This is a genomic window from Chryseobacterium sp. FR054 (assembly GCF_056844565.1).
In genome coordinates, this window is the sequence record NZ_JBXDSA010000003.1 from 288,358 (window position 1) to 346,028 (window position 57,671).

The 57,671-nt window shown below is 39.0% G+C and carries 55 protein-coding genes (2 of these 55 only partly in view); 32 read left to right on the plus strand and 23 right to left on the minus strand.

From position 1 onward, the window contains the following. From AC106S_RS14060 to msrA, 4 genes are all read left to right on the plus strand, one after another. On the plus strand, positions 1-181 hold the final stretch of the coding sequence (locus AC106S_RS14060) for a TonB-dependent receptor (protein WP_482439954.1). Its footprint begins 1,943 nt before the window's first position; only the last 181 of its 2,124 coding nucleotides appear in the window; its start codon lies off the left edge, out of view; it ends in the stop codon at positions 179-181. Between the two features lie 51 nt (positions 182-232). Beyond that, entirely contained in the window at positions 233-1,444 is a 1,212-nt protein-coding gene (locus AC106S_RS14065; protein ID WP_482439956.1) for a PepSY-associated TM helix domain-containing protein, read from the plus strand. A gap of 82 nt (positions 1,445-1,526) precedes the next feature. Continuing rightward, complete coding sequence (locus AC106S_RS14070; protein ID WP_482439958.1) at positions 1,527-2,495, plus strand: ROK family protein; 969 nt, start codon at positions 1,527-1,529, stop codon at positions 2,493-2,495. A gap of 1,636 nt (positions 2,496-4,131) precedes the next feature. After that, positions 4,132-4,686 (plus strand): peptide-methionine (S)-S-oxide reductase MsrA, encoded by a 555-nt coding sequence (gene msrA / locus AC106S_RS14075; RefSeq protein WP_482439959.1) that lies wholly within the window; start codon positions 4,132-4,134, stop codon positions 4,684-4,686. Between the two features lie 65 nt (positions 4,687-4,751). On the opposite strand, the gene AC106S_RS14080 is transcribed toward msrA, so the two are convergent. Then, complete coding sequence (locus AC106S_RS14080) at positions 4,752-5,594, minus strand: hypothetical protein (RefSeq protein WP_482439961.1); 843 nt, start codon at positions 5,592-5,594, stop codon at positions 4,752-4,754. A gap of 328 nt (positions 5,595-5,922) precedes the next feature. Between AC106S_RS14080 and AC106S_RS14085 the strand changes: the two genes are divergently transcribed. The 5 genes from AC106S_RS14085 to AC106S_RS14105 all read left to right on the plus strand — a co-directional run bounded on the left by AC106S_RS14085 (position 5,923) and on the right by AC106S_RS14105 (position 10,027). Then, positions 5,923-6,126, plus strand: coding sequence for a hypothetical protein (locus AC106S_RS14085; RefSeq protein WP_482439962.1), 204 nt, complete (start codon positions 5,923-5,925; stop codon positions 6,124-6,126). 64 nt (positions 6,127-6,190) lie between these two features. After that, complete coding sequence (locus AC106S_RS14090; RefSeq protein WP_482439963.1) at positions 6,191-7,837, plus strand: tetratricopeptide repeat-containing sensor histidine kinase; 1,647 nt, start codon at positions 6,191-6,193, stop codon at positions 7,835-7,837. 13 nt (positions 7,838-7,850) lie between these two features. Then, positions 7,851-8,516: a response regulator gene (locus AC106S_RS14095; protein WP_482439964.1), complete on the plus strand. Its 666-nt coding sequence runs from the start codon at positions 7,851-7,853 to the stop codon at positions 8,514-8,516. Between the two features lie 118 nt (positions 8,517-8,634). Then, complete coding sequence (locus tag AC106S_RS14100; RefSeq protein WP_482439965.1) at positions 8,635-9,702, plus strand: type I restriction endonuclease; 1,068 nt, start codon at positions 8,635-8,637, stop codon at positions 9,700-9,702. Positions 9,703-9,739: 37 nt separating this feature from the next. After that, positions 9,740-10,027 carry a hypothetical protein gene (locus AC106S_RS14105; RefSeq protein WP_482439966.1) on the plus strand — a complete coding sequence of 96 codons (288 nt, stop codon included), beginning with the start codon at positions 9,740-9,742 and terminating at the stop codon, positions 10,025-10,027. Between the two features lie 79 nt (positions 10,028-10,106). On the opposite strand, the gene AC106S_RS14110 is transcribed toward AC106S_RS14105, so the two are convergent. From AC106S_RS14110 to AC106S_RS14120, 3 genes are all read right to left on the minus strand, one after another. Continuing rightward, entirely contained in the window at positions 10,107-10,556 is a 450-nt protein-coding gene (locus AC106S_RS14110) for a GNAT family N-acetyltransferase (RefSeq protein WP_482439968.1), read from the minus strand. Then, positions 10,549-11,172 carry a ribosome biogenesis GTP-binding protein YihA/YsxC gene (gene yihA / locus AC106S_RS14115; RefSeq protein ID WP_482439969.1) on the minus strand — a complete coding sequence of 208 codons (624 nt, stop codon included), beginning with the start codon at positions 11,170-11,172 and terminating at the stop codon, positions 10,549-10,551. Before yihA ends, AC106S_RS14110 begins: the two co-directional genes overlap by 8 nt. Positions 11,173-11,242: 70 nt before the next feature. Further along, complete coding sequence (locus tag AC106S_RS14120; RefSeq protein WP_482439971.1) at positions 11,243-12,004, minus strand: alpha/beta fold hydrolase; 762 nt, start codon at positions 12,002-12,004, stop codon at positions 11,243-11,245. A 272-nt stretch (positions 12,005-12,276) separates the two neighbouring features. Between AC106S_RS14120 and mraZ the strand changes: the two genes are divergently transcribed. From mraZ to AC106S_RS14205, 17 genes are all read left to right on the plus strand, one after another. Further along, a complete protein-coding gene (mraZ, locus tag AC106S_RS14125) occupies positions 12,277-12,735 on the plus strand; it encodes a division/cell wall cluster transcriptional repressor MraZ (RefSeq protein WP_153396635.1) in 459 nt (152 codons plus the stop codon). A 41-nt stretch (positions 12,736-12,776) separates the two neighbouring features. Next, complete coding sequence (gene rsmH / locus AC106S_RS14130; protein WP_482439972.1) at positions 12,777-13,670, plus strand: 16S rRNA (cytosine(1402)-N(4))-methyltransferase RsmH; 894 nt, start codon at positions 12,777-12,779, stop codon at positions 13,668-13,670. Positions 13,671-13,769: 99 nt separating this feature from the next. Next, positions 13,770-14,135: an FtsL-like putative cell division protein gene (locus AC106S_RS14135; protein ID WP_482439974.1), complete on the plus strand. Its 366-nt coding sequence runs from the start codon at positions 13,770-13,772 to the stop codon at positions 14,133-14,135. Next, positions 14,119-16,110, plus strand: coding sequence for a penicillin-binding transpeptidase domain-containing protein (locus tag AC106S_RS14140; RefSeq protein WP_482439975.1), 1,992 nt, complete (start codon positions 14,119-14,121; stop codon positions 16,108-16,110). Before AC106S_RS14135 ends, AC106S_RS14140 begins: the two co-directional genes overlap by 17 nt. 64 nt (positions 16,111-16,174) lie before the next feature. After that, a complete protein-coding gene (locus tag AC106S_RS14145) occupies positions 16,175-17,635 on the plus strand; it encodes a UDP-N-acetylmuramoyl-L-alanyl-D-glutamate--2,6-diaminopimelate ligase (RefSeq protein WP_482439977.1) in 1,461 nt (486 codons plus the stop codon). Between the two features lie 33 nt (positions 17,636-17,668). Next, positions 17,669-18,910, plus strand: coding sequence for a phospho-N-acetylmuramoyl-pentapeptide-transferase (gene mraY, locus AC106S_RS14150; protein WP_482439978.1), 1,242 nt, complete (start codon positions 17,669-17,671; stop codon positions 18,908-18,910). 85 nt (positions 18,911-18,995) lie between these two features. Then, a complete protein-coding gene (murD, locus tag AC106S_RS14155) occupies positions 18,996-20,333 on the plus strand; it encodes a UDP-N-acetylmuramoyl-L-alanine--D-glutamate ligase (RefSeq protein ID WP_482439980.1) in 1,338 nt (445 codons plus the stop codon). 22 nt (positions 20,334-20,355) lie between these two features. Further along, a complete protein-coding gene (locus AC106S_RS14160) occupies positions 20,356-21,594 on the plus strand; it encodes an FtsW/RodA/SpoVE family cell cycle protein (RefSeq protein ID WP_482440610.1) in 1,239 nt (412 codons plus the stop codon). Between the two features lie 106 nt (positions 21,595-21,700). Further along, complete coding sequence (murG, locus tag AC106S_RS14165; RefSeq protein WP_482439982.1) at positions 21,701-22,798, plus strand: undecaprenyldiphospho-muramoylpentapeptide beta-N-acetylglucosaminyltransferase; 1,098 nt, start codon at positions 21,701-21,703, stop codon at positions 22,796-22,798. A gap of 60 nt (positions 22,799-22,858) precedes the next feature. After that, positions 22,859-24,217, plus strand: coding sequence for a UDP-N-acetylmuramate--L-alanine ligase (gene murC, locus AC106S_RS14170; protein WP_482439983.1), 1,359 nt, complete (start codon positions 22,859-22,861; stop codon positions 24,215-24,217). A 54-nt stretch (positions 24,218-24,271) separates the two neighbouring features. After that, entirely contained in the window at positions 24,272-25,231 is a 960-nt protein-coding gene (locus tag AC106S_RS14175; RefSeq protein WP_482439984.1) for a cell division protein FtsQ/DivIB, read from the plus strand. An 86-nt stretch (positions 25,232-25,317) separates the two neighbouring features. Further along, a complete protein-coding gene (ftsA, locus tag AC106S_RS14180) occupies positions 25,318-26,697 on the plus strand; it encodes a cell division protein FtsA (protein WP_482439985.1) in 1,380 nt (459 codons plus the stop codon). A gap of 115 nt (positions 26,698-26,812) precedes the next feature. Further along, positions 26,813-28,726, plus strand: a complete 1,914-nt coding sequence (gene ftsZ, locus AC106S_RS14185; protein ID WP_482439986.1) for a cell division protein FtsZ — start codon at positions 26,813-26,815, stop codon at positions 28,724-28,726. Positions 28,727-28,820: 94 nt separating this feature from the next. After that, positions 28,821-29,267: a GatB/YqeY domain-containing protein gene (locus AC106S_RS14190; RefSeq protein WP_482439987.1), complete on the plus strand. Its 447-nt coding sequence runs from the start codon at positions 28,821-28,823 to the stop codon at positions 29,265-29,267. A 387-nt stretch (positions 29,268-29,654) separates the two neighbouring features. Beyond that, positions 29,655-30,065 carry a BrxA/BrxB family bacilliredoxin gene (locus AC106S_RS14195; protein WP_482439988.1) on the plus strand — a complete coding sequence of 137 codons (411 nt, stop codon included), beginning with the start codon at positions 29,655-29,657 and terminating at the stop codon, positions 30,063-30,065. Between the two features lie 386 nt (positions 30,066-30,451). Further along, entirely contained in the window at positions 30,452-30,574 is a 123-nt protein-coding gene (locus AC106S_RS14200; RefSeq protein ID WP_482439990.1) for a hypothetical protein, read from the plus strand. A gap of 44 nt (positions 30,575-30,618) precedes the next feature. Further along, positions 30,619-30,777 carry a hypothetical protein gene (locus AC106S_RS14205; protein ID WP_482439992.1) on the plus strand — a complete coding sequence of 53 codons (159 nt, stop codon included), beginning with the start codon at positions 30,619-30,621 and terminating at the stop codon, positions 30,775-30,777. Between the two features lie 223 nt (positions 30,778-31,000). Here AC106S_RS14205 and AC106S_RS14210 read toward each other — a convergent pair whose 3' ends face one another. Further along, positions 31,001-31,369 (minus strand): helix-turn-helix domain-containing protein, encoded by a 369-nt coding sequence (locus tag AC106S_RS14210; protein ID WP_482439993.1) that lies wholly within the window; start codon positions 31,367-31,369, stop codon positions 31,001-31,003. Positions 31,370-31,522: 153 nt separating this feature from the next. Here AC106S_RS14210 and AC106S_RS14215 point away from each other — a divergent pair, with 153 nt between their 5' ends. The 5 genes from AC106S_RS14215 (at position 31,523) to AC106S_RS14235 (ending at position 36,024) form a co-directional block, all read left to right on the plus strand. Beyond that, positions 31,523-33,028 carry a hypothetical protein gene (locus tag AC106S_RS14215; RefSeq protein WP_482439995.1) on the plus strand — a complete coding sequence of 502 codons (1,506 nt, stop codon included), beginning with the start codon at positions 31,523-31,525 and terminating at the stop codon, positions 33,026-33,028. A 5-nt stretch (positions 33,029-33,033) separates the two neighbouring features. Continuing rightward, positions 33,034-33,498, plus strand: coding sequence for a hypothetical protein (locus tag AC106S_RS14220; RefSeq protein WP_482439997.1), 465 nt, complete (start codon positions 33,034-33,036; stop codon positions 33,496-33,498). An 84-nt stretch (positions 33,499-33,582) separates the two neighbouring features. Beyond that, positions 33,583-33,954: a hypothetical protein gene (locus tag AC106S_RS14225; RefSeq protein WP_482439998.1), complete on the plus strand. Its 372-nt coding sequence runs from the start codon at positions 33,583-33,585 to the stop codon at positions 33,952-33,954. A 79-nt stretch (positions 33,955-34,033) separates the two neighbouring features. Continuing rightward, complete coding sequence (locus AC106S_RS14230) at positions 34,034-34,399, plus strand: hypothetical protein (protein ID WP_482439999.1); 366 nt, start codon at positions 34,034-34,036, stop codon at positions 34,397-34,399. Between the two features lie 110 nt (positions 34,400-34,509). Beyond that, positions 34,510-36,024, plus strand: a complete 1,515-nt coding sequence (locus AC106S_RS14235; RefSeq protein ID WP_482440001.1) for a GH3 auxin-responsive promoter family protein — start codon at positions 34,510-34,512, stop codon at positions 36,022-36,024. 263 nt (positions 36,025-36,287) lie between these two features. Here AC106S_RS14235 and AC106S_RS14240 read toward each other — a convergent pair whose 3' ends face one another. Next, positions 36,288-36,506: a hypothetical protein gene (locus AC106S_RS14240; protein WP_482440003.1), complete on the minus strand. Its 219-nt coding sequence runs from the start codon at positions 36,504-36,506 to the stop codon at positions 36,288-36,290. A 3-nt stretch (positions 36,507-36,509) separates the two neighbouring features. After that, positions 36,510-36,710, minus strand: coding sequence for a hypothetical protein (locus tag AC106S_RS14245; protein WP_482440004.1), 201 nt, complete (start codon positions 36,708-36,710; stop codon positions 36,510-36,512). A 291-nt stretch (positions 36,711-37,001) separates the two neighbouring features. On the opposite strand from AC106S_RS14245, the gene AC106S_RS14250 reads away from it, so the two are divergent. After that, positions 37,002-38,831, plus strand: coding sequence for a helix-turn-helix domain-containing protein (locus AC106S_RS14250; protein ID WP_482440005.1), 1,830 nt, complete (start codon positions 37,002-37,004; stop codon positions 38,829-38,831). A 93-nt stretch (positions 38,832-38,924) separates the two neighbouring features. Here AC106S_RS14250 and AC106S_RS14255 read toward each other — a convergent pair whose 3' ends face one another. From AC106S_RS14255 to AC106S_RS14330, 16 genes are all read right to left on the minus strand, one after another. Next, positions 38,925-39,335 (minus strand): hypothetical protein, encoded by a 411-nt coding sequence (locus AC106S_RS14255; RefSeq protein WP_482440007.1) that lies wholly within the window; start codon positions 39,333-39,335, stop codon positions 38,925-38,927. 27 nt (positions 39,336-39,362) lie between these two features. Next, positions 39,363-39,725: a hypothetical protein gene (locus AC106S_RS14260; protein WP_482440009.1), complete on the minus strand. Its 363-nt coding sequence runs from the start codon at positions 39,723-39,725 to the stop codon at positions 39,363-39,365. A 4-nt stretch (positions 39,726-39,729) separates the two neighbouring features. Further along, positions 39,730-40,704 carry an endonuclease/exonuclease/phosphatase family protein gene (locus AC106S_RS14265; RefSeq protein ID WP_482440012.1) on the minus strand — a complete coding sequence of 325 codons (975 nt, stop codon included), beginning with the start codon at positions 40,702-40,704 and terminating at the stop codon, positions 39,730-39,732. Positions 40,705-40,781: 77 nt separating this feature from the next. Next, positions 40,782-41,783, minus strand: coding sequence for an endonuclease/exonuclease/phosphatase family protein (locus AC106S_RS14270; protein WP_482440013.1), 1,002 nt, complete (start codon positions 41,781-41,783; stop codon positions 40,782-40,784). A 9-nt stretch (positions 41,784-41,792) separates the two neighbouring features. Then, positions 41,793-42,521, minus strand: a complete 729-nt coding sequence (locus AC106S_RS14275; protein ID WP_482440014.1) for a rhomboid family intramembrane serine protease — start codon at positions 42,519-42,521, stop codon at positions 41,793-41,795. A gap of 2 nt (positions 42,522-42,523) precedes the next feature. Beyond that, a complete protein-coding gene (gene mutL, locus AC106S_RS14280; protein WP_482440016.1) occupies positions 42,524-44,311 on the minus strand; it encodes a DNA mismatch repair endonuclease MutL in 1,788 nt (595 codons plus the stop codon). Between the two features lie 238 nt (positions 44,312-44,549). Then, a complete protein-coding gene (locus AC106S_RS14285; protein WP_482440018.1) occupies positions 44,550-45,377 on the minus strand; it encodes a YoaK family protein in 828 nt (275 codons plus the stop codon). Positions 45,378-45,408: 31 nt separating this feature from the next. After that, complete coding sequence (locus AC106S_RS14290) at positions 45,409-45,903, minus strand: hypothetical protein (RefSeq protein WP_482440019.1); 495 nt, start codon at positions 45,901-45,903, stop codon at positions 45,409-45,411. Positions 45,904-46,173: 270 nt separating this feature from the next. Next, positions 46,174-47,574: a sensor histidine kinase gene (locus tag AC106S_RS14295; RefSeq protein WP_482440020.1), complete on the minus strand. Its 1,401-nt coding sequence runs from the start codon at positions 47,572-47,574 to the stop codon at positions 46,174-46,176. 3 nt (positions 47,575-47,577) lie between these two features. Beyond that, positions 47,578-48,285, minus strand: a complete 708-nt coding sequence (locus AC106S_RS14300) for a response regulator transcription factor (RefSeq protein ID WP_482440022.1) — start codon at positions 48,283-48,285, stop codon at positions 47,578-47,580. 60 nt (positions 48,286-48,345) lie between these two features. Continuing rightward, the gene (locus AC106S_RS14305) at positions 48,346-48,816 is read right to left on the minus strand and encodes a GNAT family N-acetyltransferase (RefSeq protein ID WP_482440024.1); all 471 of its coding nucleotides are present in this window, start codon (positions 48,814-48,816) and stop codon (positions 48,346-48,348) included. A 23-nt stretch (positions 48,817-48,839) separates the two neighbouring features. Next, a complete protein-coding gene (locus AC106S_RS14310; protein WP_482440026.1) occupies positions 48,840-50,255 on the minus strand; it encodes an aminotransferase-like domain-containing protein in 1,416 nt (471 codons plus the stop codon). 44 nt (positions 50,256-50,299) lie between these two features. Then, complete coding sequence (locus AC106S_RS14315; protein WP_482440028.1) at positions 50,300-50,665, minus strand: hypothetical protein; 366 nt, start codon at positions 50,663-50,665, stop codon at positions 50,300-50,302. 184 nt (positions 50,666-50,849) lie between these two features. Beyond that, positions 50,850-52,250, minus strand: a complete 1,401-nt coding sequence (locus AC106S_RS14320) for an RCC1 domain-containing protein (protein ID WP_482440029.1) — start codon at positions 52,248-52,250, stop codon at positions 50,850-50,852. Between the two features lie 296 nt (positions 52,251-52,546). Next, positions 52,547-57,352: a DNA repair ATPase gene (locus AC106S_RS14325; protein ID WP_482440031.1), complete on the minus strand. Its 4,806-nt coding sequence runs from the start codon at positions 57,350-57,352 to the stop codon at positions 52,547-52,549. Between the two features lie 235 nt (positions 57,353-57,587). Beyond that, positions 57,588-57,671: the 3' portion of a flotillin family protein gene (locus AC106S_RS14330; RefSeq protein WP_482440033.1), read on the minus strand. 1,938 nt of this gene lie beyond the right edge of the window; the window shows 84 of its 2,022 coding nt (coding positions 1,939-2,022); its start codon lies off the right edge, out of view — the gene reads right to left on this strand; its stop codon occupies positions 57,588-57,590.

The following is a 57,671-nucleotide window of genomic DNA, read 5'->3' on the forward strand; positions in this document are numbered from 1 at the left end:
CACGGTTTTCAATTTCAAATCAGGCTATGAAATCAATAAAAACTGGAAAGTCTCTCTGGGAGTTGAAAATATTTTTAATATCAATTACCAGCCTGCTATTGCATGGTGGTCGGCCAGAGACAGTGAATTCGTGAACGCACCCGGAACCAGAGGAACCCTGATGCTGGAATATAAATTTTAATTAATCTAAATAAAAAGTAAAACTTATCTTTGTCTTGCTTTAATTATTTGTATGAAGAAAAAACATCATCATAAGAAGAAACCGGGGTTCTTTAAAACATGGTCCGCCAAACTTCACCTTTGGTTTGGTCTTGGAATTGGCGTTCTGATCTTTATTATTTCCATTACCGGAGCATTATATGTTTTTAAGGATGAAGTAGAAAACCTTACCCGTAAAGACGTTATTTACCATAATGAGCAGAATATTGAGCAAAAGCAGGTTCTTCCGATCCGGGTGATGGAGAAAGCCGTTGCAGATCAGGTAAAGGAAAAATACCCTATCCACTGGGTGAATGTTCCCATAGACAGGAAAATGTCCTATATGTTCTTCTGGTATGAGCACAATACGGATGCATGGAACTATTTTGACGAGTATCCGGTCTATAAGCAGGCGTATGTAAATCCTTATACCGGAAAGGTTTTAAGGGTATATGACGAAAAGAACGGATTCTTCAATATTGTAAAGATGATTCACTGGAGCTTCCTTCTGAAACAGGACTGGGGAACTTATGTAGTAGGAATACCTGTTATTATCTTTGTGATCATGCTGATAACGGGAATTGTATTATGGTGGCCCAAAAATAAAGCAGCAAGAAAACAGCGTTTTTCGTTCAAATGGAAGAATGTTAAAAGCTGGAAAAGGAAAAACTATGATCTACACAATGTACTCGGGTTTTACGCTTCAATTTTCGCCTTAATTTTCTCAATCACCGGATTATTTTATGCATTTTTCGTGGTTCAGGCTATGATCTATGTAGTATTTTCCGGAGGAGAAACCAAATATCCTGATTTTTCCCATATCAAAACCAAAGCTCCCGTTGAGCTGAGAACCGAAGGAACACTGGATAAGATCATCAATACAGTAAAACAGAAATACCCTGACTCTTATGGGTTTGCCCTCGATCTCGGACATGAACATATGGATGATCATGAACATCCGAATTTTGAAGTGTATGTAAAACACCTGTCCTACTCTTACCACAAGAGCAGCAGCCTGATCTTTGATGAAAACTCGGGAGAACTTCTCCACACTCATGATCCTGAGGATAAAAATTTCGGGGAGAAGGTGGTCAATGCCAATTATGACATCCACGTCGGGGCTATTCTGGGATTACCTACCAAGATCATTGCATTCATTGTCAGCTTAATATGCGCCTCCCTTCCCGTTACCGGATTTATGATCTGGTGGGGAAGAAGAAAAAAGAAACCGGTAAAAACAGCCTGAAACTTTTTTAAATAAATGTTTAGTTAATAATCTATTAATACAATCTTTTTTATAATTTTAACCCTTTAGAATTACAATAGAAATGTCATTAATAGATTTATCAAAACAAGTTGCCCTGGGAATTGACATCGGAGGAACGAATACCAAGTTCGGAGTAGTAAACCACCGTGGTGAGGTCCTGGAAAAAGGAAGTCTGCGAACAGATGAGTACGATAAAATAGAAGATTTCATCGATGCTCTGCACGAACAGGTACGCCCACTGATCGAAAGACACGGCACGGAAAAAAACTTTGACGGAATCGGAGTAGGCGCTCCTAATGCCAACTATTATAAAGGAACGATAGAACAGGCCCCCAATCTGCCCTGGAAAGGAGTTATTCCGTTTACAGACCTGATGACGGCCAAATTCAATCTGCCATGCAAGGTAACCAATGATGCCAATGCGGCCGCTCTTGGAGAAATGCTTTTCGGAGCCGCCCGCGGAATGAAAGATTTCATTATGATTACGCTGGGAACAGGCGTAGGTAGCGGGATTATTTCCAACGGAAGCCTTATTTACGGGCATGACGGTTTTGCAGGAGAGCTGGGACATACTATTGTAAAGCCCGGCGGAAGAAAGCACTGGAGCACAGGGTCCGAAGGAAGCCTCGAAGCCTATGCCTCAGCAACCGGAATTGCTATTACAGCCAAGAAAATGAGAGCTGAGTTTCCCGAATCCATGCTGAATCAGTATCCTGAAGATGAGATCAATTCCAAAACAGTACATGAATGTGCCCTGAAAGGAGACCCGATCGCTATTGAGGTATTCAGATATACGGGACAGAAGCTGGGTGAAGCTTTAGCTAACTTTGTGATGTTTTCTTCGCCTGAAGCCATACTTCTGTTCGGAGGCGTAATCAAAGCTGGAGATTTCATTCTAAAGCCCGCCAAACTTTATATGGAGAGAAACCTTCTTCCGATCTTTAGGAATAAAGTAAAACTGGTTTTCAGTGAACTGGATGAAGCCGATGCCGCCATCTTGGGAGCAAGTGCCCTCGTCTGGGAAAAATAACAGAATAAATTTAATATATCAGGCAGTCATTAATGGCTGTTTTTTTGTTCAGTATACACATATACAAAGGTCTTCTTGGCAGTCATTAATAGGTAAAATGAATCGGTATCTGTGACAATGAATTTTTTCACCCCATCAGTGAGATTTGTGAAGTCTGTGGGAAATTTAATTCATATTGATATGATAGCTTGCTTTTTTTCACGCAAAGTTCATGTATCGGCAATATTGATTTTAAGGGAGCAAAGTGTAGAATCAACTTCGTTGATCCGATGAAGCGATAGACTAGCCTTCGGCTCTTTCAATGATGAAAACAGATCACAAAAAATTGCTGAAAATCTTTGATTTTCTTGCGCCTTAAAAACAGCATAATGGTTAAAAACCTTCTGCCCTTTAGCGTTTAACCAACAAAAAAATATGCTCAATCCATCATCAGCAATAGAAAGCAAGTGCCCTCGTCTGGGAAAAATAACAGAATAAATTTAATATATCAGGCAGTCATTAATGGCTGCTTTTCTTGTTCAGTATACACATATACAAAGGTCTTCTTGGCATTCATTAATAAGTAAAATGAATCGGTATCTGTGACAATGAGTTTTTTCACCTCATCAGTGAGATTGGTGAAGTCTGTGGGAAATTTAATTCATATTGATATGATAGCTTGCTTTTTTTTCACGCAAAGTTCATGTATAGGCAATATTGATTTTAAGGGAGCAAAGTGTAGAATCAACTTCGTTGATCCGATGAAGCGATAGACTAGCCTCCGGCTCTTTCAATGATGAAAACAGATCACAAAAAATTGCTGAAAATCTTTGATTTTCTTGCGCCTTAAAAACAGCATAATGGTTAAAAACCTTCTGCCCTTTAGCGTTTAACCAACAAAAAAATATGCTCAATCCATCATCAGCAATAGAAAGCAAGTGTCCTCGTCTGGGAAAAATAACAGAATAAATTTAATATATCAGGCAATTAATGGCTGCTTTTTTTGTTCAGTATACACATATACAAAGGTCTTCTTGGCAATCATTAATAGGTAAAATGAATCGGTATCTGTGACAATGAGTTTTTTCACCCCATCAGTGAGATTTGGGAAGTCTGTGGGAAATTTAATTCATATTGATATGATAGCTTGCTTTTTTTCACGCAAAGTTCATATATCGGCAATATTGATTTTAAGAGAGCAAAGTGTAGAATCAACTTCGTTGATTCGATGAAGCGATAGACTAGCCTTCGCCTCTTTTAATGATGAAAACAGATCACAAAAAATTGCTGAAAATCTTTGATTTTCTTGCGCCTTAAAAACAGCATAATGGTTAAAAACCTTCTGCCCTTTAGCGTTTAACCAACAAGAAAATATGCTCAATCCATCATCAGCAATAGAAAAATAGAGGAGGGCTTTAATCCGCCTGAATAATAGAAAAACAATCCACTGTCTTCAGCCCAAACTTATACAATCTGCAGACCATAATAATTAAAAATCCGTATATCCGTGGCATAAAATCATTCCATTCATTTATAGTTTTTATCGATGGAAACATTCACATTATTTGTATTTAAAACCATCAAAGTTTTTCTTACTTTTGATCGGTTTTTCAGGATTACAATCCTGCAGAAATAATGAATAAAATTATCAGTTACAATGGAGAATAATCAATTTGAGCAGATCACTTTCGGAGGCGGATGTTTCTGGTGTGTGGAAAGCTGTTTTAATATGCTGAAAGGTGTACAGTCTGCTGTATCCGGATATTCGGGGGGACACAAAGATAACCCGACCTATGAAGAAGTCTGCACCGGTGAAACAGGACATGCGGAAGTGGTACAGATCACTTACGATCCTGCCGTTATTACTTACGAACAGCTTATGGACGTATTTTTCTTTCTTCACGATCCTACCCAGCTGAACAGACAGGGTAATGACATAGGAACCCAATACCGCTCGGTTATTTATTATAAAGATGATGCCGAAAAAGCTAAAGCGGAAGAAGCCCTGAAGGCATCCGAAGCCTCGGGAAGATGGGCAGGAACCTACGTTACAGAACTTACAAGATTTGAAAAATTCTGGCCGGCAGAACAGTATCACCAGGGATATTATAATGAAAACCCGACACAGCCTTACTGCAGTGCCGTGGTAGGTCCGAAGATCCAGAAGTTCAGAAAACATTACGGAGAACTGGGCATGCTGAATGCTGACTAAAAATAATAAGAGAGATAAAAGAATAATTTGTCTCTCTTTTTTTATTCTTCTCCCAACAGGGTATCTTATTGTTTGCCTGCATATTTGAAGATAATCCACGGCGTAGATTTTCTCAGTTCTTTGCCATTATCAGGATCTACACCATCCATTGTAAAAAACTCTACATTTCCGTTAAATTTAGAATACCAGGTAACGCCCAGGGCATTATCAACAGTCAGCGTATCTTTTCTTGTGATCTTTTTAAAATGTTTCAGAGCAACAAAATCTATGGGTCTGAGATCAAGCCGGGGATTTCTGTCCTCACAATCTGCCGGCTTATATTCATTTTTATCCCAATACATACATTTTCTTTCATCGGCAGGTTCTGCAGCCATTAAAAACCCTAATGGCTGAATACCTATGCTGTTGTCTTTACCATTTTTACTTCCCTGTCCTTTACTCGTCATTAAAGCCGCTAAAACCAAAACAATTCCTGCAATACCCAATCCGTTTTGTTTCACGAATTCGGGCATTGCAAGAATAGGCTTATTAATTATTGTTATTACAATTTTTGAGATTGCTTGTTGAATTGTATATTCCAATGTCTTCCATTCAGAACAATAGTCTTTAAAAGTGTCATATCCCAAATATCTGCTTAAGTTATCCAAAATTGGTCTTTTAATATTATAATCTTCACCATTTTCAACAATAGCTTTATAATAATTTTCAAAAGACTTATAACTGAGCGGTTCATATTCATCTTTTAGAATCCGTTCAAGGTGCAGAATAATTCCACTGAAAGATGTCTCTGTGGCTTCATTTGAAGCTTTTTCATAAACATCTTCTAATAGCTTTTTCCTTTCAGATAAAAATTTTGACATACTCAAGGTTATTATTTCGAAAATTATAAAATCTGTAATAAAAAACATTACGGTTTTCCGCACTTCTCACTGAAAAAACTTTCCTAAAACTTTCCTAAAACTTTCTAACCCTTGCCTCATTTTCATCTGCATCTTTGCATCAGAGATCAGTGAAATACAAAACATTACAAAAACAAAAATACAAAACTGATTTCAAAACTACCAGATAAAACGGAGGTAAAACTCCGGGTTGGGAAGCAGATGTTTTCTCCTCCGTTTTTGAAGGTTCACTTCCCAAAAATTTAGAAGCGCTTCAATTTTTTTAAACGTGTAGCTCTACCTGTGATCGGTTTCGCGGGCAACTGCAGAAGTACCCAATTTTTAAATTTTTAAGAAGATGATACAGTTCATTCTAATGCTATTAGGTTTAGCATTCTCAAATAATAATGCCCATACAGTAAATCATAACAACGGACAAAGCCCGGTAACCGTACAAAACGACCCGGGAAGCGGACTCGGGGAAGATCCGGGAGACGGAGGTCCGGTTGGAGGAAATTCAGGACAAACTCCTCCAGCTCCGACCCCAACTCCAAAGCCATAAGCTAATAAAAAAAGGACAGGTTGTATAAATCTGTCCTTTTCTTTATTTTGCATAAAAAACTAAAATGAAAATTTCTTTATTTATTATAATATTATTGTTCTTTTTTTCTTGCAAAAAACAATATTACATAAACAATGACCACAATATTGATTTTTATTTTAATAAAGCTTCAATATGTAGAGATTCGAATTCACCTGATTCTGCATTCTATTACTATAACCTAGCCAAAAATGATTATCTTAAAATAAATGATTCAGTAAATACTGCAAGGTCACTTGTTAATATGGCAATTATTCAGGTGCAAAAAGGAGATTTTTATGGAGGAATTGAGACTTCATTAGAAGCAAATAAGTTCCTAAAACAAGAAAAAGATAGTCTTTCCAGAAAGACATTAGCTGCAAATTATAATAATATAGCTATTGCCTCCCACTTTTTAAAAAACTATACAGATGCACTTCAATATCAATTCAAGGCTTTAAAGTATGCTAATGATAGTACAAATAAACATATGTATTATAACAATATCGGAGATGTACTTATATCTTTAAAAGATTTTAAATCAGCTAAAAAATACTTACAAAAAGTAATACATATAAAAGATAGTAATCTATATTCTAAAGTGTTAAATAATCTGGCAAAAGCTAAATATCTTGATGACAAAAACTACGACCCTTTACCCGAACTCAATAAAGCACTAAAAATAAGACAGTTAATAAAAGATGACTGGGGTCAGAATTCAAGCTTCGAAACTTTATCTGAATACTTTTTGGATAAAAATAAAAACCAATCACTTTTTTTTGCAAAAAAAATGCTTGAAGCTGCAACTCACAACAAAAGTCCTGATGACCAAATAACTGCATTGCAAAAAATTATCACATTAGACCCTGAAAATTATTTAATCAATTTCCAAAAATTCGTCCTGATAAATGACAGTGTTCAAACAGCAAGAAATAAAGCAAAAAAACAATTTGCCGTTTTTCGTTATGATCTGGAAGCGAAAAGAGCAGAAAATGAAATACTAAAAGCCGGTAATTTAAAAAAGAATTTTGGTTTATTTACATTATCTGTTCTCCTAGTTGGTGGAGGATTATGGTACAGAAGAAGAAAAATAAGGCTTCAGAAGGAAAAAGAGCTTGAAGTAAAAAACACACAGCTTAAAATGTCCAAAAAAGTGCATGACGTAGTAGCCAACGGTATTTATCAGGTGATGACCAAGATAGAAAACCAGGAAAGCTTCGATAAAGAAAAGGCCCTTGACGAACTTGAATTTGTTTACGAAAAATCAAGAGATATTTCCTACGATAAACCGGATCAGACTGGCAGCCCAAAAGATTGTAAAGAAAAAATATCCAAGCTTATCGCTTCATTCAAAAATGATGATACGGAAACGTATACCGGAGGTAATGAAGATGAAATATGGACCCATGTTTCCCAGACCGGTTTTGAAGAAATTTACCAGGTTATCCGCGAGCTGCTCGTTAATATGAAAAAACACAGCCAGGCATCCCGTGTCGTTTTTAAATTTGAAAGAACTGAAAACCAGGTCCGGATACAGTATACAGACAACGGAATAGGAATTCCGGGAGATCTTATCCAGAAGAATGGGCTCACCAATACGGTTTCCCGTATGGCAGCAATAAAAGGAGCTATTATTTTTGACACCAAAACCGAAAAAGGACTGAAGATCAGTATTTCATTTCCTGTTTCTTAAAAAAAGTAATAAAATGTTCGAAAAAATTTTAATAGCCGAAGACCACGAAAGCAGCAGCATCTCTGTACAGAAAACATTAGAAGACCTTCATATTACTAATGCAGATTATGTGTATTATTGCGATGATGCACTCGCTAAAGTTCAGAAATCCATAAGGGAAAATGATCTGTACGACCTGCTGATCACCGATCTTTCCTTTGAAGAAGATCATCACGAGCAAAACATAAAAAACGGCACCGAACTTATCGTAAAAGTCCGGGAACTGCACCCCTCCATCAAAATAATTGTTTTTTCCGCAGAACATAAATCAGGAATTATAGATTCTCTGTTTACCCGGTACCACATCAACGGTTATGTACGGAAAGCAAGAAATGATTCCAAAGAATTAAAAAAATCAATTGCTTCCGTTTTTATCAATGAAAACTATTTATCATTCGATCTGAAACAGGAAGTTAAAAAACTGAACAGTTACGAATTCACGGCCTATGACATCAACATAGTTTCCCACCTTGCCAAAGGTATTCTGCAAAAAAACATCCCCGATCACTTTAAAGCAAAAGGCATTACCCCCAACAGCCTGAGCAGTGTAGAAAAAAAACTGAACAGCCTAAAAGAAGACCTGCAGGTAACCAGCAACGAACAGCTTGTTGCTTTCTGTAAAGATCTGGGAATTATATAAATACTTCAAAAATTCACAATACAGCCTTTCATTGTTGAGAGGCTTTTTTGTTTTTACGGAATCCCGTAAGGATAAAGCTTCAAAGGGTGATACTTTTGATGCAAATAAAAACGACATAATGGATCTTAAAATTAAACTTGAACAGTTACAACAAAAAGTATCCGGATTAAAGGATCAGATTTCAACTGAAGAAGCTACTAAAAATGCTTTTGTAATGCCTTTTATACAGATTTTAGGCTATGATATCTTCAATCCCACAGAAGTAATTCCCGAACATGTTTGTGACATAGGAACCAAGAAAGGAGAAAAAGTGGATTATGTAATTAAAAACAATGATGACCCTGTTCTTATCATCGAATGCAAACACTGGAAAGAGAATGTGGATGCTCATAATTCCCAACTCCACAGATACTTTCACGTTTCCAAAACAAGATTTGGCGTTCTCACCAACGGAATTATTTATAATTTTTATACCGATCTGGAAAAGCCTAACATTATGGACGAAAAACCTTTTTTCAGCATTGATATCGAAGATCTGAAAGACAGCTCCGTAAAAATACTGGAAAACTTCACCAAAAAGGATTACAACCTGGAAAACATTCTCGATTCCGCAGAAGCCTTAAAATATATTAAAGCTATACGAAAAGAATTTGAAAAAGAAATAGAAACTCCATCCGATGAAATTGTAAAACTTCTTGTAAGCAGATTCTTTGGAAAATCTATTACCGCCAACAGAATGGTTTCGTTTAAAGAATATACCAAAAAAGCCCTGACAACCTCAATCAATGAATCGATCAGCTTCAGACTCAAGTCCGCATTAAGCATTAATGAACAAATTGAACAACAGGAAGATCAGGTAAAAAATTCCCAGCCTATTGATGAAAACAATGATTCTAAAATTGTTACAACAGAAGAAGAACTGGAAGGATTTCAAATTATAAAAGCTATCATGAGAGAAAAAATTCCTGCAGACCGCATAGCATACAGGGATACCTTATCCTATTTTGGTATTCTGCTGGATGACAATAACAGAAAACCGATTTGCAGACTTCACTTCAATACTCCGAATAAATATATAGAAACATTCCACAACGGTAAAGATGCCGGAGAAAAAGTACTGTTGAATAATCTTGATGACCTATATATTTTCAGAGATAAACTCCACAAAACATTAGAAAACTATTAATCATCTAAAAACAATTTTTACTAAAAAACATTCTACTATGAAAAAACTACTCTTCACCACCCTTTTAAGCTTAGGATTATTACTTCCAGCCAGTTTCACCGCAACACCGCAAAAGACCAGATCTGAACAGACCAACAAAAAGCCAAAGAAAAAAGCTTCAAAAAGCAAGAAAAGCAGCAGCAGGAGCTCTGGGTTCTATTCATCAGGCAGAGGGTGTACCTATAACGGAAACCAGTTGTATGTAGGCAAAAGAGGCGGGTGCTATTATTACGCAGGGAACAGCAAACAGTATGTAGACCGGTCGTATTGCTCAGGGTGTAATTAAACTGCTTCCGGCTTCCATTCTAAAAAAACTAAAAACACTCACCATATATTAAAAAAGCGAAGATCTCTCTTCGCTTTTATTATTTTCTGATCATTTCCGTATGCGGAATATCATCTTCCAGATATTTTTTCCCGGTATCTTCAAATCCGAACCCGGAGTAGAACCTCAGTAAATAGTCCTGTGCAGAAATTCTCACTTCTGTTGTATGAAAACGGTTTTCTATCGTCTCCACAGCATATTGAATCAGCTGCTTTCCTAAACGCTTTCCTCTCGCCTTTTCCGTTGTAAGAACCCGGCCGATAGAGGCTTCATCATACTTGATTCCTTTATCGAAAACACGGCAGTAAGCCAGAATTTCCCCATTCTCCTCAGCCCAGATATGAACCGCTTTCTGATCATAGTTGTCCAGATCAGGATAAGGGCAGTTCTGTTCTATGACGAATACATCAATACGGGCTTTCAGTACAGCATACAGCTCCGGTACGGTAAATTCATCAAAGGTTTTGATCTTCCAGACGGTACTATTCATCAAAGCTTACATTATTAAGCGTTAAAAAATCATTGGTTTTTTCAATGAAATCCAGGATTTCTTCACAGCCTTCTTTCTTTTCTGCAGAGGTTACATAGAGTTCCGGAAGATCCTCCCAGGTCTTATGAAGTTCAGCCTTATAAGTCTCTACATTGGTAACCACAGCACCAGGCTTTATTTTATCCGATTTGGTGAACACAATGGAAAATGGAACTCCACTCTCCCCGCACCATTGGATAAATTCAAGATCAATTTTCTGAGGATTATGTCTTATATCTACCAGCACAAAAAGATTCACCAGATTTCTCCTGTTCAAAATATAATTGGTAATCAGTTTTTCAAAATCCTTTCTTATGGATTTGGACACTTTGGCATAGCCATATCCCGGTAAATCCGTAAGATACCAGTTCTCATTTACCAAAAAATGATTGATCAGCTGTGTTTTTCCCGGAGTCTGTGAAGTTTTGGCCAGATCCTTATGATTCATCATCGCATTGATCAGGGACGACTTTCCTACATTAGACCTTCCGATAAAAGCGTATTCCGGAAGTGTAGGATCAGGACAGTCTTGCCATTTTCCGCTGCTTTTTACAAAATTTGCTGTTTTAATAACCATTTCTCAAATATTTTTAGAAAAATAAACCATTAAGAAAAGTTCTTAATGGCCATTTATATGTTGTATGTATTTACACTTTATCTTTTAACCAGCTGTACAGAATCTCATTGAATTCATCCGGTTTCTCCATCATGGCAGCATGCCCGCAACGGTCGATCCAGAAGAGATCAGAATTCGGGATAAATTTATGCATATCCTCTGCTACCTCCGGCGGGGTTACATTATCCTGTTTTCCCCAGATCAGGCAGGTCGGGGTTTTGATCTTCGGAAGATCATTCAGCATATTGTGTTTGATGGCACTTCTCGCGAGCATCACCGTTTTGATTCCTTTCATCCTGTCATTCACTACAGAAAACACCTCATCTACAAGATCCTCTGTGGCAATTGCCGGGTCATAAAAAACCTCTTCCGTTTTCTTTCTGATATAGGAACGGTCATTCTTTCGGGGAAAACTGTCTCCGAAAGTTCTCTCATACAGCCCCGAGCTTCCGGTAAGAACAAGATTCTTAACCAGATCCGGTCTTGCCAGAGTTAAAATAAGACCTACATGGCCCCCCATTGAGTTTCCTACAATTGTAACAGGTCCTGAAATATGACTCTCAATAAACCTGATAATATATTTTGCAAGCGTAGTAAGATTCGTATTGAGTACCGGCAGATCATAGATCGGCAACTGAGGCACATACACTTTGAAACCTCTTTGCGAAAAAAAATCTACCATTTTATCGAAATTACTCAATCCACCCATTAAACCGTGCAACAGCACCAATGGATGTCCTTCTCCCGCCTCTACAAAAGTATATTTCTTTTCTTTTTTTGTACTAAATATCATATAATGCCTTAATAAAGCCTTGCAAAAATACAAATTAAACCTCAAAAATATTTTGATTACCCTAATTTAAAATAAAAATAATATAATCTCTCTCTTTTTCTTCTTTTTTTTCAAAACCTCTTTAATATGGCCTGAATAAGACTTTTCACAATCCTCCGGATACCAACCACTTACCCCTTAAAATTTAAATCTTTAATAAAACTTATTAACATTAAGTCAAAAAGTGGGAAAAAGTGGGAAATTTTGGAAACTTTTATATAAATTTGTCCCAAATGAAAAATTTCATTGGAACATATGAGTGTAAAATTGACGACAAAGGCCGCTTAAAAGTTCCTTCATCTTTAATCAAACAGATGGAAAACTTCGACGATAAGGCGTTTGTAGTCAAGAGATCTGTGTTCCAACCCTGCCTGGAAGTTTACCCCATGAATGCCTGGGACAAACTGATGGGCAAAATAAATAAATTAAACAGATTCATTAAAAAGAATGCTGATTTCATACGAATGTTTACGGCAGGCGTAAAAACAGTTGAGCTGGATAATGCAGGAAGACTTCAGATCTCCAAAGACCTGGTCACCTTTGCAAACCTTCAGAAAGACACTGTCATTACCAGCGCAGGAGAGCTTTTCGAAATTTGGGATAAAGAAGCCTATGAAAAGGTGATTGCTACCAACGAAGCCGACTTTGCCAGCCTTGCTGAAGATGTGATGGGCTCTTTCGATGAAGAATAGGAACCACGCAGTTGTAGCGTGATAAAAAACACAAGTTAAGCATGTACCATAACCCCGTTTTATTAAAGCAGAGTGTTGATGATTTGGTGACGAATCCGGACGGAATATACGTGGACTGCACTTTTGGAGGCGGAGGCCACTCCAGGGAAATCCTGAGCAGGCTTTCGGACAAAGGAAGACTGTTCAGTTTTGATCAGGATCTTGATGCCCTTAAAAACGCAATTGATGATCCCAGATTTACACTGGTAAACCAGAATTTCAGATTTCTGGAAAACTCCCTGCTGATGTACGGAGTTTCTCAGGTAGACGGAATCCTGGCAGACTTAGGCGTTTCATCCCATCAGTTTGATGAAGCGGAAAGAGGATTTTCAACAAGAAGCGATGCTCCTCTGGACATGAGAATGAACGTAATGCAGAATCTTGATGCCAAACGCGTAATTAACGAATATGGAGAAGAGGAACTGGCTGATATTTTCTACCACTACGGAGAACTGAGAGAAGCCAGAAAGCTGGCAAGAGAAATCGTTCACCACAGAAAAACAAAGAACATCAATACCACGGAAGAACTGAAGAAATTATTCAGCTACATTCCGCCCCATAAAGTTAATAAATTCTACGCCCAGCTTTTTCAGGCGATAAGAATTGAAGTAAACCAGGAACTGGAAGTTTTAAAAGAAATGCTCGTTCAGGCCTACAACATTCTGAAACCGGAAGGAAGACTCGTTGTTATTTCCTACCATTCATTAGAAGACCGCCTGGTAAAAAGATTTTTAAAGAACGGAATGTTTGAAGGAGAACCCGAAAGAGACATCTACGGAAATTATAAAAAAGCTTTTGAGCTGCTGAAGAGTAAAGCGGTTATCCCCGACAGCGGGGAAATCGAAGAAAATTCCAGAGCCAGAAGCGCTAAAATGAGAACAGGAATTAAAGTATAAAAGTGAATGGTGAACAGTCAATAATGAATTTTCACATCAGAAAATTGACTGTTGACAGAAAAGCGAATTCACGGCAAAGCAAATTGACAAACAAATAAATTGGCAAAAAGAACAACAAATCGCCCCCAGAAAAGACTCACTTTTATAGACATTATAAAAGGAAACTTTCTGAACCGTGATGAGATCAAAATACATTACAAGTATTTTCTCCTGTTGTTTGTCCTGATGATGGCGATGATCTATACCAATCACCTCGTCAACAAAAAGATTAAAATCGTCAATGCCTTAAAAGAAGAAACAGAAGAATATAAATCGAGAAACGCTTACGCCCAGAGTAAGCTGATCAAAGTAAAAATGGAATCGGAACTGGGGAAAGAAGTAGCAAAGGACTCTTTAATGACCCTTGAAAACCATCCTCACAAACTGCTAATTAAACTGGACAGTACAGATGCAAAAACAAAATGAATACGACAACAAACGTAAAAAAACGTTAAGGTGGGGCTATCTCTTCGCAGTGGCAGCTCTGTGCGTATTCGTAATGTTCCTTACAAGAATTGTAATCCTGCAAAACACTAACGTTCAGGAAATTAAAGACGATTACATTAATAAAAACTATCGCGAGGCAACCCTGAAAGCTGCCCGCGGAAACCTGTTCGCCTCAGACGGTTCTATTCTGGCCACTACCGTAATGCGTTACGACATCTATCTTGATTTCAAAACCATGAAAGATAGCGTCTACACCAACAATATCGGAGCACTTACAGATTCCCTGAGCAAAATGTTCGGAAAATCCAGAGGAGAATTCAGACAGAAATTCGACGAGCAGAAAAAGAAAAAAAACCAGTACTATACCCTGGTAAAAGGTCTTGATTTTGATCAGTATGACAGAATCCGCAACTTCCCGATCTTTAAAAGAGGAAAAAACAAAGGAGGATTTATTGTTGACAGAAACTACAAAAGAGAACTGGCCACTTCCGAAATCGGAGCCGGAACCATAGGAATGGATAACGGTGAATACAAATCCGGACTGGAAGGCGCATTCTCAAAATACCTGACCGGAACCGACGGAAAAAGACTGGAACAGAGAATCAACTCTTCCCAATGGAAACCAATCGACTACTGGAAAGTAAAAGAACCTGTTGACGGAGAAGACGTATACACCACCTTAGACCTTAGAATTCAGGACATTGCCCACTCCGCATTGGAAAAACAGCTCATCAATTACGAAGCAAAGCACGGAACCGTGATCGTTATGGAAGTGGAAACCGGAAAAGTACGCGCACTGGTTAATTTAAAAAGAACAGAATCCGGTGAGTATGAAGATTCTTACAACTACGCCTTAAAAGATAATATCGAACCCGGCTCTACCTTTAAAACCATCTCCCTGCTGGCCGCAATGGATGACGGTTTTATAGATGAAAACACAACCGTAAACGTCGGAAACGGTGTATGGACCTATGCCAAACAGAGGATTTCAGACGGCCACGGCGGAGGAACTTACGATATAAGCGATGTACTCGCCAAATCCAGTAACGTGGGAACCGCCAAACTGATCACAAAATACTACGCGGAAAAACCACAGATATTCCTGGATCATCTGAAACGCTGGAAATTATTCGATAAAATGGATATCGAACTGCCGGGAATCACAAAACCCAAAATACTGACCCCGCAGCATAAAAGATGGAACGCAGCTACATTAGCCTCCATTTCTTTCGGATATTCATCAAACATCAATCTATTACAGTTAGCAACTTTCTACAACGGGGTTGCTAATGGTGGTAAAATGGTAAAACCCCTTTTCATCGATAAGATCATGAAAGACGGAAAAGTGATGTACAGCGCCAAACCGGAAGTAATGGTCAGCAAAATGGCCTCCGAAAAAGCCATCAAAATGATGACCAGCGCCCTCACCAAAGCCGTAGAAAAAGGAACCGGACGAAGCATCTTCACCCCGAACCTGAAAATGGCAGGAAAAACAGGAACCGCAAGATTTGAATACTGGCTCCCTGGCCCTATGAAGTACCGTGCATCATTTGCCGGCTTCTACCCAGCCGACAGCCCGAAATACACCTGCTACGTAATGATAAGCGAACCTAATACCGCAAAAGGATTTTATGGAGGAGCCGTTTCAGCACCGGTATTTAAGGAAATTGCAGGAAAAACATTCCTGAAAACACCGCAGAATATTGAAAAAGAAATGCTGGTAGACAAAAAAGTAGACCTGAGCAAAATGGTTGAACCCAATGTCAAAATAGCAGTCAATGATAAACAGATGCCCAATGTAGTAGGACTTATCGGTAAAAATGTAATTCCGCAACTTGAAAATTTAGGCTACCGCGTTGACTTCAAAGGCGTTGGGAGAATCAGGGAACAGTTCCCACAGGAAGGCACCACGATCAGCAAAAACCAGAGAATTTATTTATCTCTGCAGAATTAATTGGAAAACAGAGTCCCGAAGGGACGATTTAACAGAGAATAGGATGAAATCCTATTAATAAAAAATGATAATAACAGAATTAGTAAACAGAATCCCGGTAACAGCAATTCATGGCGACAGCAGCCGTGAAGTTACCGAATTGGTGTTCGACAGCAGAAAATCCACAGAAAATTCCCTTTACATTGCAGTAAAAGGAACCGTTTCTGATGGCCATTCTTTCATTTCATCTGCGATTGAGAAGGGAGCCACAGCAGTGGTCTGCGAAGAACTGCCGGAAGTATTGGCTGAAAATGTAACATACATACAGGTAAAAGATTCATCCAAAGCTTTAGGACATCTGGCTTCTAATTTCTATGGAAATCCTTCCAGAAAACTAAAACTGGTAGGCGTTACCGGAACCAACGGAAAAACCTCTGTTTCTACCCTGCTTTTTGATGTATTCAAAAACCTGGGCTATGATTCCGCCTTACTGTCAACCGTTGAGATAAGAATAGGAGAAGAAGTCATTCCGGCTACTCATACCACTCCGGATGTAATCACCATCAATAAAATTCTGGCCGAAGCAGTAGAAAAAGGATGCGAATTTGCCTTCATGGAAGTAAGCTCACACGGAATTGCACAGAACAGAATCGAAGGGCTCCACTTCAAAGTGGCAGGATTTACCAATCTTACCCACGATCATCTCGATTATCATAAAACCTTCGACGAATACCTTAAAACTAAAAAAAGATTTTTCGACGAACTGGAAGATACAGCCGTTGCAGTTACCAATATTGATGATAAAAACGGAAACGTGATGCTTCAGAATACCAAAGCCGGGAAAAAAACTTACGCTTTGAAAACTATGGCAGACTATCACGGAAAACTGCTTGAAGTAGACTTTAACGGAATGCTGCTGAACTTCAACGGAAAAGAATTCTGGACCACGCTGACAGGAAAATTCAACGTCTACAACCTTCTGCTCGTCTTCGGAATTGCTGAAGAGCTGGGTTTTGAACAGGATGAAATCCTTCAGGCTGTAAGTAAGTTAAAAAGAGTTTCCGGAAGATTCGAAACCTTCAAATCCGATGGCGGAATTTTCTTCATCGTAGATTATGCCCACACACCGGATGCCCTGGAAAACATCCTGGACAGCATCAACGATATAAGAACCAAAAACGAAAGACTCATCACAGTATTCGGGTGCGGAGGAGACAGAGATCACTCAAAAAGACCTGAAATGGGAAATATTGCCACAAAAAAATCTACACTGGCCATCATCACTTCAGACAACCCGAGAACAGAAGATCCGGCACAGATCATCAAAGAAATTGAAGCAGGTGTTGAACCTCAGAACTTCAGCAAATACACTTCAATCCCGGACAGAAAAGAAGCCATAAAAATGGCCATAAAATTTGCAGAACCCCGGGATATTGTCCTCGTAGCCGGAAAAGGCCACGAAATCTATCAGGAAATCAATGGTGTAAAACATCATTTTGACGACAAAGAAACGATTAATGAACTTTGGAAATTAATGAGTAAATAAATTTAAAACCATCATTAATTAAAACTTGACAACATGCTATACTATCTATACGAATACTTAACCAGCCTTGGAATCCATATCCCCGGATTAGGAATGTTGAAATACATTTCCTTCCGTGCCGGAATCGCTGTTCTTTTCTCCCTGGTGATTGCCCTCGTTTACGGAAAAAGGGTCATCAACTACCTGAGAACAAAACAAATGGGCGAACTGGTACGCGATCTTGGATTAGACGGACAGAAGCAGAAAGAAGGAACTCCAACTATGGGAGGGCTCATCATTATTCTGGCAACCATCATTCCGGTCCTGTTGTTTACAAGGATCACCAACGTCTATATCGTCCTTTTGCTGGTTTCTATGCTCTGGATGGGAGCAATCGGTTTTCTGGATGATTATCTGAAGAAAATCAAAAAAAATAAAGACGGCCTGAGCGGAAAATTCAAAGTAGTAGGACAGGTTGGACTGGGATTAATTGTCGGAATCACCATGTATTTCCACCCGGACATTACCGTTAAAAGAAAATATGCAGACGCAAAAGTAGTGAACAGAAACAACGTAGAGCAAAACTTCATGCCTACGGAAAAAATCACAGTTTCCACCGTTCCGTTTGCCAAGAATAATGAATTCGATTACAGTGGAATTCTGTTCTGGATGAATGATAAAGATGCCCATGAGTGGGCATGGATTGTCTTTATCCCTATCGTTATTTTCATTGTAACTGCCGTATCCAACGGAGCCAATATTACAGACGGGATAGACGGCCTTGCCGCAGGAACCAGCGTAGTCATACTGCTTACCCTGGCCCTCTTTGCCTACCTGTCAGGGAACATCATCTTTGCAGATTACCTCAATATCATGTTCCTTCCCAATATGGGAGAAACCACCATTTTTGCAGTAGCTATGGTAGGTGCCGTAATCGGATTCTTCTGGTATAATACCTATCCGGCACAGGTTTTCATGGGAGATACAGGAAGCTTAATGCTGGGAGGAGTAATTGCTGTTTTAGCCATTATCCTGAGAAAAGAATTGCTGATTCCTGTTTTATGCGGAATTTTCTTAATTGAAAACCTATCCGTAATGCTTCAGGTAATCGTTTTCAAATACAGAAAGAAAAAATACGGGCTGGAATATGCCCAGAATAACAGACTGTTCAGAATGTCACCATTACACCATCATTATCAGAAAGAAGGGTTCCACGAAAGCAAAATCGTAAACCGAATGATCATCATAGGAGTAATACTGGCTATTATATGTCTGATCACACTGAAAATGAGATAATTTTTGTGAAAAGTAAAAAGTATTAATGTAAAAAACACCTATACATTGTACGTTTTACAATTTACATTTTACAAAAAAATTAAATATGAAAATAGTTGTTTTAGGAGGAGGAGAAAGCGGATGTGGTGCTGCTTATTTGGCTAAAAAACAGGGTCTGGAGGTTTTTCTTTCAGACAAAGGAGCTATTAAGGATCATTACAGACAGTTTCTGACTGAAAATGAAATTGAATTTGAAGAAGGAAAGCACAACGAAGAAAGAATTTTAAATGCAGACTGGATCGTAAAAAGCCCGGGAATTCCCAAAAAAGCAGATATCATCCATAAAATTCACGAGAAAGGAATAAGACTTTCCTCCGAAATAGAATTTGCATCAGAATTCACCAATGCCAAAATCATTGCCATCACAGGAAGCAACGGAAAAACCACCACCACTTCCCTGATCTACTATATCCTGAAAAATGACGGATTGAACGTAGGTCTGGGCGGAAACATAGGATACAGCTTTGCCAGACAGGTTGCCGATGAAAACCACGAATATTATGTACTGGAAGTAAGCTCCTTCCAGCTGGATGATATTCAGAACTTCAGACCTTATATCTCCCTTCTGTTGAACCTCTCCCAGGATCACCTGGATCAGTACAACTACAACTATGAGGAATATGCCCTGGCTAAGTTCAGAATCGCTGAAAACCAGGAAAATGACAATTTCTTCATCTACAACAAAGATGATGAAATGAGTAAAACAATCCTTGAAAAACTGGAAATCAGAGCCAAAATGATCCCTTTTTCAACCAAAGAAAAACTGGCAGAAGGAGGTTTTATCAATGACGGTAAAATTGAGGTTAAAATGAAAGATGAATTCACCATGAAAATTGATGAACTTTCTCTTCTTGGCAACCACAATGTTGCCAACAGCTTAGCCGCATCCATTGCCGGTAAAATACTGGAAATCAACAACGATAGTATCAGAAACTCGCTGATGACTTTCCAGGCAGTAGAACACAGATTGGAATTTGTAACCGAAATTGACGGTGTAAAATATATCAACGACAGCAAGGCAACCAACGTAAACGCCACCTATTATGCTTTGGAAAGCATGAAAACCCCGACCGTATGGATTGTTGGAGGACTGGATAAAGGAAACGATTACTCAGAAATTGAGGATCTGGTAAAAAGAAAAGTTAAAGCCATCGTTTGTCTGGGAATAGACAATCAGAAGATCATAGACTTCTTTAAAGACAAAAAAGAATTCATCTACGATACTTCAGCTATGGAAGAAGCAGTAAGAATATCAAAATCCCTGGCAAAAAACGGAGATACCGTCTTACTTTCCCCATGCTGCGCAAGTTTCGACCTCTTCAAAAGCTATGAAGACAGAGGAAAACAGTTTAAAGAACAGGTATTAAAAGCCAATGGCCATTAACCAAAAGCCAATAGCATTAACTATGGACGAACAGAACACAGAAAGCAGATTTGAATTTCTAAAGGGCGATAAAGTACTTTGGATGGTCATTCTTGTGATCTCCATTTTCTCTATCTTCCCCGTATACTCTGCAAGTTCAAATCTCGAGTACATTGTAAATAACGGGACCACCACCGGTCACGTTATCAAGCATATGTTCTTTGTAGTTCTGGGTCTTGGAATCATGAGACTCGTTGGAACCGTAAAATACGAATACATCGGAAAACTCAGCAGCATCCTGCTGGGGCTGATGATTATTCTATTGATCGTTACCATGTTTACAGGACAAACCATCGACGGAGCCAGTGCTTCAAGATGGCTTAAAATCCCGGGAACCCCTATCTCGTTCCAGCCGTCCTCATTCGCATTTTTAATGCTGATTATCTATCTGTGCAGATATTTAACGAAGAAAATAACAAGAGAAAGACTTCCGATAGAAAATATCATGTACATCTTCGGGCCAATTCTCCTGGTATTTGTACTCGTAGCCAAAGATAACGGTTCAACCGCGTTGATGATCCTCATGGTTTCCGTAGTGGTTCTCATCATAGGACAGCTTCACTGGAAATACATTGCCGGATTTATTTCCGCATCATTTGTAGCCATTGTTTTCTTCCTTCTGATTGCCCTGAATACCAATATGATCGGAGGAAACCGTGTCCATACCTGGATGAGCCGTATAGAAACATTTACCTCTAGCAAAGCCAAAACAGCTGACGTAGACGACGAAAGCGTAAAAGCCAAAAACTATCAGGTAATGCAGGCTAAAGCAGCCATCGTTCACGGAGGAATTACCGGAATGGGACCTGGAAAAAGTGCATTAAAGCAAATGCTTCCCCAGTCTGCCTCCGACTTTATCTTCGCCGTTATCGTAGAAGAATACGGATTGATAGGAGCCGCCTTTCTGATCAGCCTCTATCTGATCATGATGATCAGGATTGTCATGATAGCCAGTAAAATGCCCGCCTTTTTCGGCTCGCTGCTGGTGCTCAGTCTCGGGGTAATGATCTTCATACAGCTCTCAGTAAACATCGCAGTAGCTGTTAACCTGATTCCCGTCACCGGACAGCCGCTGCCACTCATCAGCTACGGAGGAACCTCAATGCTGGTAACCTACCTCCAGTTGGGAATCATTTTAAACATAAGCTCACGAATACAGATCTACGACGAAGAAGGAATGGGCAAAAAACAAAGCATAGCAGAAATTAACGACATCGCATAACCAAAAGAGTCCCGAAGGGACGATTGAACAAAGAATAGGATAAAATCCTATTAAATCATATTGAATATTAAATTAAAATAAAAAAACCGGCCACAACCCCATTAAAATGAACAAAAAATTAAAAGTAGTATTATCCGGCGGCGGAACAGGAGGACACATCTTCCCGGCCATCGCCATTGCAGATGAAATCAGAAAAAGATTTCCTGATACGGAATTTTTGTTCATCGGAGCCAACGGGAAAATGGAAATGGAAAAAGTTCCACAGGCCGGCTATAAAATTGAAGGAATAGACATTGCGGGAATAGACAGAGGAAATCTTTTATCCAATCTCGGACTGCCTTTCAAAATTCTGAAAAGTCTCTCCAGATCCAAAAAGATCATTAAAACCTTTGCCCCTGATTTTGCCGTAGGAACAGGTGGTTTCGCAAGCGGCCCTGCCCTTTATGAAGCAAGTAAAATGGGAATTCCCATCTTTATTCAGGAACAGAATGCCCATGCAGGAGTTACCAATAAGATCCTCAGCAAAAAAGCGAAAGCCGTATTTACAGCCTATCCGAAAGTTGAAGGCTTCCCCGCAGAAAAAATAGAATTCCTGGGTAACCCCATCCGTGAAAATATCGTTACCGGAATGACGGATACCGCTCTTGCCAAAGAAAAAATGGGACTAAGCAAAGATAAACTCACCATTCTTTCCGTAGGCGGATCTTTAGGCTCCAGAACATTGAATAATGCCTGGAAATCACATTTGAATGACATTATAAACAAAGATTACCAGCTGATCTGGCAGACAGGAAAGCTGGATTATAAAGATATTCTTGAACAAACAAAAGATCTGGATACCCGGAACATACAGATCCGTGAATTTATTAAAGACATGGAACTCGCCTATTCAGCGGCCGATATTATTGTTTCAAGAGCCGGAGCCATTGCCATTTCAGAGCTGGCCGTAGCAAAAAAACCGGTGCTGCTGGTACCTTTTCCGTTTGCAGCGGAAGACCATCAGACCAAAAACGCCATGAATCTGGTTGAAAAAAATGCAGCCAGAATGGTAAAAGACTCTGAAATGCAGGAGAAATTCTGGAACACCTTATCAGAAATCTCCGAAAATGAAAATTTAAGACAGGAAATGTCGCAAAATCTGGAATATTTTGCCAGGCCTGATGCCGCGAAACAGATTGTAGACGAAATAATGAAGAAGTTGTAAAAAGTAGTCATAATACCGTACATCAATACTTTTACAGCAAACATTAATATAAAAAAAGGAATGAACATTTTAGAAACATATCAGAAATTTTACTTCGTCGGAATCGGCGGGATCGGGATGAGTGCCCTGGCGCGTTACTTCAACGCATCAGGCAAAAAAGTATTGGGATATGATAAAACCGATACCAAACTCACCCGGGAACTCGTGAAAGAAGGAATTGATATTGTTTTTGAAGATCTTATTGATGAGAGAATCACCTCACTTCAGAAAGAAGATACCCTGGTAATCTATACTCCCGCCATTAAAACCCTGGGAATTCTGGATTATTTCAGCCAGAATCAGTTTGAAGTTTTAAAACGCGCGAAAGTCCTGGGAATGATCACAGAAAATACAGAATGTATCGCTGTGGCTGGAACACATGGTAAAACCACAACCTCTACCCTGGTTTCCCATTTGTGCAAAGAAGCAGACCTTCCTTTCTCATGCTTTTTAGGAGGAATTTCCGAAAATTTTAAGTCCAATTTTCTCTACAACGGATCCCAGTATTCAGTGGTAGAAGCCGATGAATATGACAGAAGCTTCCTTAACCTTTCACCGGATTGGGCCGTTATCACCTCTACCGATGCAGACCACCTTGATATTTACGGAGATAAAAGCCACATTGAAGAAGGTTTCAGACAGTTTGCAGCCCTGGTTCCGGAAGACAGACAGCTGTTTGTAAGAAAAGGACTGGAAATCGGGAGAAAGCATCAGACCTATGCTGTTAATGAAAAGGCCGATTATTATTCAGATAATCTGCGTATGGATCACGATAAGATCTATTTTGACTTTCATACCCCTGCCGAAACCGTGAAAAATTTCGTCTGGGAAATCCCGGGAATCCACAACGTAGAAAATGCTACGGCAGCATTAGCCATTCTGCACAATTTAGGAGCAGATTTCGAAACATTAAAAAAAGCAATTGCCAACTTTAAAGGCATAAAGAGAAGATATACCAAACACATTTATCCTAACGGGAAAATCTATATCGACGACTATGCTCATCATCCCACAGAAATTAATGCGGTAATGAGCTCCGTGAGAACATTTTATCCGGATAAAAAATTACTGGTAGTATTTCAGCCACACCTGTTCAGCAGAACAAGAGACTTTGCAGACGGATTCGCTGAAAGCCTGAGCAATGGAGACGAACTCATCCTTCTGGACATCTATCCGGCAAGAGAGCTTCAGGAAAATTTCGAAGGAATTACCTCAGACTGGCTCCTGGAAAAAGTGACTTTAGACAAAAAAGAAGTATCCGCATTATCCGATGCATTTGAAAAGATAAAAGAAAAGGATTTTGACATCCTTCTAACCGTGGGCGCAGGAAATATTGACACCCTGTACGATCCCGTCTGTGAGTGGATTTCAAAAATATAAGTTTAACAGAATAAAAAACAAAACCTTGCGGCAATAGCGTTTATAGAACAAAATATGAAAAAAAAATACAGAATACTAAAAATTGCGGTCACTGTGATCATCTTAGGATTACTGCTGAGTTTCTCATTAAAGAGATTCAGTGGTCAGAAGATTACGGACCAAAAAATTTCTGTAAAAATGAATGAAAAAACTCCGGTTTACTTCATTGATGAAAAAGATATCAGAGCTATTGTCAAAAAAGAAAATCCGTCAGGAAAAGTAGGAGATCTGAATATTCCCGCACTGGAAAAGAAGATCAATTCCCTGCCGGCAGTAGACAGTGCCAATGTATATTTAAATCTGAACGGCAAACTTAATCTCGATATCAAACAGCGGGTTCCCGTTTTCAGACTCAACAAAGACGGAAGAGATTTTTATGTGGATCAGAAAGGAACAGAATTCCCCATTTCAAAGACCTATTCCCATCCATGTATGCTGGTAACCGGAAATGTAAAACCAGAAGAATATCAGAAACTGGCAGAACTGGTAGAAAAGATCGACAAAGATGATTTCAGCAAGAAATTCTTTATCGGGATCTCCAAATACAAAGACGATTACAACCTTCTCACCAGCGAAGGAAATTATAAAGTGGAAATAGGCGATCTTGATAATATTGAATTTAAAGTGAAAGGCTTTAAAGCCTTTGTAGAAAAATACCTCGTATATCAGGATCCTCAAAAATACAGCAGAGTCTCCGTAAAATATCAGAACCAGATTGTCACTACCTTAAACCCTTATTTTAAAGAAAATGACAGTATTCTGAAAGCAGGAAATAAAGAGCTTGCAAAGGCCCCTATCCCTACGGCAGCGAAAAAACCGGATGCAGTTCTCAAGCCTGCAGAAAAAAAGAAAACCGGTACTTCAGCCAAACCGAAGGAAAGTATAAAGCCCAAAACAGCAGCTCAGCCCAAAGAAACAAAAAAAACAGACAAAAAACCGGCGCCAAAACCCAAAGCAAAGGTAAAAATAGAATAAAACCTGATCTCAAAGAGATATTTAGCACAAAATTGGATAAGGTTCCGATTGGGAAAAAGTAGAAAAAATCAAATCGATATAAACAAATGGAAAATCAAGAGTATTCAGTAGGTCTGGACATCGGGACAACAAAGATTGTCGCGATTGTCGGAAGGAGGAATGCACACGGGAAAATAGAAGTTCTCGGTGTAGGGAAGGCCAAAAGTCTTGGAGTTCATAAGGGAATTGTGAACAATATCTCACAGACCATTAATTCAATCAAGGCGGCTGTGTCTGAGGCACAGTCCAGCGCAGGAGTTCCCATCCGTAAAGTCACCGTAGGTATCGCAGGAAAACATATCCGTTCCCTGCAGCATTCCGATTATATTATGCGTGAACATCCGGACAAATTCATCACAGATGACGACATCGAAGCACTGAAAGACCAGGTAAAAAAACTGGTGATGCTTCCCGGTGAAGAAATCATCCACGTACTTCCCCAGGAGTATAAAGTAGATTCCGAAGGCGAAATTCAGGAACCCGTAGGGATGCACGGAAAACGTTTAGAAGCAAACTTCCACGTTGTTGTGGGACAAATGGGCAGCATCCGGAACATTGCAAGATGTGTAAGAGAAGCAGGCCTTGAAATGGAAGCCCTTACGCTGGAACCTTTAGCATCCTCGGAAGCCGTACTTACCAAAGAAGAAAAAGAAGCAGGCGTCGCCATCGTAGATATTGGTGGCGGTACCACAGATATAGCTATTTTTAAAGATAATATCATCCGTCATACCTGCGTAATTCCTTACGGAGGGGGGATTATTACAGAAGACATCAAAGAAGGCTGTTCCATTATCGAAAAACATGCAGAACAACTGAAGGTAAAATTCGGTTCAGCAGTTCCCGAACTGGAAAAAGACAGTACTTTTGTTACGATACCGGGACTTCACGGCAGACCGGATAAAGAGATTTCTCTCAAAACACTGGCGCAGATCATCAATGCCAGAGTGGAAGAAATCCTGGAAATGGTCAATACCGAACTGAAAGCCTATGGAGCATTCGAGCAGAAGAAAAAACTGATTGCCGGAATTGTTCTTACCGGAGGCGGCTCAAACCTTAAGCACCTCAGACAGCTGGCCAATTATACAACAGGCTTCGACAGCAGGATAGGTTTTGCGAATGAATATATAGCCAACGACAAGAACCAGTACCTGAAAGGCCCGGAATTTGCTACGTCTATCGGCTTGCTTATGGAAAGTTTGAAGATCAGGGACAAGAAGCAGAATGCTGAAGTTATGGAACCTGTTCAGGAAGAACCCAAAGCAGAAGTTACTGAAACACAGACAGAAACAACACAACCGGTTCAGCAGGCGGCTCCCGTGGAAGAAAAACCTGTTTTAACCGAACAGCAGGAGAGCAAAAGAGCAAAACTGACCTTTGGGCAGTCACTCATGGAAAAAGTAAAAAAATTCTTTGAAGAAGTAGAATAAATATAAATGATAAAAGGTGCAGGAAATGTTACAGAAATAACAAAGTATTTATTATCTTGAACTAAAACATTCATCAGCCACCATTTGTCAGTTATCAATTATTAAAAATATAGTTATGGAAAATATAGGTACACAAGGATTTTCATTTGATTTGCCAAAAGGAAATTCATCCATTATAAAAGTGATCGGAGTAGGTGGCGGTGGAAACAACGCGCTGAAACACATGTACGAAAAAGGAATTCACGGAGTAGATTTCGTGATCTGCAATACAGATGCCCAGACTTTAGATAATAACCCGGTAGCCAATAAAGTACAGCTGGGAACTACCATCACCGAAGGTCTTGGCGCAGGTGCCGATCCTGAGGTAGGGGAAAAATCTGCCATTGAAAGCATTGAAGACATCAAAGCCGCGATGGGACAGAATACCAAAATGGTATTCATCACTGCCGGGATGGGTGGGGGTACCGGTACCGGTGCTGCTCCCGTTATTGCCAAAGTAGCCAAAGATATGGGAATCCTTACCGTAGGAATCGTTACCGTTCCTTTCAGCTTTGAAGGGAAAAGAAGGCTGGAGCAGGCAGAAAACGGCCTTGAAAAACTGAGAAACAATGTAGACTCCCTGATCGTTATCAATAACGACAAACTCAGACAGCAGTTCGGGAACCTGGGCTTCAAGCAGGGATTCTCCAAAGCCGATGAAGTGTTGACCAATGCTGCAAAAGGCATGGCAGAAGTAATTACCGGTTATTTTGATGTCAACATTGACTTCAGAGATGCCAAATCTGTACTTCAGAACTCCGGTACAGCATTAATGTCCACAGGAATTGCTTCAGGAGAAAACAAAGCAGAAGAAGCCGTTAAAAAGGCCCTTGATTCTCCGTTGCTGAATGACAATAAGATCACAGGGGCTAAAAATGTACTTCTCCTGATCAGAAGCGGTGCCGAAGAAGTTACGATGGACGAAATCGGGGTGATTATGGACCATATCCAGAAAGAAGCAGGAAATACAGCCGACATCATCTTCGGGGTAGGTGCAGATGAAGAACTGGGAGATTCCGTAAGCGTTCTTGTTATCGCAACAGGGTTTTCCAATGATAACAAAAAATTTGCAGGCCCAACAGAAAAGATCAGAATCAGTCTTAACGACAGTTTTGAAGCTCCGAAAACCTCTCCCTTCAAAACAAGAGAAGAGAGAGAAACAACGGCTGAAACTCCGCGCGATTTCGGAGGTAAAAACCTTTTCAGACTGGATGATGAAGACAGCGATACCCCTCAGTTTGGAGTAACGACTTCTGAAAAAAGAATCATCGTTGAAGAAGAAGAAACCAAAACAGAAATAAAATTCTACGACAGAGAAGAAAACAGACAGGACCCTGCTCAGGAATGGAGAGACAATGAAGAATCCGAACAGGAATCTTACAGCCTTTTCTCTTATGATGAAGAAGGAGAAGATCCTAATGACCTGGAAATAGAATCATTCAAATTTGATTTTGATGCCAAGAAAGATGACAGCCCTTCCCTTTCTTCCGGAAGCAGTTCTTTCTCCGATGAAAAACCGGTAGAATTCAGCTTCTTTGTAAACCAGCCTTCATCCAATGAGCCAAAAACAGATTTCGGACAGCCTAAAGCAGAATTCAGTGCTCCTGTAAGTACATTGACTGAAACTCCGGTTCAGCAGACCGAAACCTTCTTACAGACAAAACAGGAAGAACCGAAAGTGGAAATCAAACCGGCAGTTGAACATACAACAGAATCTCCGAAAACGGAAGAATCAGAATTTACCTTTGTGAATAAGGCTGTTGATCAGGAGAGAGTGCTGGAGAGAAGAAACAAACTGAAAGAATTCAATTCCCGCTACCAGAGTTTTGACAGCTCCAGCGAATTTGAATCTATTCCGGCCTTCAAAAGAAAAAATATCTCTATCGACGGAACTAATGCTTCAGACCAGAATATCAACACCTACCTGTCCGACAACAATGGTTCTATGCAGATCAGAGAAAACAGATTTTTAAATAAAGACGTAGACTAATTAATATAACGATATAAAAATGTACCAATGTAACAATATATATCAATCAATCATGGGTAAACTGTTACATTGATACATTGTTAAATTTGAAGCCATGAGTTTAGAAAATACCATAAGCGAAGCCATAAAAACAGCCATGAGAGAGAAAGACAGGGTTGCTCTGGACTCTCTTCGCGCTGTAAAATCTCAGATATTACTTCTGAAAACAGAAGCAAAAGGCGCTGAAGTTTCCGCAGAACAGGAAATAGCCATTCTTCAGAGAATGATCAAGCAGCGTAAAGACTCTTTCGAACAGTTCGCAGCACAGGGAAGAAATGATCTTGCCGAAGTAGAAGAGGCACAGATGAAAGTCATTGAGCAGTTTCTGCCCAAACAGCTTTCTCCGGAAGAGCTGGAAACAGAGATTAAAAATATTATTTCAGAAACCGGAGCTGAGTCTGTAAAAGACTTAGGGAAGGTAATGGGAGCCGCATCAAAAGCACTGACCGGAAAATCTGACGGAAAAAGTATTTCCGAGATGGCTAAAAAGCTCCTTTCTTAGTCAGCTGCTGAAAACTGACACTATTTTATAAGGATATCCAACCTTTGCATATCGATTTGATTAAAGAAGCCCGGAGCAATATTGTTCCGGGCTTCGTTTTTCAGATATTCAAGGTTATTAATTTCTCTTAACTGCCTTAGGCAGTATTGAATAACGGGTATGCCTGAGGGAAAGCTGTAATTGTTTTTTTCATGGTCCTTTGTTTTTCAGAATCATTTCAAATTTAACAATTATTTTTCATTATTCGTTATTTTATTTTATTTTTTTTCAAATATTATTGAATTATTAATATTTAATTAATTTTTTATAGCTAAACTATTGATAGTTTTTATGTATTGAACATACGTAAAGAATTGCTTAACTTTGTGCTGATAAAAAACAAAATATATGTATCCAACAGATTTAGTAATGCCTATGAAGGCTGAACTTACAGATAAAGGTTTCGAAGATTTGACAACTCCTGTGCAGGTGGAGGAAGCTTTAAAACAGTCAGGAACCACTTTATTGGTGATCAATTCCGTATGCGGATGTGCTGCCGGAGCTGCAAGACCTGGTGTAGTATATTCTTTGACAGGAGATAAAAAACCGGATCATTTAACGACCGTTTTTGCAGGATATGATACGGAAGCAGTAGTAGAAGCAAGAAAACACCTTGCTCCGTTTCCTCCAAGCTCTCCATGTGTAGCTCTTTTCAAAGACGGAGAACTGGTTCATATGCTGGAAAGACATCATATTGAAGGAAATCCGGCAGGTGCTATTGCCGCCAATCTTCAGGCCGCTTATGATGAGTACTGCTAAGAAACAATAATCCGGTCGGTTCCGAAAAAGACTATCGGCTTTATGATATTTGAATCAGAATAGGAATTTCCTGTTCTGATTTTGTTTTTTATGCTTTCTGTTTTAGAAGTCTGACTGGCTGGAATATTATAAGAAAAACTCAAAATGGTAGAGTGTAAAATTTAAGTAATCGTAAATATCTTTATAAAAAAATACCTGTAAACAAACCGGATGATAAAAAAAATAAAAACAAAACTAAATTTGTATTTAAAATTACTCTTCACCATTTAACACACTGCATTTCAACAACTTAAATAATTACTTAAAACCAATTATTCATTACATTTAATATAGTAACTTTAAAAGCACAGGCACTTAGCGCAGATAACAGGAAAGCTCTTTTTAAAATGGGAGATAAAACTGTAGCTACCGTACAGAAGGTAAAAAGTTACCTGGAGTTTACACCTGCCTATATGGATAAAGGAGAATTTCTAAAAGATGAAGCCTTGGTTACAGGACTTACACATTAGGAAATCTTACAAAGCAGCTATCTTCGGATATAGAAGATACCGTAATGCTTGCAGGCAGCGAGGCTCTGGTGTCCTCTATGTTGTACTACGGGGTAGCCAAAGAAGCGGCGGACAAGGGTGTAGCTACAGCCAAGCCTGTATATGAAGATCTCAGCCAGAGATCTAGCAAGAAAGGAAACAAAACATTTCCTAAAAAAGAATAAAGCATTCCTTTGGAAACAGATTATTATACTCTTTTAGTAACTCCGCAGATACTAAAAGAGTATTTTTTGATACTTTTTATCATTCATTAATTGCTAAAAGAAACTATGGAGCATCAGAAAGAATTCCTGATAGATAAAATGAGTGATGAAATATTCTCATGGTATAAATACCCAATAAAAAAGCATCCTCCGGGATGCTTTTTGTATATAAGGTGAATAATTATTACTGTGCTTTAGATTTCCAGTATTCTACCTGTTCTTTCAGTTCTTTAATGCGCTCTTCATAAAGCTCTATTACTTTATCTGATAAATGATTGATTGTAATATGAGTGTCCTGATGAGTATTGGTCTGAACAGCAGAACTGTCATTGTTTGTTTGATATAGGTTTTCTGTATTAAGAAGTAATTCTTCGGGTTTTACATCTAAATTTTCACATAACTTTTCAATATGATTAACCCAAGAATTGGTTTCACCGTTTTCTATTCTGCTGTAGGAGGAACGGGAGATGTGCAGCTTTTCGGCCATTTCTTCCTGCGAAAAGCCTTTGTTTTCTCTCAGCCTTCTTATTTTGTTGCCTATCTGGATGTTCATAAGTAAAGTATTTACAACAAAAATAATAAAAAACATTGGCAGAACGGGAAAAAAAAATGTTGTTCGGTAAACGGGAATTCAATTCCCGAAAATAGAGTTTGTGTATTTAGGGAATAATCTTATATTGCACCTGTAAAACAAAATCACCATCTGATGAAAAAATTAAACATCCTGATACTCATGGTATCCCTATTGTTTCTGCAGGGCTGCAGAACGGAATCATTATCTCCGGCAGAAGAGACTACATTAGCTCCAAGTATCTCAAAACTGGATACTGCCGGGATGTATAGAATGAAAGATGTGCCACTATTTAAAGACTATCTGAAAACAGTTTTCATGGAAAACACTTTTAAATCTGATGTATACACCGGACTTTTGGATAACGATCGCCTGGTAGATGTTATCAGCAGAAATAACAGAGTAACGTACAGTACCCTGGTAAACAAAGGAAACTCCGTTTTTGAAATCCTGGTGTATACGCCTCAATATAAAGATCCGTTTTTTGTAACAGAGTATATTCCTGATCATGAAACTTCTTACCTTAATCTTCCTGTATTCAGTGGCACTGTAAATTATAAAACTCAAAAAGGGGAAACCCTGGGCTCTCTTTATTTTAAGAACGGAAGACCTGTAATGGGAGCATCATCATCAAAGGGCGTTACCTGCCAAACCGTCATTACTACACCTGTATCCTGTATAGAAGGGCTTCATTTTCCAGGGCAACCCTGCGCCTACACAGGAACTACCAATGCTGCTTATTATGAAACCCAGATAATAAGAGGAGGTTGCAGAACAGAACAGTTCCCTCCAATGGGTGGAGATTATGGCGGAGGTGGGGGTGCAACCAATCCTGCCTATCACCTTCCTGCTCCAGATGCACTTAATTATATGCTAAGCCAGATTAGTATGCCCAATCTGTCTTCATCACAATATACTTTTGTACAGGGGAATAACCCAATAGCGCAAAGACTGAGAACCTATTTTTTCACAAACCAAACAGTAAACGGTGCTAAATTTCTGTATTGGGGAATTGATTTTTTAAAGCAAAATCCTAATGTTTTATGGGCACAGTTTGAAGATTTATTTATAACGAATACTCCATCAGGATTTTATGAGAAATTAGTATTGGAAGATCCCCAAACAATACTTGATTATGAAACATTTACATCTCCAAATCTTAAAATGAGAAAGATAGATCAATTAAAGTATCCTAAATTTACTACAATAATAAAAAATTTAAAAAGTGAAATTGAAAATAATCCTGCAACTTTAAATAGGATTGTTGAGTTAACTGGATTAACCCAATCCCAAGTTTTAGGAAGTCTGACATTTGGGCAAGGTCCTACAATAAGACTAGTTCCTAACTTGACAGGACCTTCCGGACCTAACTATGGTAATTTTAATCCAAAAGAGCCTACATATTTAAATATAAATTTAAATTTTGTTTTAGGATTAGAACAGGCATCATTAAGTTCTACCGTACATGCTACAGCTTTTTTGCTTGCAGTTACAATATTACATGAATTTATACATTTTGGAAATTATATCTCAGGATATGATACTAATGGAAACGAAATGGGAAATTTGTTTGAAATAGCTACTTATGGAATTATTATCACTCATCATAACGCTGGTTATTATCTAATTCAGTTAAAATAGAAAACATGAAAGTATTTAGTTTATTCCTGATATTAATATTCTTGATAGGGTGTAAAAAGGAGATCAATGATCAGAAACTTTTAGAAAATACAGTTACAATATTTAGAGATAAATTGCCACAAAATATCATATTTTACAGGTCTACAAAAAATGTTGGCTTAAAAAATACTGATGATTTTAAATTTTTAAATGTTAAAGAGTTGTTAGATAATTTAGATGAGCGATTTTTGTTGGTATCTTTAAAAAAGTATAGCAAAGATGAAATAGAAACGTCCATATATAGTTATAAAACGGGAGAATCTCTTACCTGTGTATTTGGAAACAATGGAAAATTGATCAGTAAAGAAATAAGATTAATAAAACCACAGCCAACTAAATCATATTATATCTATTACGAAATTTTAAAAAGAAAAGATCCCAAGTATATGGATTGGGACTTATTTCCAATCCCAAAAGATAGCTTGAAATAGTAATCAGATAATAAATAATTAAATCCTGATAATTTGAATGCAACCAGCAGCTTCACATAATTGCCAATAAAATCAAATTACGTTATGAAAAAAATATTAATCTTATTTGGCATTTTATTCTTTGAATTTTATTTTACACAGGAAAAATATTATATATTATTTGACAACAATCAGGACAAAATTGTTTATACAAACTATAAAGGAAAAAAAGAAATAGAAGGTTTCCAGATTTATATTAACAAAAGTAATTCTGTACATTTCATACCCTCTGATATAAAATCCAATTATAGGAGTAATAAAATAACTAATAAAGAAATTATCTCGAGAAATACTTTAGGTAAGATAATAAGACAAGATAATTACAATAAAAAGTACAAATATATTGTGGTGGTTAAGAATAAAGATAGCTATCAATATTATTTTGTAGATCATATTGTTAGAACAATCAGAGATTAGTACAATCTTTTGTTTAGCAGGATAATTATTGGTTATGGGAATTATAAGAAAAAATATAATATACATATTCTTATTGTTTATGAGTATCAATATTTGCTCGCAAACAATAGAAGTTAAAAAGAGTGATTCTATTGTATTAAGAAAAGCAAATAGTAAAAATGAATACTATGTTACTTTATTTAATAAAGAAAATATTAAATATAATAAAAGAAACGGATTTAAGTACGATACTATTCCCCATGTAAAGACCGTCATAAGGTGTGAGAAATGTAAAGAAGAATCTTACGGATTTTTGATAAAAAAAATAAAAAAGAATAAGAAAAGGCAAGGCTCTATTCGTACACTTGAAGATTTTTTTAAAGATAGAACAGGTTTTAATTTTGGAGGCGGCTACTTTTTAATTAATGGTGGCTATTATAAAAACCTAGGTGTACCGATAGAATAAATTGAGAGGGTTTTCTGAAAAGTAATCAGCCGTTACAAATTCTGTAACGGTTTTTTTATTTCATGCTATAAAAATTTTCTGAAAATTCAAATATCATTATATTTGTTGAAATGGCAACAAAGGCACTCTTCAATACTGTAGTCAACTGGTTTATCCGTCAGAGGATAGATCAGATACAGAATTTCATGAACCATCCTATTGAAACCCAGAAAGGTATCCTTTTTTCTCAGCTCTTTCATGCGGAAGATACGGAATACGGAAGAATACACGGTTTCAATTCAATCTCGAGCTATCAGGACTTTAAAAATAAAGTTCCGATCGTTACCTATGAAGATTTTGAACCTTATATCGAAAAAGCCAGACAGGGCCAAAAGGACATAAGCTGGCCCGGATATATCAAGCATTTTGCTAAATCCTCGGGTACCACCAATGCCAAAAGCAAGTTCATTCCCATTTCGGCAGAAAGCCTTGAATACTGCCATATGAAGGCGGGGAAAGATATGGTTTCCATCTACGCCAACAATCATCCTGAAAACCAGCTTTTTACCAATAAAAACCTGCGTCTCGGCGGAAGTTCGGAACTCTATGCGGATTTCAATACAAAATTCGGGGATCTGTCCGCGATTTTAATTGATAATCTCCCGTTCTGGGTAGAAATTACTACAATACCAAGCAAAAAAGTTTCCCTGATGTCTGAATGGGAAAGCAAGCTTAAAGCCATCACTTCGGAAGTAAAAAATGAAGATGTGGGAAGCATCCTGGGAGTTCCGAGCTGGATGATGGTTCTCCTGCAGAGAGTATTAAAGGAAACAGGTGCGGAAAGTATCTCAAAGCTCTGGCCTAATTTGGAGGTGTTTTTTCATGGCGGAATCAGTTTTAAGCCATACAGGGATCAATACAGCCAGATCATCGGAAAAAACATCAATTACTACGAAATTTACAATGCCTCCGAAGGCTTCTTTGGGATCCAGGACAGATCAGACAGTGATGAAATGCTTCTGATGCTGGATTACGGAATTTTTTATGAATTCATCCCTATGGATCAGTTTCATTTTTCAAATCCGAAGGTCGTAAGTCTCGAAGATGTGGAAACCGGGAAAAATTATGCTATGGTTATCACCACCAACGGCGGACTTTGGAGATACCTGATTGGCGATACTGTTGTTTTCACCTCAATCAGCCCCTTCAGAATAAAGATCACGGGAAGAACCAAACACTACATCAATGCCTTTGGAGAAGAACTCATGATTACCAATGTAGAGTCTGCTCTTTCCAAAGCCTGCGAATCCACCGGGGCATCTGTTACAGACTTTACGGGAGCACCTGTTTTCATGAAAGGAAATGAAGGCGGTGCTCATGAATGGATCTTTGAATTCAGCAGACATCCGAATGACCTGGAACGTTTTATTGATGCTTTCGACCAGCACCTTAAAACCATTAATTCCGATTATGAAGCCAAAAGATACAACAATATAACCCTCAAAAGGCCGATTGTTCACATTGCTAAAGAAAACCTGTTCTACCACTGGCTGGAATCCAAAGGAAAACTGGGCGGCCAGAATAAGGTACCGAGACTGAGCAATGACAGGGAATATATTGAACCTCTGCTGGAAATGAATAAATAAATAAATAAACACCACCGCAAACGGATTGCGGTGGTGTTTTACAATTTATCTTTCTGTTCTTAAAGTACTCAATTAGCCGGTCGTAAGCTACGAATCCGGTTTCTTCATAAAAAAAGACATAAAAACAGCAAATAAGATACTGCTCAGTATCAACACAAAAATACTCTTCGCTGTAAATTCATAATCAGGATTAAGGAAGCAGTTCAGTCCTGAATGCACAGAAAAGAATACAGTCATCAATAATAGTTTTTTCATATTCTTCACTATTTGGATTTCTTTAATAATTTGGTTAGCACAACAATAACAGCAGCGATGCTTCCGCCAAAAAAGATCCCCCAAAAGAAAGATTTTTTAATATACTCCTGTATTAGACCGGCATTCTCTGCAGAGAGCATTGTATACACAGATGAATCCAGGAAACGTACCAGAGCAATAATAAAAACAGCAGCAAATGCTATGATAGAAATATTCTCTTTTTTCATTGATTATTTATTTCTGTTGATTTTGAATAGGGTAAATACTAAAAGAGAGCTGAACAATATAAAGCCTGACGCGCCACAGTAAAACCTCCAGCCATTGGGAAGATCTATGTTTTTGTAAGCTGCAAAAAAGCTATATACGGTCATAAAAGCAAGCAGCACCAGCCCCGAAATCTGAGTAGCTGTAATTGTTAATTTGTTTTTCATAGTAATTAAAGTTTATTTTTCATGTTATCAAAGCTGAACATCTTTTTTATTTTTCTGTGTAAAAAGCATGTTTCTTTCTGTTGCTCCAAATATATAATCACCGTTTTCCTAAAAACAAATTTTCCTTTTTACGCAGGATGTCAAAAATTAAAATATCTTTGTCCAAACCATAAAAAAAGCTTCGCAAATAGGAAAAAATATTTTGAGGACAGAAAACAAAAAGAAACAGACCACTGAAAATCAATACATTTGAAAAAAAACCATGAAAACCGAATATTTCCTTATTTTGGAATGAAAACATTTGTAAAAAGGGGAAAAAAGCATTTTTATTTACTATTATTCAACACCATCCTGTTCCTTTTTGGAGCCTCATTTACAGAGCAGGACGATATCTCCTCACAAAAAACAGATTTTGAAGTTCTCAGAAATAAAATATCTGTTATTTCGAAAGATAGAAAACAGGCATTTTACTTAACAAAAAAATATATAGAACTCGCCCAAAAAAATAATCATACTGAGGAATTAATAACCGGCTACGGATTTGCCACAACCTTTGCTCCTGATAACGAAAAAGCTAAATATGCAGACAGCCTGATCATAGAATCCGTTAAGACTAAGGACAACCGGTATATCGGTATGGCTTATGCAAGTGCCGCCAATGCAAATTTTAAAAATTATGACTATAAAAAAGCATTGGAAATGGCAATAATAGCCGATGACTATCTTAAAAACGATACTTCTAAGGAATTCGCTTATGAAGGACTGTTTACCATTTCCAGGCTAAAGAATAAAATCGGGGATAACATGGAGGCCCAGAAGATCGCCAATGAAATCTATGAATATTATAAATGGAAAAAGGATAAGAAAAATACAGCCGATATCAGAGCGTCCTATATTTATACCTTAAATAATTTAATCAGAATAAACTCTGCTGTCAATCATACGGACCGTAATATTACGCTGTTAAAAGAAGGATATGCCTTTATAAAAAACAATCAGGATGTTGCTTTTTATTTATCGGAACTGTTATCATCCGATGCGTTTAACGACTATTCGCAAAGAAAATACGCTTCTGCTATTCAGAAATTAGAAAAATCGCTAAGCCTGTATAATGATTCCGATCATCATTTCTATGAAAAATTTTATATGGGAATGTGCTACTGGAAATTGGAAAAAGATGAGAAAGCACTTCCTTTTTTTCAGGAAATCATCGGTGATTATAAAAAAACCGGCAGAATTTCTCTGGAATTCCGCCCGGCATTTGAGTTTTTTATAGACTATCACAAGAAAAAGGGAAACAGGGAAAAGCAGCTCAATGCAGTGGATGACCTTTTACAGTATGAGAAAAAATTCAAAGAAGAACAAAACAACATTGCTCAGAAACTAAAAATTGATTACGATGAAAAAAGGCTTATAGAAGAAAAAGAAAATCTGCTTTCCGACCGGAAAAAAGAGCGGTGGACCTTTATCGGCATAGGGGTTCTCGGAATTATTGCTGCCACCGGTTTTTTCATGCATCAGAATAAAAAACATAAGAATCATCAGCAACACATTCAGCCTGGTATTGCAGAAGAACCGGATCATACGGATCTCTCAGGAACAAGCAATAATGAGAAGGAAGAATTACTTACCCTGAAATCTCATACAACTTCTGAAAATGAAAATAATAATGAACCAGCAGTTTCCGAAGAAGAAATTCCTGTTGTTTACAGTTCACAAAACCAACAGAAAAGCAATCCTCCGGAAATTGATTATGAGGCTTATCTGCCCATCAACAAATATACTGTTAAGCAGCTCCTTAAAAGCTTAGATGACTTTGAAAAATCAAATAAATACCTCACTCCGGATTTAAGACTGAATACCCTTGCTGAAAAGTTCAATACAAATGATAAATATCTGAGCCGCGTTATTAAAGTAAAAACCGGAAAAAATTTCAATCATTATATCAGTGATCTCCGTTTCAGCCATCTTGAAAGCATTTTAAAAAGCGATACGGATTTCAAAGAAAGAAAAATAAAAGAAATTGCCAGATACCTGGGATTTGGGACTCCCGAATTCTTCGCCACAGCTTTTAAGGAAAAATACGGCCAAACGCCAAGAGAATATTTTGAAAAATCCTGATATTAATAAGCCGTTTAAAAAACAGCATAAAAATAAAACGTACAAAAGCCCGGAATCGGGCTTTTGTACGTTATCAGATAGAAACTATACCGTTTATTTCTTTAAGTCTTCTTTTACTTTTTTGGCTGCTTCCTCTACTTTTGAAGCTCCTTTTGCTGCGGCATCTTTAGCATCTCTTCCGGCTTCCTGAACACCGCTTTTAATATCTTTGCCTACCTTGTTAAGATCCTGTTTGGTCTTATCCGCTGTTTCGTCAATTTTGTCTTTAGCTTTCTGGGCGGCATTGTCTATCTTATTTCCTGCGGCATCCACCTGGGTTTTAATATCTTCTTTTGCTTTGTTGATTTTGGAAGTATCCACTCCCGGCCCCTCTGTTACTGTTGTAGAAGTAGTGGTGACAGATCCGTCCGGATTCTCAACCTGCTCGGTTTTAGTCGTTGACTTTGTACAGGATACTACAACCAGTGAAACGACTGCTATTGCAGCTAAAAATTGTTTTTTCATATTATATATTTTTTAAAGTTTGCTGATCTACTGTTGTGTTTTGTTTTCTGCAGCCGGAGAAGCCGTCTCTTTCTGCTTTTTCTCCGCATCCGTTTTTTTCTTCTCTTCCTCCGGTTTCTTTTGGCCTTCTTTTTCAAGCTCTGCCTTCAGCTTTTTCTCTTCATCCTGAAGCTTTTTAGCCTGTAATAAAGAATCTTTATATTTCTGTGACGACATTCTGATCTTGCGGATAATATCTACCGATGTAGCTCCGTTTGAAAAAGAATCAATAGCCGTTGTATCATAATGTGCTTTTGTATCCTCTTTCCCGCTGAACTCCGGGGTATCTTTCTTTGAACAGCCGGCCAGTGACATCAGGATGATCAAAAGTACTGCAGATATATTTTTCATGGAACTAATTTAACAGAAATTCCGCAATTACAGGATAATGATCCGATAATTTTACAGACTGATCCACCTTATAGCTTAAAGGAATAATAGATTTTGAACTGAAGATATAATCTATTCTCAGAGGAACCTTATAATCATGAAAACTGGTAGATATTCCGTTGCCTACGGCAAGAAAAGCATCCTGAAGATCTTTCCCGAGACTGTAATATTCATAAGAATTGGGTACGGAATTGAAATCACCGGCCAGAATTACGGGATATGGAGAAAAATCGACCACTTTTCTTATCTTCCTGATCTGTTCCTCATGAGCCTTAAAAGTGGGCGTCATGTGGGAAAGCAGGGTTGTAATTTTGTCTTTCTGTTTTCCTAAACCATCAAACTGAAGCATAGATTTATGAAGTCTGAACGGTTCCAGATAAACATTCACCACTCTGATGATTTTCCCGTTGATATCTACATCGGCATAGAACGAATTTCCTCTTGAATTATCCTGAATCAGCTCTTCCTGTCTTACAATTTTATGTTTTGTCTTCAGGATCACGGTAGGATATTTTACCAGATCATTTCTGATGGCTCTGTTGGTATCTTTTTCCTGAACGAGAACAATATCAGCATTCTGGTCTTTGATGTATTTTTTCACCTTATCCCAGCCAAAATCACCGTATTTTACATTGAAGGTAAGAACTTTAATATCTCTGATCGTTTTTATATTGGCTGTTTTAGGAGTGAAATTCACCCATCTTCTTACCGGATTATAGAAAACCAGCATTCCGAGAGCAAAGGCAATCGCTATTTTTTTTCTCCGGAAGGCCCAGACCAGCGTCAGCACAATATAGGCAACAATCAGATAAGGAAAGCCGAGGGAAAGAAGATTGAGATTCCCCAAAAGATTCGGTGGAATCCATGCATTCCCCAATGTGCACAACAATAAAACGGCAACGGCAATATGTACAAATAGCAATATCTGATTCGGCTTCATGAAATAACGGTCTAGGTACGGATTTTTTTAATCAAAAATCCTACCAAGCTTGTCTTTTTTAACTAATTTTATGATTATTAGTTCTTTAAAGAGAATGTTGCCACCACAGGATAGTGGTCCGAAAGCTTCACGGTTCGGTCTACTTTATAGGAAACCGGCTCAATGGATTTTGAGGTAAAAATATAATCGATCCGGATCGGAAATCTGTAATCGTGGAAGCTGGTAGCACTTCCTTTTCCTGCCTTCATGAAAGCATCTTCCAGGCCTTCAGACAAATGATAATATTCGTAGGAATTAGGCACCGAATTGAAATCTCCGGCTAAAAATACGGGATAAGGGGATCCGTCCACTCCTTTTCTGATTTCGGCTACCTGATCCTGATGTTTTTTAAAAACCGGAATAAGCCTTTTCACAATTCCCTTCAGTTTTCTCTGGTCCTGCTCTTTATCACCATCCATTTTTACCATTGACTTTTCAAATTTATAGGGTTCCAGGTAAGCATTGACAAACCGGTATACTTTTCCCCTGATCTCAATATCAGCCTGAGAAGCATAGACGTTGTTCAAAGTGTAATTTCCCTGAATCAGGTCTTTGGAACCCACTATTTTATGTTTGGTGTAAAAGGCCAGAACACCGCCATTGTGCCCGATCTTCGCTTCCGGCATTCCTTTCACCTTTATTTCTTTACCCCCGCATTCCTGAAGCAGAATAACGTCGGCATCAAGGCTGCTCAGATAATTTTCTATGCCTTCCAGTCCCAGTAATCCGGATTTAGCATTAAAAGTCACCACCTTTATATCATCCGGGCTGCTCTTTTTATCAGAATAGCTGATCCAGCGTTTCACCGGATTAATAAAAACCAGTCCGGCCAGCATAAAGGCAAATGTTCTTTTTTTCCAGCTGAAAAGCCAGAACAGGATACAGATGATATAGGCTGTAATAAGAACAGGAAATCCTAACGAAAGCAGATTGAACCACGGAAATATCTTAGGCGGAATATAGGCATTCATTAAGGTACCCAGCATCAGGAACAGAATGCCCAGATGCAGGATAAGGATGATGAGACGGAAAACTTTCACAACGCTTTTTTAATTGAAACGGTACAGGTGTTTTTTCCAGTTCCTTGCCAGAAGCCACCCTACCAACGCTCCTCCTACGTGAGCCAGATGGGCAATTCCCCCTCCGTTTCCGGAAACACCGAGATATACGGAAACTACGATAACGACAGGCATCAGATATTTTACTTTCATAGGGACCGGAATAAACATTATACCAATTTTGGCATCAGGATAAAGGGTTGCAAAGGCCGCCACCACTCCGAAGATAGCCCCTGAAGCACCTACCATTGGCGTTGTCACAATATCTTTGAGGTTCTCCAGCAGTTCTTTCTGTTTCAGAACAGCCCCGGCATTTCCTGAAAACTCAACGCTGGCACCGGATAAATAAGCACTGACATTAAAGCCAAGCTCCTGTAAATCCCGGGTATATTGCTGAACCTCAACAAAGTTCCAGCCGTTGAAAAGGAAAAAAGCTCCAAGCCCGCTTAAAAAGTAAAGGATAAGGTATCTCTTTTCTCCCAGTGTCTGCTCCAGAATAGGCCCGAAACTGAACAGCGTAAACATATTAAACAGAATATGCATGATGCTTCCGTGCATAAACATGTGGGTAATGACCTGCCAGGAATGGAAGAAAGGAGAAAAAGGATAAAATCCGGCAAGGTATTCTATCGCCTTGCTTCCGAGAAAATAGGACCCGATAAATACAATAACATTAATGATGATTAAATTCTTTGTAATCGGAGGTATACTGTTGAACATCTTTAAAATTTGTTTTTAAAATCATTAAACGGAACTTCGTAGAAACATCTTTTGCCATCCGGTAAAAATTCAGGGAAACCTAATGCTGTAAAGTCTTTGATTACCTGTTCCGCATCTTTTTTATAAATAAAATCGAATCTTGATTTCGACTGCATTTTGTTCCATTGGTTGTGGTAATAATGCATGAATTCTTCTTCTGTTTTATATTCCAGGATCTCAAAAAGGTTTTCAAGGAATTTCATGGCCTGTGTTTCTTTCAGACCTTCCGGAAGTGAATCTATTCTGAGAACGCTTTCATGGGCGATCTTCATCTCGAACCCCAGTTCCGGGAGATATTTTTTTATGGCGTTGTATTTTGTTTTCTCTATTTCATTCATATGATATTCCAGAGAAAACAGCAGTGCATGACTGTTGGTATTTGATTTTCTGGCGGATTTATTATTTTCCGAAACCAGCAGCCTGTGCATTCTTCCTAAATCCAGCATCAGGGTAACATCACCTTTATTGAACAGCCAGTAGCCGTTCGGAAGTCTCATCAGGTCTTCATCAAAATCTTCATCTTCAAATAAATTGATCTTGGAAGGCTCTGCCGTAATGTTCTGGTGATACATTTCCGTAAGATTCTGAATTTCTTCCGGCTGTACATTTCTTTCTTCCAGAAACGGATTGTAGTCTTTATCTACAATAATTTCAGGCATTTTGATCATTCCTCCGCCTCCGCCGTTGCCTTTGCTCGGGATAGGTTTGTTCATCATCTCATCCAGTTCCGGATCTCTGTCGAAATCAAGACTTGGGGAAACGTTATAGATTCCCAGAGACCTTTTAATGGTTGAACGCAGCAAAGCAAATATAAGGTGTTCATCTTCAAATTTCACTTCTGTTTTCTGCGGATGAATGTTGACATCTATTTTTCCGGGATCCAGTTCCAGATAAAGGAAAAAAGAAGGAACATAGCCCGGCAGAAGCAATCCTTCAAAAGCTTCCTGAACCGCTTTGTTGAAATACGGACTTTTGAAATATCTTCCGTTGACAAAAAGAAACTGTTCGCCTCTGTTTTTTTTAGCACCTTCCGGTTTTGCAACAAATCCGTGAAGCTGGCACCACCCGATATCTTCTTTAATAGGAACGAGTTGCGGCTGAAGTTTTCTTCCGAATACATCCACGATACGCTGCATCTGGCTCCCCTTTCTCAGCCTGAAAACCGCCTCATCATCATGGAAGAGAGAGAATTCCAGGTTTTCATGGGCGAGTGCCACCCGCTGAAACTCATCGATGACGTGTCTGAACTCGACATTGTTATTTTTAAGGAATTTTCTTCTTGCCGGAACGTTGTAAAAAAGGTTTTTTACCATGAAATTGGAACCGTCCGCTGTCTGCACCGGGTCCTGAAACTGGAAAACACCTCCTTCAATGTAGATATTCGTACCTATTTTGGCATCATTCTGCTTGGTTTTCAGCTCAACCTGGGAAACCGCAGCAATAGAAGCCAGAGCTTCACCTCTGAAACCTTTGGTAGCGATCTTAAAGATATCTTCTGTTCCTTTGATCTTGGAAGTGGCATGTCTTTCAAAGGCCATTCTGGCGTCTGTCTCAGACATTCCTTTTCCGTCATCTACTACCTGGATCAGGTTTTTTCCGGCATCTCTTACGATCAATTCTATTTTAGCGGCCCCCGCATCAATCGCATTTTCCAAAAGTTCCTTCACTATGGATGCAGGTCTCTGCACCACTTCCCCTGCGGCAATCTGGTTCGCTACATGATCCGGTAAAAGCTGAATAATATCTGACATAAAACGTTTAATCAACTTACAAAAATAGTTAATGAAAACGGTAATTAAAAGATTAAAGCCGTGAATTAATATTTAATTATCAACAAATCAACAATCCTGCCGGAAATACTTCTGACAGTACGTGTCCGGCATGGTTTCTTTATTTAAAAAGAACAGCCCTCCGGTTGCTCATAACAAACAGAGGACTGATTCACAGCTAGTTTACACAAAAAAATAATACTGATATTTACTTTATAATTTAGTCTTCAAATACAAGCTTTCTTTTTTCCTTTCTCTTGGGAATTCCGTGAATTTTGTCATACAGGTATGCCAAAAGGTTCGGTTTTTTATAAATCCTGCTGTACCGGTATCTGGTATTGAAGTGTCTTACATGAATCTTGTAGGCATCATACCCGATGACGATCAGAAGACAGATACTGATCACATAAAATACCCTGAACTCCAGGTAATAATACGTCAGCCCGGAGAATACCGCTCCCAAAACATAGGCTGCCATAATACTCATCAGAAGCTTCGCTCTTCCGATCAGTTCTCCGTTTTTCCTGTATTTTTTCTGGGTAAACATAGAGAACAGGATGCCAAGATCGGTAGTGGTTCCCGTAAGGTGGGTGGTTTTTACCGAGAAATTGGAGATACTTGCCGTAAGGCCATTCTGAAGTCCTGTGGCAAAAAGCATCAGGGCTACCAGATATTCTGTTTCTTCAAGTGTTTTCTGATAATACAACTGACCGTATACCCCTACGAACAAAAGACATATGATCTCCAGCACAATAGGCATTGCATGGGCAAAATACTTGCTTTTTTTATTGAAATTGATGACAATGAAATTGGAGAGGAAGCTTCCGAAGAAGAACAGGAAAATCCACCCTCCTACAACTGCGACCTGCGTCCAGTTGGCTTTACTGATCTCTGCCGCTAAAATGGCGTAATGCCCCGTTACGTTGGACGTAAATGAGAGGAAAATCAATAGAGAAGCTATATTTATAGTACCTGCAGTGAATGCAGTCAGCGTTCCCAATCTGATGTTGTCTCCCAACGTTCTGCTGTTACTATAATTTCTTAACATTTTTTCTTTTTTTTAATCGTGTGTTTATTTTTTAGGCTTCCACAAAGATCTCAGCCAGCCTTCCTCTTTCCGGAAGTCTTTCAGGAACTTCTACTTTAATTTCCTGAGACTGAAGTGCTCTGCATTTCCTGATGTAAGGAATAAGATCGAATTTTCCTTTTCCTTTACTTTTAATAGAGGGAGAATAATAAGCCTCTTCAATATTCTCTGCTTTCACATACTGGTTGAAGGTTCTCTGGAAACTTCCCGTGAAAATGTCACAGACAATTTTATCAACTAAATGCGGGTATTTATTCCTGATGATCCCATAAGCATCACAGAATTCCTCAGGCCTGATCTTACTGAATACGGTACTCTTGGTATTGAATAAAAGATCTCTGATAGAGTCTCCCTGATCGTATCCTGAAACAAGAAGGATTCTGTACTGATTCTGATCCTCTTTTGCGTCTTTCTCTTTCAGTACTTTTTTCAATATGTTTAAAGACTCAAGAGAGTAATCTGTTGCAATTAAAATTGTTTTAGCCATGTTCTTTATGATTTTGTTTGTGTTCATCTTTTTTGATGATACAAAACTAGAACGGCCAGATTAGAAGATCTTTGGAATGGAATTAAAATGTGATTAAAGAGATTAAAATGAGATTAGAAAATTGTTAAAAGGAGTTAACATGGCGGAGAACAGGAATCAGAAACCATCAATAAAAAACTGATTTACAGAAAATTATATCTAAATTACAATATTAAAACCGAAATAAATGTGAACATAAAATCCGGCATACGTACAACTCATTGTTTTTTTCTATCCTTCCGGATACATGCTGTAAAAATTCGGGAAGCGCATCTGTACGGTGGTTCCGTGGTTTTCATGGGAACTTACGATCAGTTCTCCCTGATGCATTCTTACGATATTCCGGGCAAGAGGAAGCCCGATTCCGTAACCTTCGTAATTCTTGGTATTGGAAGCCCTGAAAAAAGGGTCATAGATTTTATTCATTTCCTCTTCAGGAATTCCGATCCCATTGTCTTTTACGATGATGTATACATCTGTATCCGTGGCTCCCAGCGAAACTTTTACCTGCTGGAAATTAGAATACTTGCATCCATTACTGATGATGTTGGCAGCGGCGAGGTGAAGAAGCTGTTCGTTACCCTGAACTTTCAGTTTTTTAGGATTATCCGGAAGCATACTGATGTCCAGATAGATATTATTCCTGGAATCTATTTTTCTTAATGTTTCAATAACATCCCACAGCAGCTGGTCTATCCTTACCTTGTCCATTTTCTGGATCTTGCCGTCAAAACCGGTTTGCGCGATCATTAATAAAGCTTTGATTTTTTTATCCAGTTTTTCCGCTTCATCCAGGATGATTTCCAGGGTTTCTTTGTATTCATCCGCTGTTCTGCTGATGGAAAGAGCGACATCCGCTTCGCCCATAATGGAAGTAAGCGGAGTTCTTAATTCATGGGAAACATTTCCGATCAGGTGATTCTGGGTTTCAAAGGAGGTTTCGATGCGGTTAAGCATACCGTTGAAGGTATCCACCAGCTCATTCAGTTCCTTATTATCAGGCTGTGGCTCCAGCCTGAGGTGAAGGTTTTCGGAGCTGATTTCTTTTACCTTTCCTGTGATTTTCAGAATCGGTTTAAATAAGGTTTTAGAGAGATAGAAAGAGAAGATCATGCTGAAAAACAGGGACAGCACAATGCAGGTAATCAGCGTCCTTTTTAAAAACCCGAGGTAATAAATAACATAATGGTTTTTAGCAGAAGCAATGGCGATATAATCTTTATCATCATATCGGAAGGTCTGCCCGATATAATAGAATTCTTTATCGTTGTAATTGGCTTCCCCTTTTCTGACGATATTCTTGAAAAAAGAATCCGGGATATGAACTTCCTGGGAGATCTTTCTGAAGTTGGAATCCGAAGGAACGGCAAAAACATAATCCCTTTCCATAGGAAGTTCCTCATCATTCAGACTGTTGAGAATATAGTTTTCCGGAAGATCGAGGTGGTCTTTGCTTTTTTCGATCTGTACGATGGTAGCGGTACGGATTTTCAGCAGCTCGTAAAATCTCTGATGCGAAAAGTTGACAATTGAAAAGTAAACCAATCCACTGAACAGCAGGATGATGGCGGTAAAAACCAACATCAGAAGCACCATCGTTTTGGTCTGATTTGTGACAACTTTATTAAACATCCATTAAGGTTTTTTCAGTACGTACCCCATTCCTATCACGGTATGAATCAGTTTATTATCATCATGACTATCCAGTTTCTTTCTTAAATAATTCACGTAGACATCTACAACATTGGTCCCCAGTTCATAATTAACGCCCCAGACGGCATCCAGAATTTCTGCTCTGGAAATTACTTTTTCCGGGTTATTCAGAAAGTACAGCAGTAATTTGTATTCCGTAGAAGTAAGGGAAATATCCTCTCCTGCACGGGTCACTTTTTTGGTATAATCGTTTACAGTAAGATCAGAGAACTGAAATACATACTCATTATCAGGTTCCGGCTCCGCGATTTCCTGAGGTACATGATTATGGCTTCTCCTTAAAAGAGATTTTACACGGGCCACCAGTTCTATGAATTTAAAAGGTTTCACCAGATAATCATCTCCCCCGCTTTCCAGCCCGAGAACGATATTTTCTGAAGTTCCCAGTGCCGTTAAAAACAGAATCGGTACACTCTGATTGGTTTTTCTTATTTCTTTGCAGACATCCAGGCCGTTCATTTCCGGCAGCATAATATCCAGAATAACCAGATCAAAATCATTAGCCTGTACCAGCTGTACGCCTGTACGCCCGTCAAAAGCGACAGAAATTTCGTATCCGTTTTCCTGAAGTCCCTTTTTAATAAAAGATACTACACTGGTTTCGTCTTCGATGAGAATAATCTTTTTCATTGAAATAAGGAATTTCACAAAAATAGGAAAATTTTTTCTGGAGACGGAAGAGCCGGTTTGTTAAAGAATCAGTTCCATCTGTACATCTACACGGTCGTAGCCCGGATTGGTAACCGGCATATGCTGGAATCCAAGTTTTTCATACAGCTTTATTGCAGGAACCAGAACGGAATTGGTTTCAAGAAATATCTTTTCCGCTTTTAATTCTTTTGCTTTTTCCACCAGGGCATGCCCCAGGAGATGCCCTATTTTCTTTCCCCGGGCTTCAGGACTTACCGCCATCTTTGAAAGTTCAAAAGTAAGAGGCTTATCATTTGCCTTTACCAGCGCACATGTTCCCACAGCATTTCCGTTCAGCAAAGCAAAAACAATATGTCCGCCTTTGTTCAGAATCTGTTCTTCAGGATGATCCAGCAGCTTATAATCTCCTGATTCCATCACAAAAAAGGTTCTGATCCATTCTTCATTCAGTATTTTAAAGGCCTCTTTATACTGAGGTTCATAAGCGACGATTTTTACTTCATTATTCATATCATTCATCGTTTTAAATTTTATTATATTCTGTTTTTAATCATTTTTCCCAGTTTTTCCAGATCACTTTCAACACGGTCGGTCCATTCCAGGGCATAATTCAGGCGCATACAGTTCTGGTACTGGTTGTATTGCGAAAACATTCTTCCCGGTGCGAAATTCACTTTCTGACTAAGTGCTTCATCATACAGATCTTCTGTACAGATTCTTTTATCCAGCTCCAGCCACAGCATAAAACCTCCTTTGGGTTCCGATATTTTGGTGTTATCCGGAAAATACTGCGTCACCGATTTCTGAATCTGAAGGTAATTGGCATACAGTTTCTTTCTGAACATCCTCAGATGATGGTCATAACGGCCATGCTCAAGAAAATCGGCTATGACATCTGAAAACAGAGACGGGCCAGAGACCGTCTGAACCAGTTTCTGCCGGATGATCTTTTCTTTAAATTTTCCCGGAGCTACCCAGCCCACACGATATCCGGGAGCCAGCGTCTTGGAAACCGAACCGACCCACATCACAATTCCGGCTTCATCATAAAATTTACACGGCTTCGGTCTCCCTGCCCCGAAATAAATATTTCCGTACACATCATCTTCAACCAGCGGAACATTATGTTCGGTAAGCATCTTCACCAGCTTTTTTTTATTTTCATCCGGCATCTGGAAGCCTAAAGGATTGTTGTAATTCACCACAAAACAGCATGCAGAAAGATCGGGAAGCACTTTTTTCAAGGCATCCAGATCCACGCCGCTAATGGGATGGGTAGGAATTTCCACTGCTTTCAGTCCCAGCAGCTGAATCGCCTGAAGTATTCCAAAATAAACAGGGCTTTCCACGGCAACGGAATCTCCCGGCCTGGTAACGGCCATCAGACAGTTATATACTCCGTTCATGGCTCCGGAAGTGATTACCAGATCATCTTCGGTAATCTTCCCTTCCATCACGATAGACCATTTGGCTATTTCACGGCGGAGACGCTCACTTCCCTGCACCGGCTCATAATTGGTTCCGCTGTCATGTTTTCTCTTCATCACATCAATCATGCATTTCTTCATCTTAGCCACAGGAAGAAGGCTTTTCCCCGGAATTCCCAATGCAAACTGAGTGACATCCGTCCCATCAATGGTTCCGAATACTTTCCCGATAAGATCTTCCGGGGTATTTTCACCTTCTGAAGTCTTCATTTTTCCCACGGAAGGCAGTGCCAGTTTCCGTTGGGAAGTCTGGCTTACATAATATCCGTATTTAGGGCGAGACTCTACCAGGGAACGGCTTTCCAGCTCCATATATGCCTGCTTTACCGTATTTAAGCTGACATTATATAATTTCTGGGCACTTCTCAGCGAAGGCAGTCTGTCTCCAAACTGTAAGGTTTCACTTTTGATCTGCTCGGTAACGGAATTGGCTATTTTAAGATACAGAACATCTTTAGACATTGGATTCAGGTTTTAAGTAAATGTACAATTTTCCCAACGCTTTATTAAAAATCCAGCCAGTCAGCCATACTTTTAATACTGCTTTTCAGCTGTTCCGGATTCCTGAAATTGGGAGTGGTGTTCTGTTTGAAATAACTTTCAGCCCTGACTGTAAAATTTCGTTTTTCCGGCTCTGTAACTATTTTTGCACAGTGAATCTTAAAGGCAGTTTTTCCTTTTTCATTGATAACAAGACTGGCAAACATGATGATTCCGTCTTTCTTTTTAGCCAAAAGAAAAGGAATTCCGAAATCTGCGCCGGCAGCCCGGGCAGACTGGGTCTGCAGAAATACATTCTTCAATGCCGGCATATCTGAAATATATACCTCAGCATATTGAATCTGCTCCTGATATTGAACTGTTGTTTCCATCGTATTTTCTTCTTTAGCTAAACAAAATTATGGAGTATTCAACACCGGATACAGATACAGAAGTATACAATATTATGGATACAGACTGAATATGATCTGCTGACATTTAGATTAAAGACTGAAAGATGGAAGAAAGGAGGATAGAAGTTACTTCTTCCAGCTTCAGGCTTTTATAAAACAGAAATTATTTTTTGATAAACTTTGAATTGTAAATTAATTTGTCCTTTGATTCAAGCTTTATCAGGTAAGATCCTGTAACGAGGGTGGAAACATTTACAGAATTTTCAGAAACACTTTGCAATGACACCAGCTTTCCGCTCATATCATAAATGGTCACTTTTTCAATAGGAATATTTTTTGCCCAGGAAATTTTATCATCGGCAGGGTTGGGATATAAAATAATATCAGACAGTTCAAATTCTGTTTCGGAAGTGGAGGCTCTTGGACACTGAAAAATAAGAAGAGGCTGTGAAGATGAAGCAGGAACACCGCCGTTCCAAAGATTTCCATAACCACCCCATGCCCAGACAGATCCATCCGCTTTCTGTGCAAGTGAAATGCAATGACCTCCGTATACTTTTACCCAATCTATATCATTTCCCACCTGTACAGGAGATAGCGAGTGAGCAGGTGTTATAATAGCTCCTGTGTAATCCCAGCATCCTCTTCCCCATCCCCATAATGTTCCGTTACTTTTAATCCCGACAGAATAACTCTGCCCTGCAGCAATATCCTTCCAGGTATCTGTTCCTATCTGCACGGGACTCTGAACAAAATTGCCCGCTCCGTTTCCTACGGCCCCCTCAACATTATCACCCCAACCCCATAAAGTATTATTGGTTTTTAAAGCCAGTGTAAAGTCTCCCGAAGCAGAAGTAAATACTTTCTTCCAGTTGGTATCTGTACCGATCTGTGTAAAATTGGTAACGCACATGTTCTCGCCATATCCAATTCCTAAACCATATCCTGAATTTCTTCCTCTTGCCCATAATGTCCCGTCTTTTTTTATGGCAAAAGTTCTTGCGCTTCCAGCGGTTATATCTTCCCAGCTATTATCCGGACTTAACTGTATAGGCTGAACATAATAGTTATTGGGATAAGGATTTGCCGGGGTGGCATGCAGTTCACAGGCGGAATTATTTCCCCATCCCCAAAGTGTGCCGTTATTTTTCAAAGCGATTGTATGTACAGTTCCTGCCGTTACTTTTCTCCAGTCTGTATCAGAACCCACCTGTACAGGAGTATGCCGGTCTATAATGGTTCCGTCTCCTACCTGCGATCTCATATTTCTGCCCCATCCGTATATTTTACCGTCTGCCGTTAATCCTACGGTATGACTTAATCCGTGAAAAACGGTGGCAAAATCCGGTGTGACCGGACGCTGATAGGGAGTATTCTGGTCCTGAAAATTTCCTGTACCGGCCTGCCCGAAACCATTTTGTCCCCAGGTATATATTTTACCGTCTGTTGTAAAAATTGAAATGGTAGTATAGGTAATCGAGATATCTTTTACACAGTAATCTTTTTGAGCGGACAGATTCTGTAAGGCTCCGAAAAGAGCAAGGCAAAAGTAAAGTTTTTTCATGTTTATATAGTTATCCGGTTATTTCCCAAATTTATGAAAAATATTAATCCATAAACAAAAACCAATGAAAAACACACAATATTAATCAACATAACCAATAAAACATTGATTTTTTCATATTCCTGATAAAGCTTTTCTGACTGATACAGGTTTGAAATCAGAAGCCGGAAGAGAGCAGTTATGAGATTACTATAAGCTTCCCCATCTTCCGGCCTCACCCGCACTCAGATTAATTTAATAAAAAACAGACTGTCCCTCACCGGAACAGCCTGTCTGGAAATATTTAAATTTCATGGTTATTGTTCTGTTTTTCTTAAAACCTCTTTAATGCCTTCCAATCCGTCTCCGAACTGGGCAAGAAGAGCTACGATCTGGGACATCCTGTCGTTTTCTCCCAGCCCTTTTATGGTTTTATTTTTTACAAATGTCTTTTTAATCTCATTCCAGCGCTTATTTTCTTCTTCAGAAATTGTCCCGATCAGTTCCTTCAGCTTCAGCATATTGGCTTCCGCACCGGTTGTGAGAGTCTGGGATTCATTCTGATAATGGTCCAGAACGATCTGAATAACTTCATTCTTTTTCAGGATCGGCCGGATCTGTGCGATCAGCTTGTTCATATTACGGTAGGAGCCCTGAAGCTTGAACGGCGGCTCATTTCTGTAATCATCAGACATGGCTGCAGACGCAATATATTCCCGGTTCACTTTAAGGATCATGTCTCTTACCGTGACTGTATTTTCGAGTACTGCCCTGAAGTCTGCAATCTCACCGGAACTGAAATTTCCCTTGAGGTTATCTGCCGGATTATTCGTTAAAACACAGTCGTACAGCTCATAAAGGTTATCAATTCCCGGCTGTGTAAGCCTTGTAAGGTACTCATTAGACATCAGTGAGTTCTCGATAAGACTCAGATCGAAAAGATCTGTCCTTGCTCCTGAAATTTCCCCGAGATTATAGGTATCCGAGCGGTTGGCCAGCATATCCGGGATTTTAAACTTCTCTCCGTTTTCCGTGTACGGGTTGCCTGCCATCACCAGGCAGAATCTTTTGGAACGGAGGTCATAGGTTTTGCTTTCGCCGTTGTAAATACCTTCAATTTTTCTCTGCCCGTCGGCAAGGGAAATAAATTTCTGAAGAAATTCCGGATTGCAGTGCTGAATATCATCCAGATACAGCATGACATTATCTCCCATTTCCAGGGCAAGGTTCAGTTTTTCAAGTTCCTGTCTTGCTCCTGCATTTCTGGCTTCCGAAGGGTCTGTGGAAAGAATATCATACCCCAAAGACGGTCCGTTGATCTTCATAAAAACCAGTCCCATTCTTTCTGCCATATATTCCATAAGGGTTGTCTTTCCATAGCCCGGAGGCGATACCAGAAGAAGCATTCCCATGCGGTCGGTTCTTTTATCGGAACCTGCCGTTCCCAGCTGTTTTGCAAGGTTGGCTCCTATCAGCGGGAAATAAACATCATTGATCAGCTTATTCCTCACAAATGAACTGAGCACCTGAGGCTGAAAAGTATCCAGCTTCAGGGCTTTTTTCTTTTCACCTACCCAATTGTATTTCAGCTCCTGAAGTTTTTTATATTTCGGAACGGTAATGTTATTGAAATGGCTTAAACGGGAAGCAAATTCAAAATAATTAAGGGTATATTCCGTATCTTTTTCCAGGGACTTAAGATCTTTTACTGTTGATTCATAGGAAACATGTCTGATATTTTTCGGATCAAACTGCCGGGTGATCAGGAATGCGGCAGCTTCACGGATTACATTTTCATCCGCGGCAGGATCAAATGCTTTCAGGGCACTTTCGGCTGTATAATAGCAGGCGGAAGGATATACATACATCGCTTTGATCTGTTCTATGAACTCCAGGTCTTTGCCTTTTTCTTTCAGCTCTTTTAAAAACAGTTCATACAATGCTCCCGCCTGTTCTGTGATAAGAAAACTCTCACGGTTTTCCTGCTTCAGGTATAAGGCGGCATTGTAACAATCCATATTGTTTAAAAACTGAGTTTCCGAAGCAAAAATTCTGATCTCTTCTGACAGGTCTTTCAGGAGATATTCAAATCCCTGAACATTGGCAAATGAACGGGAAATAATCTCCGCAGCATCAAACTGTCTGGTGTAATATTCTTTTCTTTCTTCTTTTAAAAAGAACCAGAACAGCTGGGCAAGAGCTCTTTCACCGGCGGAAAACCTCATCAGCCCAAGCTCGTTGTGTATCTGCTGAAGTTTTGAAACAATCACCAGGGCATCTTTATCATGAACTCCCTTTACAAGACCTTCCCCAAAATGAGCGGCCGTAAATTCCTGCACTGCTGTTTCATTTTCCGGTTCTGTCGCTACTTTTTTACGGGCTGAAAATACATTCCATGCCAGGTATTCGAATCTTTTCACCTGAGCGTTTTCTGAAACGAATTCCTGATTCCATACCTCTCTGAAGTCTTCTGTGGTATCAAAGTGAAGCGGCTCGTAGAAACTTGTTCCTGTAAGATGGTAATAATACTGCGCATTTCTGAGAACAAGGGTAAGGTCCAGTTTCTGCCGGTTGACAGCAAATTGATAATCTCCCAATGCAATGACGTTTTCTCCGTCTACATAGATTTCTTTTTTATCTTTCAGCTTTCTTACCGCTTCCTGCCGGGATGTTTTTAAAAGAGTCTGAATTTCTTCAGATTTGGCAGAATCTTCCAGCTCGGCAAGCTGCCTGGCCAGATCTCTCACTTTTTCAACCATCAGGTCTGAGGCAAAATAGCCATTGATCTCATTTTCAGAATCGAAAGACTCAGCTTTGGTCTGCACCGATTTCAGGATTCTCTGAGCGGCTTCAAAAAGGTTCTGGGTTCTTTTGTTGCGGGCTTCGGTAAGCTGTACTCTTTTATTCTGAAAGTGTCCGTAGACCTCTTCTCTCTTTTCCTCAATTTTCCGGATGAATTCTTCAAAATCGACGAATTTGGTTCCCATTTCTTCCAACTGAATGGAAAGTTTGGTCAGGTATTCGTCACATTTTTCAGGGGTCTGGGAAAGTTCCAGGAAGTTAATAACAGTCTGATCAAACAAGGTGATCTGTGCCTGAAAATCTGAAGCCAGTTCTTTTCCGGAGATCTCTCTTTTTCTTTTTCCGAGCTCCAGTCTTTCCTGGTTGAGACGGGCGAAGATCTGGGAAATGTTTTCAATGATCTGGGTAGACTGCGAGGTGTCTTCTATTTTAAGGTTGTTCACAATATCTACCAGCAGTTCAAGCTGCCCGGAAAGGGTATTGATATTTTCTTCAATCGTTCTGGCATCAATGGCTTTCTGAAGACTGATGATCTCTTCTGAAATCTGCCGGGCTTTCTCTTCATAGGGCAGCAATGCGCCTTCCTGAAGCAGAAAATCCACACAGGCATTGGACAGCTCGGTATAACGTTCTGCCAGTGATTTTTCCAGAGCGTCGAGAAGTGCCATATCAGCATATTTCAGTTCCCTTGCTCCGGTTACCTCTCCTCTTAAAGTTCTGATCTGGGAAAGGGCATCAATATATTCCGTAAGCTGGGAATAGTGAAGCCTTTTGGTGTCATCCAGTATTTTCCGGCAGGACAGTTTTATTTTCTCTAAAGCTTCTTCCGTATTTTTTCTCTGTTCTACAACCTTTTCATATTCATTGATCGCTGAATGGGCAATTTTCCGGATCTCTTTAAGCGGCTGATCCAGTTTCTGAACTTCATTTTCCCCCAGGAAATAATAGGTATCCAGAATAAAGGTCGAAAGCTTGACAATATCATCATACAGCCCGCTGTATGAGTCTTTTTTATTAAGAAGCGTGATCAGCTCCTGGCTTTCTGCCATTACCCTTACAATATCTTTGTTTCCGATTTTGTAGATCAGGCTGTCCGCTTTTTCAGGATTCGGCTGAAGTTCTTTGGAGAAAGGGGTCTGCCAGATCTGGGCCAGATGATGTTTGGTGGTTTCAATGCTTTCCCGGAGATAGATCAGCTTTCCGTCATTCAGAAGGGAAAACCCGCTGCATCGGATCGGTGTTTCTATGGTCTGGGTAATGATGTTGTAGGAGATCAGCTGATAATTATTGGTTTTATCATCATAGAAAACATAGAGGAAATTTTCCCCATTGGGTTCTGTTACTGTTTTCAGGTAATACAGCCTGTTCTGATCCTGAGAAATGACTTTCAGGCCACCGGTCTGCAAAGCGTATCCATTGGAAAATAAAACGCCCTGGTTTTCCGGAAGCAGCAGTCCTGAATATTTCAGGGCATCCGCTCTTGAAACGGTTTTTTCCTTGTGATTATAAATAAAATAACGTTCTGTTTCCTGGTAAGGCTTTATTTTAAACAGAACAAGATTATCCAGATCACAGAAATGGATCTCCGCATCATCAAGATTCTGGTCTTTATGGATGACATCTTCGGAATAAATTCCTTTTCCGGTATCTGTATTGTCTTCTACCTTGATGGTGATGTCTCCCCCAATGCTTTCTACAAAAACTTTATCTGCCAGGGAAATATGGGGATGCTTACCGGACCGCTGCATATCTCTGGTGGCTTTTGTCCATACGAAGCCATGCTGCTGCGGGTATGATGTTTCCGAAGCACTTCTGGAGTCTACATAAGTCAGCTGGCTGTCTCTGATCAGCCATTTAAAAGCTTTGATATCTGAAGTACTCTCTGAAAGCTGGAAAACCATATAGAGATAATTCTCTGTAAAAGCGAACCTTGCAAAGAAAGTATTCCTGTAATATTTGTAAAGGTTTTTGAATTCGTCAATAAACACCTCATCATTGATCAGGGTATAATCCTGAGGCTCGAAACGGTTTTTATTGATCCTGTATATTGAAAAAACATCCGAAATATTGATTTCCGTCTGCAGTCCCAGATGGGCATTGGACCCAAAGATCAGCTGATCTCCCAGAGAAAAAATATCTTTGGCGATACAGTTGTGGTCTGTGGAAATCCTTTCGTTGGCAATAAGAGAAAAATCTATTCCTCCAAAAATGCTTTTACGGCTTTCATTAAGCTTCTGAAGTCTTTGGATCAGATCATTCTTCTGCTCATTCAGGCGGTTCTGAATAATTTCGTATGTTCCGGAATTAAGTTTTTCTGACATAGTGTTGGATTAGGTTGTCCTTGCGGCCATAGGGCAGCATATCTTGGGGTGAAATTTATAATGCTTTGCTTTGATCTTCATTTAAACCTTATAGGTTTTCAGAACCTATAAGGTTGTAACATAAGATATACCTTTATTTTTTTGGCTGATTATCAGTAAATTAAAATTATTTCAGCAAAGCATCATATTTTAAAAAAGCCTTATTGAAAAATATAGGGAGGCTTTTGGTAATGTATTAAATCGGGCTGTTATTTACCGGTTTATTTTCCACCCCCAGATGTTTCGCCATGTCGAGAGCTCTTTCCAGGATACCTCTCTC

What these genes read in the sequence shown, in the direction of transcription:
- AC106S_RS14065 (WP_482439956.1), top strand. Translation starts at nt 233, where the DNA reads ATGAAGAAAAAACATCATCATAAGAAGAAACCGGGGTTCTTTAAAACA.
- AC106S_RS14070 (WP_482439958.1), top strand. Translation starts at nt 1,527, where the DNA reads ATGTCATTAATAGATTTATCAAAACAAGTTGCCCTGGGAATTGACATC.
- msrA (WP_482439959.1), top strand. Translation starts at nt 4,132, where the DNA reads ATGGAGAATAATCAATTTGAGCAGATCACTTTCGGAGGCGGATGTTTC.
- AC106S_RS14080 (WP_482439961.1), bottom strand. Translation starts at nt 5,594, where the DNA reads ATGTTTTTTATTACAGATTTTATAATTTTCGAAATAATAACCTTGAGT.
- AC106S_RS14085 (WP_482439962.1), top strand. Translation starts at nt 5,923, where the DNA reads ATGATACAGTTCATTCTAATGCTATTAGGTTTAGCATTCTCAAATAAT.
- AC106S_RS14090 (WP_482439963.1), top strand. Translation starts at nt 6,191, where the DNA reads ATGAAAATTTCTTTATTTATTATAATATTATTGTTCTTTTTTTCTTGC.
- AC106S_RS14095 (WP_482439964.1), top strand. Translation starts at nt 7,851, where the DNA reads ATGTTCGAAAAAATTTTAATAGCCGAAGACCACGAAAGCAGCAGCATC.
- AC106S_RS14100 (WP_482439965.1), top strand. Translation starts at nt 8,635, where the DNA reads ATGGATCTTAAAATTAAACTTGAACAGTTACAACAAAAAGTATCCGGA.
- AC106S_RS14105 (WP_482439966.1), top strand. Translation starts at nt 9,740, where the DNA reads ATGAAAAAACTACTCTTCACCACCCTTTTAAGCTTAGGATTATTACTT.
- AC106S_RS14110 (WP_482439968.1), bottom strand. Translation starts at nt 10,556, where the DNA reads ATGAATAGTACCGTCTGGAAGATCAAAACCTTTGATGAATTTACCGTA.
- yihA (WP_482439969.1), bottom strand. Translation starts at nt 11,172, where the DNA reads ATGGTTATTAAAACAGCAAATTTTGTAAAAAGCAGCGGAAAATGGCAA.
- AC106S_RS14120 (WP_482439971.1), bottom strand. Translation starts at nt 12,004, where the DNA reads ATGATATTTAGTACAAAAAAAGAAAAGAAATATACTTTTGTAGAGGCG.
- mraZ (WP_153396635.1), top strand. Translation starts at nt 12,277, where the DNA reads ATGAAAAATTTCATTGGAACATATGAGTGTAAAATTGACGACAAAGGC.
- rsmH (WP_482439972.1), top strand. Translation starts at nt 12,777, where the DNA reads ATGTACCATAACCCCGTTTTATTAAAGCAGAGTGTTGATGATTTGGTG.
- AC106S_RS14140 (WP_482439975.1), top strand. Translation starts at nt 14,119, where the DNA reads ATGCAAAAACAAAATGAATACGACAACAAACGTAAAAAAACGTTAAGG.
- AC106S_RS14145 (WP_482439977.1), top strand. Translation starts at nt 16,175, where the DNA reads ATGATAATAACAGAATTAGTAAACAGAATCCCGGTAACAGCAATTCAT.
- mraY (WP_482439978.1), top strand. Translation starts at nt 17,669, where the DNA reads ATGCTATACTATCTATACGAATACTTAACCAGCCTTGGAATCCATATC.
- murD (WP_482439980.1), top strand. Translation starts at nt 18,996, where the DNA reads ATGAAAATAGTTGTTTTAGGAGGAGGAGAAAGCGGATGTGGTGCTGCT.
- AC106S_RS14160 (WP_482440610.1), top strand. Translation starts at nt 20,356, where the DNA reads ATGGACGAACAGAACACAGAAAGCAGATTTGAATTTCTAAAGGGCGAT.
- murG (WP_482439982.1), top strand. Translation starts at nt 21,701, where the DNA reads ATGAACAAAAAATTAAAAGTAGTATTATCCGGCGGCGGAACAGGAGGA.
- murC (WP_482439983.1), top strand. Translation starts at nt 22,859, where the DNA reads ATGAACATTTTAGAAACATATCAGAAATTTTACTTCGTCGGAATCGGC.
- AC106S_RS14175 (WP_482439984.1), top strand. Translation starts at nt 24,272, where the DNA reads ATGAAAAAAAAATACAGAATACTAAAAATTGCGGTCACTGTGATCATC.
- ftsA (WP_482439985.1), top strand. Translation starts at nt 25,318, where the DNA reads ATGGAAAATCAAGAGTATTCAGTAGGTCTGGACATCGGGACAACAAAG.
- ftsZ (WP_482439986.1), top strand. Translation starts at nt 26,813, where the DNA reads ATGGAAAATATAGGTACACAAGGATTTTCATTTGATTTGCCAAAAGGA.
- AC106S_RS14190 (WP_482439987.1), top strand. Translation starts at nt 28,821, where the DNA reads ATGAGTTTAGAAAATACCATAAGCGAAGCCATAAAAACAGCCATGAGA.
- AC106S_RS14195 (WP_482439988.1), top strand. Translation starts at nt 29,655, where the DNA reads ATGTATCCAACAGATTTAGTAATGCCTATGAAGGCTGAACTTACAGAT.
- AC106S_RS14200 (WP_482439990.1), top strand. Translation starts at nt 30,452, where the DNA reads ATGGGAGATAAAACTGTAGCTACCGTACAGAAGGTAAAAAGTTACCTG.
- AC106S_RS14205 (WP_482439992.1), top strand. Translation starts at nt 30,619, where the DNA reads ATGCTTGCAGGCAGCGAGGCTCTGGTGTCCTCTATGTTGTACTACGGG.
- AC106S_RS14210 (WP_482439993.1), bottom strand. Translation starts at nt 31,369, where the DNA reads ATGAACATCCAGATAGGCAACAAAATAAGAAGGCTGAGAGAAAACAAA.
- AC106S_RS14215 (WP_482439995.1), top strand. Translation starts at nt 31,523, where the DNA reads ATGAAAAAATTAAACATCCTGATACTCATGGTATCCCTATTGTTTCTG.
- AC106S_RS14220 (WP_482439997.1), top strand. Translation starts at nt 33,034, where the DNA reads ATGAAAGTATTTAGTTTATTCCTGATATTAATATTCTTGATAGGGTGT.
- AC106S_RS14225 (WP_482439998.1), top strand. Translation starts at nt 33,583, where the DNA reads ATGAAAAAAATATTAATCTTATTTGGCATTTTATTCTTTGAATTTTAT.
- AC106S_RS14230 (WP_482439999.1), top strand. Translation starts at nt 34,034, where the DNA reads ATGAGTATCAATATTTGCTCGCAAACAATAGAAGTTAAAAAGAGTGAT.
- AC106S_RS14235 (WP_482440001.1), top strand. Translation starts at nt 34,510, where the DNA reads ATGGCAACAAAGGCACTCTTCAATACTGTAGTCAACTGGTTTATCCGT.
- AC106S_RS14240 (WP_482440003.1), bottom strand. Translation starts at nt 36,506, where the DNA reads ATGAAAAAAGAGAATATTTCTATCATAGCATTTGCTGCTGTTTTTATT.
- AC106S_RS14245 (WP_482440004.1), bottom strand. Translation starts at nt 36,710, where the DNA reads ATGAAAAACAAATTAACAATTACAGCTACTCAGATTTCGGGGCTGGTG.
- AC106S_RS14250 (WP_482440005.1), top strand. Translation starts at nt 37,002, where the DNA reads ATGAAAACATTTGTAAAAAGGGGAAAAAAGCATTTTTATTTACTATTA.
- AC106S_RS14255 (WP_482440007.1), bottom strand. Translation starts at nt 39,335, where the DNA reads ATGAAAAAACAATTTTTAGCTGCAATAGCAGTCGTTTCACTGGTTGTA.
- AC106S_RS14260 (WP_482440009.1), bottom strand. Translation starts at nt 39,725, where the DNA reads ATGAAAAATATATCTGCAGTACTTTTGATCATCCTGATGTCACTGGCC.
- AC106S_RS14265 (WP_482440012.1), bottom strand. Translation starts at nt 40,704, where the DNA reads ATGAAGCCGAATCAGATATTGCTATTTGTACATATTGCCGTTGCCGTT.
- AC106S_RS14275 (WP_482440014.1), bottom strand. Translation starts at nt 42,521, where the DNA reads ATGTTCAACAGTATACCTCCGATTACAAAGAATTTAATCATCATTAAT.
- mutL (WP_482440016.1), bottom strand. Translation starts at nt 44,311, where the DNA reads ATGTCAGATATTATTCAGCTTTTACCGGATCATGTAGCGAACCAGATT.
- AC106S_RS14285 (WP_482440018.1), bottom strand. Translation starts at nt 45,377, where the DNA reads ATGTTAAGAAATTATAGTAACAGCAGAACGTTGGGAGACAACATCAGA.
- AC106S_RS14290 (WP_482440019.1), bottom strand. Translation starts at nt 45,903, where the DNA reads ATGGCTAAAACAATTTTAATTGCAACAGATTACTCTCTTGAGTCTTTA.
- AC106S_RS14295 (WP_482440020.1), bottom strand. Translation starts at nt 47,574, where the DNA reads ATGTTTAATAAAGTTGTCACAAATCAGACCAAAACGATGGTGCTTCTG.
- AC106S_RS14300 (WP_482440022.1), bottom strand. Translation starts at nt 48,285, where the DNA reads ATGAAAAAGATTATTCTCATCGAAGACGAAACCAGTGTAGTATCTTTT.
- AC106S_RS14305 (WP_482440024.1), bottom strand. Translation starts at nt 48,816, where the DNA reads ATGAATAATGAAGTAAAAATCGTCGCTTATGAACCTCAGTATAAAGAG.
- AC106S_RS14310 (WP_482440026.1), bottom strand. Translation starts at nt 50,255, where the DNA reads ATGTCTAAAGATGTTCTGTATCTTAAAATAGCCAATTCCGTTACCGAG.
- AC106S_RS14315 (WP_482440028.1), bottom strand. Translation starts at nt 50,665, where the DNA reads ATGGAAACAACAGTTCAATATCAGGAGCAGATTCAATATGCTGAGGTA.
- AC106S_RS14320 (WP_482440029.1), bottom strand. Translation starts at nt 52,250, where the DNA reads ATGAAAAAACTTTACTTTTGCCTTGCTCTTTTCGGAGCCTTACAGAAT.
- AC106S_RS14325 (WP_482440031.1), bottom strand. Translation starts at nt 57,352, where the DNA reads ATGTCAGAAAAACTTAATTCCGGAACATACGAAATTATTCAGAACCGC.